Source organism: Pontibacter ummariensis, assembly GCF_900188175.1.
GTDB classification, from domain to species: domain Bacteria; phylum Bacteroidota; class Bacteroidia; order Cytophagales; family Hymenobacteraceae; genus Pontibacter; species Pontibacter ummariensis.
This window is the reverse complement of the sequence record NZ_FZOQ01000003.1, coordinates 1-57,364: the sequence shown is the minus strand read 5'-3', so window position 1 is coordinate 57,364 and position 57,364 is coordinate 1. Positions and strand designations below refer to the sequence as shown.

At 50.7% G+C, this 57,364-nt stretch carries 53 protein-coding genes, 1 tRNA gene and 1 pseudogene (1 of these 55 cut by a window edge); 33 read left to right on the top strand and 22 right to left on the bottom strand.

Going from position 1 to position 57,364, the window contains the following annotated elements; genetic code table 11:
• Positions 1-1,404 carry the 3' portion of an SLC13 family permease gene (locus CHB92_RS04295; RefSeq protein WP_089317951.1) on the top strand. It extends 375 nt beyond the left edge of the window, so only the last 1,404 of its 1,779 coding nucleotides appear in the window; its start codon lies beyond the left edge, outside the window; the stop codon is at positions 1,402-1,404.
• 84 nt (positions 1,405-1,488) lie between these two features.
• Positions 1,489-2,256, top strand: a complete 768-nt coding sequence (locus CHB92_RS04290; RefSeq protein WP_089317950.1) for a DUF2490 domain-containing protein — start codon at positions 1,489-1,491, stop codon at positions 2,254-2,256.
• Between the two features lie 32 nt (positions 2,257-2,288).
• Here CHB92_RS04290 and CHB92_RS04285 read toward each other — a convergent pair whose 3' ends face one another.
• Positions 2,289-4,148 (bottom strand): ABC transporter ATP-binding protein, encoded by a 1,860-nt coding sequence (locus CHB92_RS04285; RefSeq protein WP_089318181.1) that lies wholly within the window; start codon positions 4,146-4,148, stop codon positions 2,289-2,291.
• Positions 4,149-4,299: 151 nt separating this feature from the next.
• Here CHB92_RS04285 and CHB92_RS26420 point away from each other — a divergent pair, with 151 nt between their 5' ends.
• Positions 4,300-4,434, top strand: a complete 135-nt coding sequence (locus CHB92_RS26420) for a TonB family protein (protein ID WP_089317949.1) — start codon at positions 4,300-4,302, stop codon at positions 4,432-4,434.
• A gap of 147 nt (positions 4,435-4,581) precedes the next feature.
• On the top strand, positions 4,582-5,040 hold the full coding sequence (locus CHB92_RS04275) for a hypothetical protein (protein ID WP_089317948.1): 459 nt from the start codon (positions 4,582-4,584) through the stop codon (positions 5,038-5,040).
• Between the two features lie 76 nt (positions 5,041-5,116).
• Here CHB92_RS04275 and CHB92_RS04270 read toward each other — a convergent pair whose 3' ends face one another.
• From CHB92_RS04270 to CHB92_RS04255, 3 genes are all read right to left on the bottom strand, one after another.
• Positions 5,117-5,914 (bottom strand): DUF4249 domain-containing protein, encoded by a 798-nt coding sequence (locus CHB92_RS04270; protein ID WP_089317947.1) that lies wholly within the window; start codon positions 5,912-5,914, stop codon positions 5,117-5,119.
• 21 nt (positions 5,915-5,935) lie between these two features.
• Complete coding sequence (locus tag CHB92_RS04265) at positions 5,936-8,278, bottom strand: TonB-dependent receptor (protein ID WP_089317946.1); 2,343 nt, start codon at positions 8,276-8,278, stop codon at positions 5,936-5,938.
• Positions 8,279-9,092: 814 nt separating this feature from the next.
• Positions 9,093-9,899, bottom strand: coding sequence for an N-formylglutamate amidohydrolase (locus CHB92_RS04255; RefSeq protein WP_089318180.1), 807 nt, complete (start codon positions 9,897-9,899; stop codon positions 9,093-9,095).
• Positions 9,900-10,025: 126 nt separating this feature from the next.
• Between CHB92_RS04255 and CHB92_RS04250 the strand changes: the two genes are divergently transcribed.
• The 4 genes from CHB92_RS04250 to CHB92_RS04230 all read left to right on the top strand — a co-directional run bounded on the left by CHB92_RS04250 (position 10,026) and on the right by CHB92_RS04230 (position 13,558).
• Positions 10,026-11,606: a rhomboid family intramembrane serine protease gene (locus CHB92_RS04250; protein WP_089317944.1), complete on the top strand. Its 1,581-nt coding sequence runs from the start codon at positions 10,026-10,028 to the stop codon at positions 11,604-11,606.
• 250 nt (positions 11,607-11,856) lie between these two features.
• Positions 11,857-12,228: a hypothetical protein gene (locus CHB92_RS04240; protein WP_089317942.1), complete on the top strand. Its 372-nt coding sequence runs from the start codon at positions 11,857-11,859 to the stop codon at positions 12,226-12,228.
• A 201-nt stretch (positions 12,229-12,429) separates the two neighbouring features.
• Positions 12,430-13,155, top strand: coding sequence for a head GIN domain-containing protein (locus tag CHB92_RS04235; protein WP_089317941.1), 726 nt, complete (start codon positions 12,430-12,432; stop codon positions 13,153-13,155).
• Positions 13,156-13,291: 136 nt separating this feature from the next.
• Entirely contained in the window at positions 13,292-13,558 is a 267-nt protein-coding gene (locus CHB92_RS04230; RefSeq protein WP_089317940.1) for a hypothetical protein, read from the top strand.
• Positions 13,559-13,630: 72 nt separating this feature from the next.
• On the opposite strand, the gene CHB92_RS04225 is transcribed toward CHB92_RS04230, so the two are convergent.
• From CHB92_RS04225 to recF, 5 genes are all read right to left on the bottom strand, one after another.
• Positions 13,631-15,013, bottom strand: coding sequence for a M28 family metallopeptidase (locus tag CHB92_RS04225; RefSeq protein ID WP_089317939.1), 1,383 nt, complete (start codon positions 15,011-15,013; stop codon positions 13,631-13,633).
• Positions 15,014-15,163: 150 nt separating this feature from the next.
• Positions 15,164-15,718, bottom strand: a complete 555-nt coding sequence (locus CHB92_RS04220; protein WP_089317938.1) for an acyl-CoA thioesterase — start codon at positions 15,716-15,718, stop codon at positions 15,164-15,166.
• A gap of 63 nt (positions 15,719-15,781) precedes the next feature.
• A complete protein-coding gene (locus CHB92_RS04215; RefSeq protein WP_089317937.1) occupies positions 15,782-16,105 on the bottom strand; it encodes a DUF721 domain-containing protein in 324 nt (107 codons plus the stop codon).
• A gap of 116 nt (positions 16,106-16,221) precedes the next feature.
• A complete protein-coding gene (locus tag CHB92_RS04210; protein ID WP_089317936.1) occupies positions 16,222-16,743 on the bottom strand; it encodes a DUF1643 domain-containing protein in 522 nt (173 codons plus the stop codon).
• Between the two features lie 51 nt (positions 16,744-16,794).
• The gene (gene recF / locus CHB92_RS04205) at positions 16,795-17,904 is read right to left on the bottom strand and encodes a DNA replication/repair protein RecF (RefSeq protein ID WP_089317935.1); all 1,110 of its coding nucleotides are present in this window, start codon (positions 17,902-17,904) and stop codon (positions 16,795-16,797) included.
• Between the two features lie 135 nt (positions 17,905-18,039).
• Between recF and pdhA the strand changes: the two genes are divergently transcribed.
• From pdhA to recJ, 14 genes are all read left to right on the top strand, one after another.
• Positions 18,040-19,086 (top strand): pyruvate dehydrogenase (acetyl-transferring) E1 component subunit alpha, encoded by a 1,047-nt coding sequence (gene pdhA, locus CHB92_RS04200; RefSeq protein ID WP_089317934.1) that lies wholly within the window; start codon positions 18,040-18,042, stop codon positions 19,084-19,086.
• A 118-nt stretch (positions 19,087-19,204) separates the two neighbouring features.
• Positions 19,205-19,924 carry a tetratricopeptide repeat protein gene (locus CHB92_RS04195; RefSeq protein ID WP_089317933.1) on the top strand — a complete coding sequence of 240 codons (720 nt, stop codon included), beginning with the start codon at positions 19,205-19,207 and terminating at the stop codon, positions 19,922-19,924.
• Between the two features lie 106 nt (positions 19,925-20,030).
• Complete coding sequence (gene ribH, locus CHB92_RS04190) at positions 20,031-20,507, top strand: 6,7-dimethyl-8-ribityllumazine synthase (RefSeq protein WP_089317932.1); 477 nt, start codon at positions 20,031-20,033, stop codon at positions 20,505-20,507.
• Between the two features lie 497 nt (positions 20,508-21,004).
• Positions 21,005-21,394 (top strand): TraR/DksA family transcriptional regulator, encoded by a 390-nt coding sequence (locus tag CHB92_RS04185; RefSeq protein ID WP_089317931.1) that lies wholly within the window; start codon positions 21,005-21,007, stop codon positions 21,392-21,394.
• 12 nt (positions 21,395-21,406) lie between these two features.
• The gene (gene scpB, locus CHB92_RS04180; RefSeq protein WP_089317930.1) at positions 21,407-21,970 is read left to right on the top strand and encodes an SMC-Scp complex subunit ScpB; all 564 of its coding nucleotides are present in this window, start codon (positions 21,407-21,409) and stop codon (positions 21,968-21,970) included.
• Between the two features lie 97 nt (positions 21,971-22,067).
• Positions 22,068-23,666, top strand: coding sequence for a pseudouridine synthase (locus CHB92_RS04175; protein WP_089317929.1), 1,599 nt, complete (start codon positions 22,068-22,070; stop codon positions 23,664-23,666).
• 4 nt (positions 23,667-23,670) lie between these two features.
• Entirely contained in the window at positions 23,671-24,390 is a 720-nt protein-coding gene (locus CHB92_RS04170; RefSeq protein ID WP_089317928.1) for a type III pantothenate kinase, read from the top strand.
• Positions 24,383-25,669, top strand: a complete 1,287-nt coding sequence (locus tag CHB92_RS04165; protein WP_089317927.1) for an OmpP1/FadL family transporter — start codon at positions 24,383-24,385, stop codon at positions 25,667-25,669. Before CHB92_RS04170 ends, CHB92_RS04165 begins: the two co-directional genes overlap by 8 nt.
• Before the next feature lie 133 nt (positions 25,670-25,802).
• A complete protein-coding gene (gene lptC, locus CHB92_RS04160) occupies positions 25,803-26,339 on the top strand; it encodes an LPS export ABC transporter periplasmic protein LptC (RefSeq protein WP_089317926.1) in 537 nt (178 codons plus the stop codon).
• Positions 26,339-26,509: a hypothetical protein gene (locus CHB92_RS25720; RefSeq protein WP_179222950.1), complete on the top strand. Its 171-nt coding sequence runs from the start codon at positions 26,339-26,341 to the stop codon at positions 26,507-26,509. Before lptC ends, CHB92_RS25720 begins: the two co-directional genes overlap by 1 nt.
• 22 nt (positions 26,510-26,531) lie before the next feature.
• On the top strand, positions 26,532-27,833 hold the full coding sequence (locus tag CHB92_RS04155) for a hemolysin family protein (protein WP_089317925.1): 1,302 nt from the start codon (positions 26,532-26,534) through the stop codon (positions 27,831-27,833).
• A 75-nt stretch (positions 27,834-27,908) separates the two neighbouring features.
• Positions 27,909-30,020, top strand: coding sequence for a peptidylprolyl isomerase (locus CHB92_RS04150; protein ID WP_089317924.1), 2,112 nt, complete (start codon positions 27,909-27,911; stop codon positions 30,018-30,020).
• A gap of 234 nt (positions 30,021-30,254) precedes the next feature.
• The gene (locus CHB92_RS04145) at positions 30,255-32,069 is read left to right on the top strand and encodes a tetratricopeptide repeat protein (protein ID WP_089317923.1); all 1,815 of its coding nucleotides are present in this window, start codon (positions 30,255-30,257) and stop codon (positions 32,067-32,069) included.
• A 252-nt stretch (positions 32,070-32,321) separates the two neighbouring features.
• A complete protein-coding gene (recJ, locus tag CHB92_RS04140; RefSeq protein WP_089317922.1) occupies positions 32,322-34,028 on the top strand; it encodes a single-stranded-DNA-specific exonuclease RecJ in 1,707 nt (568 codons plus the stop codon).
• A gap of 104 nt (positions 34,029-34,132) precedes the next feature.
• Here recJ and CHB92_RS04135 read toward each other — a convergent pair whose 3' ends face one another.
• Complete coding sequence (locus CHB92_RS04135) at positions 34,133-34,948, bottom strand: glycoside hydrolase family 25 protein (protein ID WP_089317921.1); 816 nt, start codon at positions 34,946-34,948, stop codon at positions 34,133-34,135.
• Between the two features lie 197 nt (positions 34,949-35,145).
• Here CHB92_RS04135 and lptB point away from each other — a divergent pair, with 197 nt between their 5' ends.
• Together lptB and CHB92_RS04125 are read left to right on the top strand one after the other, a co-directional pair.
• Entirely contained in the window at positions 35,146-35,877 is a 732-nt protein-coding gene (gene lptB, locus CHB92_RS04130; protein ID WP_089317920.1) for an LPS export ABC transporter ATP-binding protein, read from the top strand.
• A 51-nt stretch (positions 35,878-35,928) separates the two neighbouring features.
• Positions 35,929-37,407: a GH3 auxin-responsive promoter family protein gene (locus CHB92_RS04125; RefSeq protein WP_089317919.1), complete on the top strand. Its 1,479-nt coding sequence runs from the start codon at positions 35,929-35,931 to the stop codon at positions 37,405-37,407.
• Positions 37,408-37,825: 418 nt separating this feature from the next.
• On the opposite strand, the gene CHB92_RS04120 is transcribed toward CHB92_RS04125, so the two are convergent.
• The 3 genes from CHB92_RS04120 to gltX all read right to left on the bottom strand — a co-directional run bounded on the left by CHB92_RS04120 (position 37,826) and on the right by gltX (position 40,766).
• Complete coding sequence (locus CHB92_RS04120; RefSeq protein WP_089317918.1) at positions 37,826-38,593, bottom strand: TIGR00266 family protein; 768 nt, start codon at positions 38,591-38,593, stop codon at positions 37,826-37,828.
• A 128-nt stretch (positions 38,594-38,721) separates the two neighbouring features.
• Positions 38,722-39,093, bottom strand: a complete 372-nt coding sequence (locus CHB92_RS04115) for a hypothetical protein (RefSeq protein ID WP_089317917.1) — start codon at positions 39,091-39,093, stop codon at positions 38,722-38,724.
• Between the two features lie 131 nt (positions 39,094-39,224).
• Positions 39,225-40,766: a glutamate--tRNA ligase gene (gltX, locus tag CHB92_RS04110; RefSeq protein WP_089317916.1), complete on the bottom strand. Its 1,542-nt coding sequence runs from the start codon at positions 40,764-40,766 to the stop codon at positions 39,225-39,227.
• A 182-nt stretch (positions 40,767-40,948) separates the two neighbouring features.
• Between gltX and CHB92_RS04105 the strand changes: the two genes are divergently transcribed.
• Positions 40,949-41,971, top strand: a complete 1,023-nt coding sequence (locus tag CHB92_RS04105) for a YihY/virulence factor BrkB family protein (protein ID WP_089317915.1) — start codon at positions 40,949-40,951, stop codon at positions 41,969-41,971.
• A gap of 111 nt (positions 41,972-42,082) precedes the next feature.
• Here CHB92_RS04105 and CHB92_RS04100 read toward each other — a convergent pair whose 3' ends face one another.
• From CHB92_RS04100 to CHB92_RS04090, 3 genes are all read right to left on the bottom strand, one after another.
• A complete protein-coding gene (locus tag CHB92_RS04100) occupies positions 42,083-42,463 on the bottom strand; it encodes a RidA family protein (protein ID WP_089317914.1) in 381 nt (126 codons plus the stop codon).
• 186 nt (positions 42,464-42,649) lie between these two features.
• Entirely contained in the window at positions 42,650-44,485 is a 1,836-nt protein-coding gene (glmS, locus tag CHB92_RS04095) for a glutamine--fructose-6-phosphate transaminase (isomerizing) (protein WP_089317913.1), read from the bottom strand.
• A gap of 292 nt (positions 44,486-44,777) precedes the next feature.
• Complete coding sequence (locus CHB92_RS04090; protein WP_089317912.1) at positions 44,778-45,605, bottom strand: glycogen/starch synthase; 828 nt, start codon at positions 45,603-45,605, stop codon at positions 44,778-44,780.
• A gap of 136 nt (positions 45,606-45,741) precedes the next feature.
• On the opposite strand from CHB92_RS04090, the gene panC reads away from it, so the two are divergent.
• The 7 genes from panC (at position 45,742) to CHB92_RS04055 (ending at position 51,704) form a co-directional block, all read left to right on the top strand.
• Entirely contained in the window at positions 45,742-46,596 is an 855-nt protein-coding gene (panC, locus tag CHB92_RS04085) for a pantoate--beta-alanine ligase (protein WP_089317911.1), read from the top strand.
• Between the two features lie 95 nt (positions 46,597-46,691).
• A complete protein-coding gene (panD, locus tag CHB92_RS04080; protein ID WP_089317910.1) occupies positions 46,692-47,039 on the top strand; it encodes an aspartate 1-decarboxylase in 348 nt (115 codons plus the stop codon).
• 10 nt (positions 47,040-47,049) lie between these two features.
• Complete coding sequence (locus CHB92_RS04075; RefSeq protein ID WP_089317909.1) at positions 47,050-48,096, top strand: lysylphosphatidylglycerol synthase transmembrane domain-containing protein; 1,047 nt, start codon at positions 47,050-47,052, stop codon at positions 48,094-48,096.
• Entirely contained in the window at positions 48,080-48,580 is a 501-nt protein-coding gene (gene rfaE2, locus CHB92_RS04070) for a D-glycero-beta-D-manno-heptose 1-phosphate adenylyltransferase (RefSeq protein WP_089317908.1), read from the top strand. The genes CHB92_RS04075 and rfaE2 overlap by 17 nt, the downstream gene beginning before the upstream one ends.
• Before the next feature lie 4 nt (positions 48,581-48,584).
• The gene (locus CHB92_RS04065; RefSeq protein ID WP_089317907.1) at positions 48,585-49,265 is read left to right on the top strand and encodes a zinc metallopeptidase; all 681 of its coding nucleotides are present in this window, start codon (positions 48,585-48,587) and stop codon (positions 49,263-49,265) included.
• Positions 49,266-49,477: 212 nt separating this feature from the next.
• Positions 49,478-50,617, top strand: coding sequence for an acyl-CoA dehydrogenase (locus CHB92_RS04060; RefSeq protein WP_089317906.1), 1,140 nt, complete (start codon positions 49,478-49,480; stop codon positions 50,615-50,617).
• Positions 50,618-50,777: 160 nt separating this feature from the next.
• Positions 50,778-51,704, top strand: coding sequence for an AraC family transcriptional regulator (locus CHB92_RS04055; RefSeq protein ID WP_089317905.1), 927 nt, complete (start codon positions 50,778-50,780; stop codon positions 51,702-51,704).
• On the opposite strand, the gene CHB92_RS04050 is transcribed toward CHB92_RS04055, so the two are convergent.
• Genes CHB92_RS04050 through CHB92_RS04040 form a run of 3 tightly spaced genes read right to left on the bottom strand, consistent with a single transcriptional unit; the run spans position 51,687 to position 53,411 of the window.
• Positions 51,687-52,448, bottom strand: coding sequence for a geranylgeranylglyceryl/heptaprenylglyceryl phosphate synthase (locus CHB92_RS04050; protein WP_089317904.1), 762 nt, complete (start codon positions 52,446-52,448; stop codon positions 51,687-51,689). The genes CHB92_RS04055 and CHB92_RS04050 overlap by 18 nt on opposite strands.
• Positions 52,438-53,034, bottom strand: a complete 597-nt coding sequence (locus CHB92_RS04045; protein ID WP_089317903.1) for a hypothetical protein — start codon at positions 53,032-53,034, stop codon at positions 52,438-52,440. Before CHB92_RS04045 ends, CHB92_RS04050 begins: the two co-directional genes overlap by 11 nt.
• On the bottom strand, positions 53,031-53,411 hold the full coding sequence (locus tag CHB92_RS04040) for a phage holin family protein (protein ID WP_089317902.1): 381 nt from the start codon (positions 53,409-53,411) through the stop codon (positions 53,031-53,033). The genes CHB92_RS04045 and CHB92_RS04040 overlap by 4 nt, the downstream gene beginning before the upstream one ends.
• A 157-nt stretch (positions 53,412-53,568) precedes the next feature.
• Here CHB92_RS04040 and CHB92_RS04035 point away from each other — a divergent pair, with 157 nt between their 5' ends.
• A complete protein-coding gene (locus CHB92_RS04035; protein WP_089317901.1) occupies positions 53,569-54,672 on the top strand; it encodes a tetratricopeptide repeat protein in 1,104 nt (367 codons plus the stop codon).
• On the opposite strand, the gene CHB92_RS04030 is transcribed toward CHB92_RS04035, so the two are convergent.
• The 3 genes and pseudogenes from CHB92_RS04030 to CHB92_RS26555 all read right to left on the bottom strand — a co-directional run.
• A complete protein-coding gene (locus CHB92_RS04030) occupies positions 54,669-55,175 on the bottom strand; it encodes a TlpA family protein disulfide reductase (RefSeq protein WP_089317900.1) in 507 nt (168 codons plus the stop codon). The genes CHB92_RS04035 and CHB92_RS04030 overlap by 4 nt on opposite strands.
• A gap of 281 nt (positions 55,176-55,456) precedes the next feature.
• Positions 55,457-55,529 (bottom strand) — tRNA-Phe (locus tag CHB92_RS04025).
• Between the two features lie 703 nt (positions 55,530-56,232).
• A pseudogene (locus CHB92_RS26555) lies at positions 56,233-56,851 on the bottom strand (transposase); the annotation flags it as partial.
• Positions 56,852-57,364: the final 513 nt, after the last annotated feature.

Below are 57,364 nucleotides of genomic sequence, written 5' to 3'. Positions count from 1 at the left end.
AGCCAGGACATAAAGGTAAGCCCCTCCAAGTTACTTATTCCACTTTCTTTTGGGGCGCTGATGGGCGGGGTCTGCACCCTAATCGGTACTTCCACTAACATTCTGGTAAGCGGTATAGCAGAGGCACAGGGCGTAGCCCCGCTCGAGATGTTTGACTTTACACCAGCCGGCATCTGGTTTCTGCTGGTGGGCGTCCTGTACATGTTCTTTATTGGCCGGCACCTGTTGCCGAACCGGAAACTAGCTACAGACCTTACAGAGAACTTTGACCTGGGCGAGTACCTCACAGAACTTGTCTTGTTGCCAGAGTCTCCCTCCGTTGGTGTACCCCTTAAGGACTCCGGGCTGGTGCAGCACCTGGATATAGAGGTAATGCAGGTAACCCGCCACAAGGAGAAGATACAGGTGTTTCCCTCGTTGATACTCCGGGCAAACGATGTGTTAAAAGTACGATGCGGGGTGGAGAAACTGAAAAAGCTGAAGGAGGAGAAAGGCATTAAGCTAAAGTCGGAGCGCAGGTTTCGGGACGAGGACCTGCGGATCAACGACAGCAAGCTCTTTGAAGCCATCATCACCCCTAACTCTTATTTAGAGGGGAAAACACTCAAAGAGCTGAACTTCAGGGCATACAACTACGGAGCTTCGGTCTTGGCAATTCGCCACCGCGACGAGATCGTGCACGAGAAGCCTACCCACGTCAAACTGTCATCGGGGGACGTGTTGCTAATTGCCGCAGACCCCTACCAGGCCCAAAAGCTACGGCAGAACGAAGACATCCTCATCATCTCCCAAACCGAGCGGAGCCCTTATAACTACAGCAAAATAATTCCCGTGATGGCTATCAGCGTTGGCGTGGTGGCGGCAGCTGCTTTGGATTTGGTGCCTATCGTACTGAGTGCCCTGGTAGGAGTTGTATTACTCATCCTCACCCGCTGCATCAGGGTAGAAGAGGCTTACAAAGCAATAGACTGGAAGGTGGTTTTTATGCTGGCAGGGGTACTGTCGATGGGAGCTGCTCTTCAAAAAACCGGAGCGGCAAAACTCTTGGCAGACTTTCTGATCGAATGGGTGGGAGGGTATGGCCCCCATGCCCTGCTCTCGGTGTTCTTCTTTATCACCTTTATGACGACTAACTTTATGTCGAACAATGCCACGGCGGCACTGCTGGCCCCTATTGCCATTGTGACGGCCGAAGAACTCGGAGTGAACCACAGGCCCTTTTTAATGGCTGTTGCCTACGCGGCCTCTCTTAGCTTTATGACGCCCATGGGCTACCAGACGAACACCATGATCTACGGCCCCGGTAATTACCGCTTTTCCGACTATCTGAAAGTAGGCACTCCGCTGAACCTGATCTTATGGTTGCTGGCATCGCTCATCATTCCACTCTTCTTTCCGCTATAACAGAACGTGTTCCACGTGGATTACTTTAATTTAAAATAAGACGGGTTCATTTATGCTAATCCTGGCAGCGCTATCTTTGCAGGTATGAATGCAAGAAGGGTTTATTTGATGTTGTGGTGCCTTATTTCTGCTCCCTTACTGTGGGCACAGAGCACGGGTAGAGAGGTGACAGATCAGCAACTGATATGGGTTGGATACCATAGCACCCTGGAGTTGAACAAGGGATGGTCGCTGAACTTTGAGGTGGAGGAGAGGCGCTTTATAAACCCGGACAGGCAACACCAGTTCCTGGCGAGGGGGCAAGTACGACATGCCTTAGGGAAGAACTGGGATGCAGTGGGTGGCTTTGCTTATTTTCTGCAGAGCCCGCATAACCCTTTTGCCACAGAAGTGCTGGTAGTGCCAGAGCTTCGGCTGCACATACAGCTGGATTATAAGCAGCCCCTCGAGAAGCTAATGATCACGCACCGTTACCGGGCTGAAAGGCGCTTTTTCAGGAACACGGCTGGTGGGGAACTGGCAGACGGCTATACTGCCAACTACCGTTTCAGGTATCGTCTGGGCCTGGAATATCCCCTGGTAAAGCTTGGGCAACAGCGTTTGAAGGGGAAGTTAAGTGATGAGATCATGGTTAACGCCGGCGAAAGGATAACGCATAACTGGTTTGACCAGAACAGACTGTATGCCGGCCTAAGTTATCCCGTACATAAAAACGTGAGCGTAGAGGCAGGCTACCTGAAGTGGTTTCAGCAAAGAGCATCCGGCAACCAGTTTTATGACCGGGACATTATTCGCCTGATCGTGAGTCATAAGCTTGACCTGAAACGCAAGGAGGCTGATGTAGAAATATAGGCGCTTACAAAAGCTGCTCTTGAAAGGAAGGCTTACAAATAGCCCTTTGCCTGCAGCAAGAACAGCTCTGCATACTTGCCGTTCTGCGCCAGCAGTTCTTCATGCGAGCCCAACTCTTTTAGTTGCCCTTGCTCCAGGAACAGAATCCGGTCGGCCATGCGCACCGTGGAGAAGCGGTGGGAGATAAGGACGGCGGTCTTGCCTTCTATTAACTCCGAAAAGCGCAGGAACACCTCGTGCTCGGCGCGGGCATCCAATGCCGAGGTAGGTTCATCCAGGATCAACAGCTGGGCGTCCCGCATATAGGCGCGGGCCAGGGCCACCTTCTGCCACTCGCCTCCCGATAAATCTACTCCGTTGTTGAAGCGCTTGCCCAGCACCTGCTCGTACTTTTCGGGTAGGCGCTGGATCACCAGGTCAGCGAGGCTTTTCTGGGCAGAGCCCTGTATCCGCGCTTTATCCGAAATGTTACTGATCTGGCCGATGGCAATGTTGTCAGAGGCTGTCATCTGGAAGCGCACGTAGTCCTGAAAGATAATGCCCACCTGGTGGCGCAGGTCGTTCAGGTCATACTCGCGCAGGTCCACGCCATCCAGTAAAATGCGCCCTTCGGTAGGCTCATATAACCGGGCCAGCAGCTTAACCAGCGTTGTTTTGCCGGCCCCATTCTCTCCAACGAGAGCCAGTTTTTCGCCGGCTCTTAAATGGAAAGACAGGTGCCGCACGGCCCACTTCTCTGAATTATGATACTTAAACCCGACGTTCTCAAAGGTAAAGCCCTGCTGGATAGGCCGCGGTACCGGTAGCGGACTGGCCGGGGGTAGGATTTGTGGCTGTAGCTCCAGGAAATCGAACAGGTCCTGCAGGTAGAGGGCGCTTTCTGCTATCTGCGAGAAACGCGTCATAATGCCTTGTAGTAAACTGCGCATGTTGCTGAAGGAACCGGCCAGGAAGGTAAGGCTGCCGACAGTGATGGCGCCGGCCACAGTCTGGAACAGGATAAAGACATAAGCCCCATAGTAAGCAAGGGTACCTAAGGCAGAAAGGGTGCTGCCCCAGACGGCCCGTTTCACGGTAATCCCCTTGTTCAGCATATAATACCTGTCGGACAACTCCCGAAAGCGACCTGCCAGAAAGCCGGAGAGGTTAAAGGTTTTGATCTCTTTGGCTGTCTCGTCGGAGGCCCCAATGTAGCGCAGGTAGTCCAGCTCTCTTCGTTCTGGAGTCCAGGAGCGGGAGAGGGAGTAGCTGCGCTCGTTAAAGTGTGTTTCGCCCAGGAAGGACGGGATCACAGCAATAAGCAGGATCAGGATAAGCCAGGGATTAAAGGCGATCAGGCCGGCTGCCAGAAAAGCAATGGTTACGATGTCCTGCACCTGGGTGAGTACCTGCGACATGAGTACTACCCGTGTTACTGTTTGCCGGCGGGCCCGCTCCAGCTTGTCGTAAAAGGTGGCGTCCTCGAACTGTGCCAGGTCCAGTTTGGCTGCATGCTCTATTAGGGCCACGGAGGTACGGTTCGAGAAAAGATCGCCCAGCAGGCTGTCCATGAGCGTAATGCCCCGGTTAATGATATCCGACACCACCGCCAGCCCCAGCTCCAGGGCCACCAGCAGCCAGAGGTAACTCAGGTCCCGCTCGCCCACCACGTCGATCAGCCGGATCACCTCGTCGATGATCAGCTTGCCCACATATAGCATGGCTAACGGCAGGGCCGCCTTTACCAGGCGAAGCAGCAGGTTGCTGATGGTCATGCTCTTGCTCGTCTCCCAAATCAGCCTGAAGAACTTAGGGAGGTTCCTTAGTGCTCCCACCTGCTCTTTAAAACTTTTTTTCTCCTTGTCCTGCTGCTTGCTCGCTATGTCTCTTGTTCCTTTCCTTGCTTTGCTCATAGGGTAATAGGTTGGGTGCTTGATCACGGCAGTCCCAAGTAGCTATACAGGTGACTGGTGGTTTTGTTTAAAGATGCGGCGGCTGTAGATGGGATGGATATGTTGCTGTGGCGAGGGGGCACAGGGAACATTAAAGTACCTGTAAGAACACATACATTACCCCGCAGCTAGTGCCAAGAGGGGTGTACAAGGTGTGGTGCTGCTGCCCTTTTTGATAGACAGAGTCGGTAGTATAACGGATTTGCGTGTAGTGCAGGGAGTAAGGCGCTGGATGCAGAGGCTGTAAGGGTGGTGCAAACATGCCAAAGTGGAAGCCTGGCACTTTTGAGGGAGAGTTGGCAGTTGTTCAGTATTTCTTGCCGGTAAGCTTTAAGATTAACTAAAGTAAGCAGCAGGAGTATCTGAAACAGCCCGAATCCAGTATGATACCACTATGACGAGGTATCTGCTGTACTTCCTGACTGGTTTTGCCGTTGCCACCGTAATCCTGTTCTTCAGAGGCTATGCGTCTGTACCTCAGTCTGCCTACTCTGACGCTGCTTTGGTGGCTGCCATGGTTTTGTTTAGTATGGCTACGTGGCTAACCCTGTTTAATGTAAAAGCAGGAACTTTGCTGGCGCTGCTGAGCCTGCTCACCATGGTGCCCTGGCTTTTCAGAGCCTGGATAAGAATAGCAGAACTGGAGGCTGCTCTTGCACAGGTTATATTAATTGTACACGGTGTGCTGTCGGGGCTGGTGCTGGTTGCTCTCGTTGTCAGCCTGCGCTATGCTTTTAGCAGGGGCTCCTGGAGGTCAGGCACTACGGCTCCGGGTTTGTTTTTGAAGATTCTGCTCACCCTGCTACCCTTAGCTGTGCTTGCTGCCTGGTTAATAGTAGAGCCGAAGCTCTAAGAGAGCTCCTGTCCTTAATTGTAAAAGCAGAAGCCCCGGCAAACGCCGGGACTTCTGCTTTTATACGTTGTTTTGTTTATTCTTTTACTTCTGCTTCCATTGCCGATACGGCAGAGGCACCGAAGTAGCCGATGGCCCCGTTGCTGATGTTGGTTGGGGCATTGGCCGGTGTACTCTCAAAGGGACCACCGCTGCTGTTCTGCTGGTTTACCAGCGCCGTCCAGAACTCGTAGGCCGGCTTGTCCACAGCGTAGAGCTCCGCTTTCAGTTTGTCTCCCTTCTTCAGGGCGAAACCCATGTCGGCGTGGCCGTAGTTGCCGTCGTACAGGTCATCGTTGAGCACCACCAGCTCGTCCGGGGCCAGCACCCCGTTTATGAACACGTTCCAGCGGTAGTAGTTGCCCCGGCCCGCCGGGTCACGGAAATGAATGTAAGGGTGGTATCCGTCGTCATCCTCGTCTGCCGAGTGCTTGTACACGAAGGTCAGGGAGTCAATGGGAGTAACAGCTGGCATAAAGCTCTGGGCGGTGTACTCCTTGCCGCTCACCACAGCCCTCAGGAAGTAGGTGTTGCCCGCCTGGCCCTGCAGCTTGGTGGTCTGGTAAACGCCCTCGCTTATTTGCTCCAGGGTATCTACTGTCCCCTTGTTGTCGGAGACGATGACCAGCGCCCCGTTCACCCCCGGCGTCCTTCCCTCATCCAGGTAGCCTTTCGTGTTGGAGAGCCTCACCTGGTAGGGCCCCGGCTGGTCAGTAATCAGGCCTTCCACCACCAGCTTCGTCTCAGCTGTGTCCAGCTCGTAGTCGATTACCTCCTCACAGCTGGTCAGGCCTAAGACTAGCATGGCCAGCAAATACAGAAATGTCTTGTTCATAGTCTTGATGCGGTTTATGCGTTAGAAGTTGAAGTTGTAGGAGAGGGAGGGGATAATGCCGAACAGGTAGGTCTTCACGGCCTCTGTTCTCGTTCTGTCGTCCTCGCTTTCGCGGAAGTAAATCGAGAAGGCGTTCTTACGGTTGTAGGCGTTGTAGACAGAGAGCGTCCAGCTGCTGTTGTACTTCTTGAACTCGTTTTTCGGCTTCTCATAGGTGGCCGACAGGTCCAGGCGGTGGTAGTCGGGCAGGCGGTAGCCGTTGCGCTCCGAGTACACCGGGTAAGTCTTGCCGTTGTACTCGTAGCGGCCCACCGGCATGGTGATGGCTCCGCCCGTGGCATAGGTCCAGCTGGCCCCCAGGCTGATGCTCGGGCTGAACTGGTAGGCCAGCACCAGGTTGCCCGAGTGGCGGCGGTCGTAGCGCAGCGGGTAAGCCTTCCCTCCGTTGATGCCTGGCACCGTGCGCTCAGTCTTAGCCAGCGTGTAGCTCACCCAGCCCGTCAGAAGTCCCTTCTGCTTGCGGAGGTAGAATTCGGCCCCGTAGGCTTCACCTGTCCCTGTCAGAAGCTCTGTCTCCAGGCGCTCGTTGAGGAAGATCTCCGCGTAGTCCTTGTAGTCGATCTGGTTGTCCATCCACTTGTAGTAGACCTCCACGGAGCCCTCATAGGTGTTGTCCTTAAAATTTCGAAAGTAGCCGGCCGCCACCTGGTCTGCCACCTGGGGCTTCACGTAGGTGCTGCTCGGGATCCACACGTCGAAGGGTAGCGAGGAGGTGGAGTTAGACACCAAGTGCAGGTACTGTAAAGTGCGGTTATAGGAAGCCTTGATGGAGCTCATGTCGTTGAGCTCGTACTTGGCAGAGAGGCGCGGCTCCAGCCCCCCGTAGCTTTTGATCTTCTCGAACCTTCCGTACTCCAGTGTGTCAATGGGTGTCTCGAAGGCCTCGTCGTAGGTATACACCTTGCCCGGCCCCATGTTGGTGAAGCTGGAGAGGCGCAGGCCGTAGTCCAGCGTCAGGCGGTCTGTTATCCGGTGCTCGTTGCTCAGGTACAGGGCCCCCTCCAGGGCGCTGGTGGAGTTGAGCTTAAGGTTGTTGACGTAGGACTCCGGCCCCGGCTTTACCTCAGCAGGCATGAAGTTGTGGTAGGTGGCCTGCAGGCCGAAGCGCAGCTGGCTGTTGGGGCTTAAAAAGTAGGTGTAGTCGTTCTTGAGGCCATAGTCGCGGATGCGGGACTTCCAGGTGAACTCCGACTCCTTCTCTCTGGAGCCCAGGGCGTAGTCGAAGTCAGAGAAGATGAGGGTGGTGTTACTAAAGAGCCTGTCACTAAAGAGGTGGTTCCAGCGCAGGGTGGCCGTGGCGTTGCCCCAGTCCATCATAAAGCTCTTGCTGCCGGCCATGTCGCGGCCGAAGTAGCCCGACACGAATAGCCTGTTCTTCTCGTTTAAAGTGTAGTTGACCTTGGCGTTGAGGTCGTAGAAGTAGAGCTGGTTGTCCTTGATGTTCTCGTCGCCGCTCAGCCCGAAGAACACGTCGGCGTAGGTCCTGCGGCCCGAGAGGATAAAGGAGCTCTTGTCCTCGATGATCGGAGCCTCTACCGTCAGGCGGCTGGAGATAGTACCGATGCCGCCCGAGACGGCCAGCTTCTTGCTGTTGCCCTCCTTCATCCTGATGTCGAGCAGAGAGGAGAGCCTGCCGCCGTGCTGGGCCGGGATGCCCCCCTTGTAGAGCTGCACGTCCTTGATGGCGTCGGCGTTGAAGACGGAGAAGAAGCCCATCAGGTGAGAGGCGTTGTAGACCGGGGCCTCGTCCAGGAGGATGAGGTTCTGGTCCACCCCGCCGCCGCGCACGTAGAAGCCGGAGGTACCCTCGCCAGCTGTCTGCACGCCCGGCGTCATCTGGATAGCCTTCACGATGTCGACCTCGCCCAAGAGGGCCGGCATGCCCTTGATCTCGGCCACCTGCATCTTCAGGGTGCTCATCTCCATCGAGCGCACGTTCTCGTCCTCCTTGCGGGTGGAGATCTCCACTTCCTGGAGGGCGGTGGCGTTCTGGCTCAGCTCCGCGTCCAGCTTCTGGCCGGCGGCAAGCACCACTTCCTTAGAGAGGGTGACGTAGCCCAGGTAGCTGTAGAGTAGGGTGTAGGAGCCCTTGGGCAGGGTCAGGGAGTAGAAGCCGTACTCGTTGGTGCCCACGCCCACGCCCGGCAGCTCCTGCACGCTCACCGAGGCCCCGATCAGCCCCTCGCCCGAGGAGCCGTCTTTCACGTAGCCGCTCAAAGTGACTTTCTCCTGCGCCAGGGAAGGAAGGGCAAGCAAGCATAGCAGGAGTAGCCCTACGTAGCCCTTTACGAATGGTAATCTCATAGTTTTATTTAGGTTTTGTAGCGTAGTTATATTTTAATAACCTTTCCGTAACGTTTGCTTAATAATAGACTTTTCTATATATTAGCTTTCCGTTTTTGTGCCGGTATTAAAACGGTTGCAAAATTAGCTATTCTTTTCTTTGCGGAAAGAGGGGCTGATTTAGTTTGTCGTGTTTTTATATGAACGTGCTGGTTTTATGTATAAACCCGCACAAACACAGGACGTAGTTTAGCAGCTATAGCAATATCATCTTAGTAAGAGGGGCACCCCCTGCAGGACGCAACCATTCTAAATGAGAAAAGCCCCGCCAAAATGGCCAGGGCTTTCTCTCACCTTAAAACAAACTAAACTAATCTAAACTTTATCTAACCTTATCTTTAGTCTTTAAACTTCTTTCTTAGCATACAGCCAAGCGCTTGCTTTATCTGCTGTACTTTATTAAACAGGGAAAAAAGGAAATAATCAGAAAAAATTTCTGCTTCTATTTGGAAGTTAAAGCCAGGCTATCTATATTAGCCTTCCGCAAATATGTTTCCCTTAATTCGGGCGCAAAAGTACTAGATTGGTTTCTTATTTTAAAAGAAATCAGGCTGAATATTTTTGTCATTTCTCTTATTATAATACAACTTGCTTTCCTTCAACTACTTATCCTTATAGGGGAACCGTATTTGTTTTTACAGTTCTTTGTGCTGGGGCTGCTACTTCCATAAAGAGTTCCGTTCTGGCTGTCTTTACCGCCCTTCAGGTTGAAAGAAAATAGGTCCGCACCAGTTGTTGCTTCATTCATCCCTGGTTTGCTAAGCCTGTGTCGCCTTTAAACCTGGCAAACTTCCGTTAAAGCCTTTAGTACAGGTTTGGTCGTCTGTTCCAGGGCCGCTTTTATTTCGTGCACCTGTATCTCGTCTGGCTCACCTGTCCACTCATCCATAAAGAACTTCTTAAAGGAAATGCTCATGGCACAGACGTCATCCCCAAAGAGATCATGTATCCAGTGCACAAAATGGCCCCCTTTAAATTTGACGTTTTCGCGCACGTCTAGGTGGCGCCCCCTGTAGTTATAGGAGCTAAGGCTGTGGGTCAGGGCCTCTACCACCGGAGCCCATTTCTCCCGATTCATGTTGCTGGTGCCAATGTTTACCTCCGGGTTCTCGTCCGGGTCGGCTGCTTTGCCCTCCGGGCCTTCGGGTTTATGGTTGTAAGTGTGCAGATCATAGACGATAAGGCAGCCATGGTCCTTCACCAGTTTTGTCAGCATCTGCTTTACATCCTTATAAAACCGCTCATAGCGCCCCACCGACTCCTCCACCATTTCCTCTGGCAGTTCCTCTTTCCACACTTGCAGCCCCCAGGCGTCTTCAGGCTTGCGGTAAACGGCTTTCTCCGGCGGGCGGTTCAGGTCCAGTTCAAAGCGGGAATAGTAGGCGATAATCTGGTTATCTGTCAGGTTCGCCCACCTGCCCGTATAAGGATTCTCCTGCCGGAGCCGCTCATCAGGGGTTAGGTAAAACAGGTCTTTAAGATCGTGGCGCACTTCGTGCCCGTTATGAATGGCTGCCGCTACCAAAGGGCTGTCGCCACGGGTTAAGGTATAGTAAAGCGTATCTATTTTTGTTTGTGTCATAGCCTGTGTGTTCTTGCTAAGGATGTACCTTGTACAGCTACCGAAGGTTATCCTGCTGTTGTAGTAGCTAAATGTAGTTTTGGGGTTGGCGGGTACATGCTTATCTTTACCAAGGCACATTTGCAAATGGAAAACAAATACGCAGCTGTTGTAGCTGAAAAAGAAGACGGGCAGTTGATCGAGATACTGCAGGAGTACGGCAAATACGAAGAGGAAGCGATACTTGCTGTTGTAGATGAAGCACAAAAGAGGGGGCTTCCTGTTCCGGATCTGGAGCAGTTGCGGTCAGAAGTAACGCAAAGACTGGAAGAGCAGCCGGTGCCTGCAGCTGAGGAAGCCGCTGAACCGCTCTCTTTCTTTGAAAAGGTGAAAGGCTTCCTGCAGGTCTTTGTGCCCCAGCCTCACTATTACGTGACTCCTATTTTGCTGAACATTAACCTGGCTGTGTTCCTTGTGATGGTAATGGCCGGTGTTAACCCACTTAGCCCCGAAGTTGGCAGTTTGATAGTCCTGGGGGCCAACTTTGGCCCACTGACCCTGTCAGGTGAGTGGTGGCGCTTACTTACCTGCACTTTTTTACATGGCGGCATCCTGCACCTGCTGTTCAATACGCTGGCGCTGGTATCTATTGGGCGACAGTTGGAGCCCCTCGTGGGGCGAGTCCCTTTCCTGATTGTGTATGTGCTTTGTGGGCTGGCTGGTAGCCTGGCAAGCCTGTGGTGGGAGAGCACGCGGGTAGGAGTGGGAGCCTCCGGGGCCATCTTTGGCATGTTCGGCATGTTGCTCGTTGTGCTCCTGTTAGAGCGGCGGATGTCCTGGCAAGAGAAAAAAGCGATGTTGCTGAACATGGCCTTTATCATTGCCATGAACCTGGGCTATGGCATGCAGGAGGGGATCGACAATGCCGCTCACAGCGGCGGACTACTAGCTGGTGCGGTTTTAGGAGCGGTGCTGATGTTCCGATCCCGCAGGCAAATCACCCAAAGCTATAGTGTAGTAGGAAATGCATTGATGGCGGGAGCTGGGGTTGTGTTTCTGCTGCTGTTTTACATGCAGATCCCGCTTACGGGGGAAGCACGTTTTGCTTACGTGCTGGATCAGGTGGGGCAAAAAGAAGAACAGGCCATGCAGGTGATGCAGGCATTGGCAAAAGAGGGGGAGCAGGCAAAGGCGACAGATTTTGAACAGCCGCTGGCGCAAGGGATCGTACTGTGGGAGGAGAGTGAGCAGCTGCTGGAAGGCATAGATGACGTGGAGGGAGAGCAGCGCGATAAAGTAAGCGTACTGCTGGATTATGTGCGCCTGCGCAAAAAGTCTTTTGAAATGCTGCGGGATGACCTGTTGCATGAACGCCCGCTCCTGAATCCGGAACAGCAACAGTTGCTGCAGGCTATCAACTATTACTTACAGGGCCTGCGCAATGGCAAAGCCAGTGAGATTGCCCGCCAGAACGAGGCCCGGGAAGGCGGAGGGCTTGAGCAAGGAGCAGACAGCAGTTCAGAGAACGCTTCTGGACAGCCCCTGTACGTGGTGGACGGCGTAAAAGTAGGGCATGGCGACAAGGCAAATATGCCGGAAGAACTCCTGACCCTGTCCCCTGATGACATAGAAAGCATGGAGGTGCTCCAGGAGCCTCAGGCCGTTGCTGCCTTCGGAGCGGATGGGGCTAACGGGGCTGTGCTTATTACTACCAAAAAAGACAGGTAGCCAAATGTTGCGTATAAGAAACCAACATCAACCAAAGCGAATTGGCAAGCGAAGACACAAACGAGCAACTTATAACCTGCCCAAACTGCAAGCGGCTAGTACCCGCGTCCGATAAACGGTGCCCTTATTGCGGCGAATACCTGCCCCAGCCTGAAAAGGAGTGGAAGTTTAACTTTTCGGACTTAACGGCCGGGGAGATCTTTCTGATCGTGCTGGGTACTATTATGCTCTTAGTAGGATTAGTGGCTGTATGATACCGGGCCTTCAAACCCTGCGCCACCCTGTTTTCCTGGTTAGTTTGCTGCTGTTCTGCCTGAACCAGTTGCTGGAGCTGTCGAACCGCTATCTCTGGCCCCTGCATGCTTACCTGGATAACCTGCTCTGCCTGCCTGTGTCGCTAACTATTGTGCTGGCGGCTGAGCGGCTATACTTTCAGGATTCAGGCTTTGTATTGCCGTGGCAGTACGTCTTGCTGGCTGTACTGCTTTTTAGCCTGGTGTTTGAAGGTTTATTGCCCTTGTTCTCTTCGCGCTATACAGCCGATGCCTGGGACATTTTAGCCTATGCGCTGGGTGCTCTTGTCTTTCATTTCAGTATAAACAAGCCAAACCTCGTAACATAAGTAAGCAAGCCTTGTCTTTGGTTGTATTCGTGCGGCTTCGTGGCAGGAGTTGTTGGAGGCGAAAGGCCGTTGCAGCAAGCGTTCCGGTAATTTTTTTTCGTCCGCGAGGCAACCTTTCCTTTTTTACTGCATCTTTTAGTCAAAGAGTAGCCAGGAACACCTGGCGAAAAGACAAATGAATCGAAACTAATACCTAGAACTATGAAGAATATCAAATTTTACACGACTGCCCTGGCTGTTTTTCTGATGAGCTTTTTACTGGTAAACCTGCCGGCTGTGGCACAGCAGCTCAGGGGCAACGGGAACATTAAGACCGAGTCCAGAAGGGTGTCTAATTTTAACGGGTTGGATGTGAGTGGCGGTTTTATTGTAGAGGTTACAAAAGGAAGCAATGAGGGCGTAAGGCTGGAAGCTGATGAGAACCTGCTGGACAACATCAGAACAGAGGTGCGGGATGGTGTGCTGCATATCTACAATGAGAAGGGTGTTACCACCTCTAAAGCTATGAAAGCTTATGTGACAGTAGAGGAACTGAACAACCTGGACATTAGTGGTGGCGTGAAGGTAATCGGTAACTCTACCTTTACGCCTAATGCACTCAGGCTGGACGCGAGCGGAGGCTCAGACATTAAATTAACCCTCGACACGCGGGAGTTGCTTGGTAATTTAAGCGGAGCCAGCAAAGTGGCGCTGAGTGGAAAAGCCGGTGAAGTGGTTATGGACGTTTCGGGTGCTTCTAACGTTAACGCAGCCGATTTGCAGGCCAGCCGAGTAAAGATAGAGTCAAGCGGTGCGAGCAAAGCAAGGGTGTATGCTACAGAGGCGCTGGATATTGACGCCTCAGGCGCTTCGGCTGTCTATTACAAGGGCACCCCTAGCATCACCTCCGAAACATCGGCGGCCGCCAGAATATCAAGGATTAAATAAGCACCTGATAACATAAGCTCAGAAAAGCAGCCTTTCATAAAGGCTGCTTTTTTATGTCTGTATGGCTATCTATCCTTTACTAACAGCACCCCGTATAGGTAAAAGCAGAAAATGAACGACCTAAAACGATAAAACTATGAGTACTGCGAAGAAAACAACCGATCATGAAGAGATAAAGAAGTGGGCGAAGGAACAGGGTGGTGTGCCCGCCATTGTGAAAGGGACCGAGGATGATGGCGAGGGCCTGGGGCTGCTGCGCATCCACTTCCCTGAGAAGAGCAATGACGATGACCTGAAAGAGATTAGCTGGGAAGAGTTCTTTAAGGAGTTCGAACACAGCAAGCTGGCCTTGCTGCACGAGCCGGACGGCGTGTTCAGCAAGCTGGTGAGCCGGGAAGACTAAGAGGGTTAAGCAAAAAAGAAGGGGCCGGTACAAGCTGTACGGCCCCTTCTTTTTTGAAAAGTCTACTGCTGCTTAACGTACTGGTACAGGTAATACTGGAAGGCTAGCGTGTCCTTCTGCATCTACCGCCTGTACGGCGAAGAAGTAATTGTCTTTTGAGTAAGGGAGGGTTGCTTTGGTGTCTTTTACAAAGAATTTCTTTTCCCAGGCAGGACTGTTGGTTTCGCGCATCAGCACGTAATAACCTGCCGGCTTTTGTCCTTTACTCGGTGCTTTCCACTTAAGGTCTGTCTTGTTTGTAAGGTTAGAGGTGATCACCCCTACTTCCTCTGGGGCAGCCGGTGCCCAGCCAAGGCTTGCCATGGTGGCCAGGTTCACGCCTGTGTTCTTGCGCAGGTACTCAAAGTCCATATACTCGATCAGGTCGCCGTACTGCTTGCCGTCTTCCTTGCGCACATCCTGGTGCTGGTGGTCGAAGTCCTCATTGGTTTCGCTCATGCGCACGGCCGCAAAGCCATTCTGGTTAAAAGGCGTATGGTCGCCGCCGCGCAGGAAGCGGTCTGTGCGGTGCACCAACACTACATCCATTTGGTCAACGTATTTCTCGCCGGTGTTCTCCATATAGCGGGCCAGATTACGGCTCGGGCTGTCGTTCTCAGCGCCCAGGAGTTTTCGCAGGCGTGCCTGCTCTTCTGTCTCATTTGCTGGGGTGCCTTCGCTGAACACGCGTACGGTGGTGTTGTCGTGCAGGCCGGTTTCCGCAGAGTAAGAGTTACCTACAATATCGTTGTTGAGCATAGCCACCAGGTTCCAGTTCTCTTTTTTGGCACGCTCTGCTAAATGGCGGGAGCCGTAGAGCCCTTGTTCTTCCCCCTGGAAGGCCACGAACACCAACGTTGCCGGGAAATCTTTGGAGGCCATAATGCGGGCCATTTCCATCACCATGGCTACCCCTGAGGCATCGTCGTTGGCGCCCGGTGCTTTGCTTTTGGCATCCATCACGTCGGTAGCACGCGAATCGAGGTGGCCACCTACAATAATCACACGGTCATCGTTCGGGTCAGTACCTTTTAGTATCGCCATCACGTTGGCCATTTCCACGTCTTGCGGGATACGGCGTCCGTCTGCTTTCACAATGTAACGGTCCATCTCCACGGTCATGCGGCCGTTGGAGTTTTTAGCGTATTTCTCGAACTCAGACTTTACCCACTCGCGGGCAGCGCCAATGCCTTCCTTTTTGCTGGTCGTGGTGCTAAGCGAGTGGCGGGTGCCAAAGTTCTCCATTTTTTGCACCAAATCTCTCAGGTTCTTCGCAGAGATCTGGTCAACCATCTGCTTGATCTCATCGTCCTGTGGCACTACTTCCTGTGCCTTGCTTTGGAGAGGGTTGGTAAAAAGTAAACCTGCCAGCATTACGGGCGCCAGCAGTCGGGTGAGGTTTGATTTATAGGTCATCTTGTATTTAAGGTAAGAGTAGTAAACCCTAAAGATACAAAATACCGGCCAAAAGTCATTGTGCTGACAGTTATGAGGCGCTCTGTACTGTCTTATGTTATATAAGCCGTGCTACAAGGGCCAAACAAGCAGAACTTTCTTACAGTAAACCTAGAAGGCCAGCTTGCAGCGTTCCTGCTGCAGCAAGTGCAGCTCCTCGTCTACATGCAGGATGGTCTTGGTGTTGTCCAGTTCGATCTGGTAGCGCTTGGAGAGCTCTTTGCGTTTGATCGCCTCCAGAAAACGCCGGGCGTCTTCGCGGGTCTCCAGGGTCAGGCCCGGCACTTTCGCGGGCTTGTCGTCATCCCCCTTGGCCACCATGGTAAAGTAGGAGGTGTTGGTATGCTTCACGAAGCCGGACTTTACGTTTTCAGAGATCACTTTTATACCTACCATCAGCGAGGTGTTGCCTACATAGTTCACCGAGGCCAATAGCGACACGAGCTCTCCCACCTCAACTGGTTGCAGAAAGTTTACCCCATGCACCGATACCGTAACGCAGTAGTTGCCGGCATGCTTTGCGGCGCAGGCATAGGCTACCTTGTCCATGAGGGAGAGCAGGGTGCCGCCGTGTATTTTCCCCCCGAAGTTGGCATAGCTCGGAATCATGAGCTCTGTGAGGGTCGTGCAGGAGTAAGAAACGGGGCGGAAGGCAGGAATAGCCATAGTTAAAGTATAGTTTCACGTGAATGTATAAGCTATACTGTGATACCCTTTTGGCTGTTGCGCTTACAGGAAGATCACATCCTTCACGATCTCGTCGCCCACCTCCAGGTTCAGCAGCTCGATCACCTTTTTTTTCGACATATTGAGTTCGTGCTTTAGGGGGGCCGAGGTAAGGCGCACGAACAGCTTATGATCCTTAAAGTAAAGCTCCTGCGTCTTCAGGGCAATAGGCTTGCCCATGATCTTTTCCCAACTCTGCACAATATGCACTTCGCTCAGCTTGCCCTGCAGCCGGTAAGCCTTCATCAGTGCCTTCAGGCTTTCCCCGATCGGCTGTATGTCGGCTTTCCGTCTGTCAATCTCCTCTTTCTTCTTGTAGTAGCGCACGTGTGGGAATTTTAATTAAATGAATTTTGAACGAGTGAATAAGCTGAGTACATTCAAAAGCGCGTCAAGTTAACCTTTATTGGCTTCTGCTGCCCGGCTTTTGGAAAATATGTTAGTTACTTGATAGCTGCTAAATAGCTGGCGATACAAAGGTTTTGCATTCCGGCGCTGTAACTAGCCCGGGAAGGATGCCTCGGGTGACCACTTTTCGTCATCCTTCCAATTTGCCACCATTTTACGTTTAAATCACTAACCGAAGCATTTATTTCCGAAAGGCAGGTGACCAAGAACCGTCTTGCTTTTATCGGCTCTCCCCAGGCGGCTAAAAGGTCAACCTGTTTATACTGTTGCAGGCACTCCACTATTGCTTTTAGGTTCGCTGCATGGTGCTCGGAATTTAGCATAAGGTCCATGCCATTGGGGGACGTTGACCGCTGAGGATAGAGATTTAACATGATAAAACTGTCGTACCCGTTCCGCTGTGCGAAACCGGCAACTTTAGAAACAGTCATGTTATGATCTGTTGTGCTTGGGTTTAGCCCAACAGCAACAAGAGGTTTTACCCCCTTTTTCCCTAAAACAAACCTTAGGGTGTTGTCTGAATTGATCTGATATAAGTCTACTTGAGATATTCCCATTTAGAGGTAAGCCTACACTGAAACAGTATTTGAAAGGGCGGACGACAAAGATCAATCCCTTATCACCTTTACCGTTCCTTCCTTCACCTCAAATCTACGGATACTCTCCGAGAGGCCCTCTAAAATTTTGTCGGTGCGCTCCAGGTGGGTGTCTGTCAGGAAGATCTGGCCGAAGGTGTGGGCGGCCACCATTTGCATGAGTTGCGTAATGCGCTTCTCATCCAGGCGGTCGAAGATATCGTCGAGCAGGAGCAGGGGCTTGTGGTGCTGCCGTTGGTCCACCACCTCAAAGTGGGCCAGCTTCAGGGCGATAACGTAGCTTTTTTGCTGCCCCTGCGAACCGAAGCTCTTCACAGGGTTACCGTCCATCAGGAAAACGAAGTCATCTTTGTGCGGGCCTACGGTAGTGCGCTGCAGGGCCAGGTCTTTACGCTCTGCTTGCCGAAGTTTCTGGGCAAAACCGTCTTCCTCCAGCTGGCTTTTGTAGGTCAGGCTCACTTCTTCGCTACTGCCCGAGATGTGGTGGTAGTGCTTCTGAAAGATAGGAATGAACTCCTGCAGGAAGTTCTGCCGCTCCTGCGCCAATTGTTCGCCGAGGGGTACGAGTTGTTCATTCAATACCTGCAGGTACTCCTGGTCGTAGTAGTGGCGCTCGGCAAACTGCTTCAGCAGGGAGTTGCGCTGCTTCAGGATGTGGTTGTACTGGATCAGCTGCTCCAGGTAAGCATGGTTTAGCTGCGAGATTAGGCTGTCAAAGTACCTGCGGCGTTCTTCGCTGCCCTCCCGGATCAGGTCGGTGTCGTAAGGGGAGATGAGTACGACCGGAAAACGGCCAATGTGCTCGCTCATCTTTTCGTACAACACCTTGTTATGCATTACGGTCTTTTTCTGGCCTTGCTTCAGGCTTACCTGCACCGTGTGCTTGCTGCCTTCCACCTCAAAACGGCCCTTCACCATAAAGAAGTCCTCGCCCTGCTTTACGCTCTGAGCCTCTGTGCCCGGAAAGGCGCTCCTGGTCATAGAGAGGTAATAAATGGCGTCCAGTAAATTCGTTTTACCGCTGCCGTTATCGCCAATAAAGCAGTTGATATGCTCCGAGAAGCTAAGGGACGCTTCTTCATAGTTCTTGAAGAACAGCAAACTGAGATTTTCGAGGAGCATTTAATTTCTACTTTGATATCTTTTTCCTTAATTTCGCATGCTAAAACCGTCTGTGGCTTATATTTGCCGCAGGACTAAGCGGTTATATGCCGCGAAGTATAAACGGACATCTTAAAAACGCATAGACTATTACTCATGGCTGATACGAAAGAAAAGGCAAAAGCGAAGTCGGCGAAAGCAAAGGTACAGGCTGAGCCAAAGTTTTCAAAAGAAACCTACATGCAGTGGTTTGAGTCGATGAAACTCATGCGCCGCTTCGAGGAGAAAGCAGGCCAGCTGTATGGCCAGCAGAAAATCAAGGGCTTTTGTCACCTGTACATAGGACAGGAAGCTTGTGCTGCCGGTGCTGTAAGTGCGCTTACAAAAGACGATAAGTGGATCACGGCTTACCGCGATCATGCACACCCACTGGCCTTAGGTACAGACCCGGGTGCAGTAATGGCAGAGTTGTTTGCCAAAGCGACTGGCTGTTCTAAAGGGAAAGGCGGCTCCATGCACATCTTCGATAAAGAAGTAAACTTTATGGGTGGCCACGGTATTGTGGGTGCTCAGGTGCCAATGGGCGCTGGTATTGCCTTTGCTGAGAAATACAATAAGACAGGCAACCTGTGTGTGTGCTCTATGGGCGACGGCGCGGTGCGTCAGGGTGCCTTCCACGAGGCCCTGAACATGGCCATGACCTGGAAACTGCCAGTGATCTTCGTGATCGAAAACAACGGGTACGCCATGGGTACTTCGGTACAGCGTACTTCTAACGTCACTGATCTTTACACCTTAGGCGAGGCGTACGACATGCCATCTGAGCCTGTAAACGCCATGAGCGTGGAGGATGTGCATGAGGCGGTAGCAAGAGCTGCTGAGCGTGCGCGTGCCGGCGAAGGCCCAACCTTGCTGGAGTTCAGGACTTACCGCTACAAAGGGCACTCTATGTCTGACCCTGCCAAGTACAGAACGAAAGAGGAACTGGAAGATTACAAAGGCAAAGACCCGATCGAGGCTGTACGAGCAACTATCCTGGAAAACAACTGGGCAACAGAAGAAGAACTCGAGCAGATCGACGAGCAAGTGAAGCAGCGTGTAGCTGATGCGGTGCAGTTTGCAGAAGACTCTCCTTACCCAGATCCTTCAGAGCTTTACACAGACATCTATGTGGAGAGCGACTATCCATACATAATGGATTAAGTCACAAATATTTCAGAGTTAGGAATTAAAAAATATTATTTTGATGTTCAGGCATTAGGAATATTGCTTAAAACCATTTTTAATTCCTAATTTTGAATTTATCATTTCACTAATACTAATGGCAAAAGAATCAGTTAAGAAGCACAACGAGTTTGAGGAGCTGGTGGAGAATCCGGATGCATTGGCAGACCGTTTGACACAGTCAGAGGATTTCGTAAAGAGAAACAAAACAAAGCTGCTCGTTGTCTTTGCCGCTATCGCTGCACTTATCGTGGCTGGCTTTTTGTATTACAACTACCGTAGCACCCAGAACCGGGAAGCTCAGCAGGCTATGTTTCAGGCGGTTTATTACTTTGAAGCCGACTCCCTGAGCAAAGCCCTGGAGGGCGATGGCCAGTATGAAGGCTTATTGCAGATCGCAGATGAGTACAGCGGTACAGAGGCTGGTAACTTAGCTAATTTCTACGCCGGCGTAGCGTTGCTGAAGCAAGGACAGTACGAGGCAGCCGTAGCGCGTTTACAGGAGTTTGAGTCGGATGATTACCTGCTGCAGGCCCGTGCCTATAGCCTGACAGGCGATGCCCTGTTGGAGCAAGGCAAGAACCAAGAGGCTGCTGAGCTGTATATCAAAGCGGCTAACTACAACCCGAACCCGTACTTTTCGCCGCAGTACCTGATGAAAGCAGGTATCGCTTACGAGGCTGATAACAATTATGCCGCGGCTGTAGAAGTGTATGAAGAGATCATCACGGATTTTGTGACCTCGGCCGAGGTAGCAGACGCCAAAAAGTATAAAGCCCGTGCCGAACTACTGGCAGGCGGCAACCAAGCAGAATAGAAGGCCCTGGCCTTCTTTAAAAAGCGCTTTTGTGCTGGTAAGCCAGGCAAAAGCGCTTTTTTATTTGGACATGGCGTAAAACGATTAATGAATAACGAAACAAAGCATGGCGACATCACTTAAAAACCTGAGCGAGTACAACAAGGAAAACCTGGCTGACATCTCTGAGAAGATGTTCGGGATAGTTGTTTCGGAATGGCACGATGATATTACCGGTACCCTCTGCCAGGGAGCTGTAGACACCTTGCTGGAGCATGGAGCCAGGAAAGAGAATATCTTCATCAATACCGTGCCTGGCAGCTTTGAGCTGACGCTAGGGGCGCAGTTTCTGGCACAGCAGGAAGAGATTGATGCAGTGATTTGCATTGGGGTTGTTATTAAGGGCGACACTAAGCACGACGACTACATCAACCATGCTGTAGCGCAGGGCATCACCCATGTGTCCATGAAGTACAACAAGCCGGTGTCCTTTGGCCTTGTGACCACCAATACACTGGAGCAGGCGCTGGATAGGGCAGGAGGCAAGCACGGTAACAAGGGCGTAGAGGCCGCAGCGGCCGCTGTCCGGATGCTGAGCTTCTAAGATAAAGACAGGTTAAACAAAGCGGGCAGGCTCCTGTAGTAGGAGCCTGCCCGCTTTTGCGTTTTTTTAGCTGATGAGATTTAGAGCCTTAGTAATGCTCTACCTGTGTTACCCAAATGTTTCCAGTTGCTGCCTGTCAGACAAGGCGAGGTAGGAGGCAGATAACAATTGTTTAAACACAGACAGGGGTTTCAAAGAGCTATAAACAGCGAAAGGGGAGACTTGGTCTACTATTATCAGAAAATGAGGCAATTGGTTGGGACAAAAAGGGTTTATTTATAGTTATAAATAGTAAAGTATTCAGATATCTGTTATTTTTGCACAAATTTTAGCCTGACCACCACATACTACTGCAAATCTGGCTAAGCATTTAAAAGAGTACTTGCAAACTAAACTTAAAATCGTGCACGTGTGTTATGTGCCTGAAAATTAACTTAGAGTTATAGTTTAGTTTGCCACAACAGGGGTTAAAGCTATAATTAAGTTCTAATAGTAGAATGAGCACAAACGAAGAAAAACAGCGTTATTCCAGAGAGGAGTTATTGGAGTTCGAAAACATCATTCAGGAGAAGTTGACGAATGCGCGCAAGGAAGTGGCCTTTATTAAGGAAACCCTGAGCCGCCGTAACGATTCAGGAACTGATAACACAGCATCCCCTACCAAAGTATTGGAGGACGGCGCTGATACGGCTGAGAAAGAAAGCCTGAACCAGCTGGCTTCACGCCAGATGAAGTTCATGCAGCAGCTGGAGAACGCCCTGATCCGCATTAAGAATGGCACTTACGGGGTTTGCATTGTTACAGGCAAACTGATTCCGAAAGAAAGACTGCGTGCCGTACCGCACACGCAACACTCAATTGAAGCAAAACTTCAGCGTAACGACTAGTACTTTTACCACTTGAATATTCTACAAAACCATATTCAGGCACTTGTTTTCTGTGCCCAGTCGCCAATTAGTATCGAAGAAATCCAGCGTTGCCTTCAGGAGGCACTTGGCATGGAAGAGTTACTTGTAAGCGATGTGCTGGAAGCCATTGAAGGCATAAACGAGCGGTTGTTGGAGGAGGGATTTGCCTTCCAGATCTATGCGATCGGAGGAGGATACCAGTTTCTCACCAAACCGGAGTACCAGGATACGGTAAGTACTTACCTCAAGCATAAGACAAAGAAGAAGTTGTCAGCGTCTTCTTTAGAGACGCTGACAATTATCGCCTACAAGCAACCGATCACGCGCTCGGCCATCGAGCAAATTCGTGGTGTGGGGTGCGACTATGCCATTCATAAGTTGCTAGAGAAAGAGCTGATAGAGATAAAGGGAAAAGCCGATACCATTGGCCGCCCTGTGCTCTATGGTACCTCTCAGAAATTCATGGATTACTTTGGTATCAACCATATCAAGGACCTCCCTCAACTGAAAGACTTCGCCACCGAAGAAAATACCATTGGTGAAGTGGCCGACTAGTGCGTTCGGCAACAATTAAACCCACATTCTACGATTCCGAATTAATACTGCACGTAAACAGGTACAGTAGCGATACTGCATCTATAAATTTATTATAATGGCAAGAGACAACGAAAGACCTGACCGCGGTGACGCAGGCGAAGGCAGAAGAGGCTCTGACAGAAGAAACCCTGGCAGACCGTTCAACAGTGACCGAGACGGTAAAAAGATTTTTAACAGAAGAGATAAATACGACAGATCAGAAGGCAGGGGAGAGCGCAGTGAGCGTCGTTCCTTTGGCTCTGACAGAAGAGACAACGATAGAAGGGAAGGCGGAGAGCGCCGCCCGTTTAACAGTGACCGACCACGGCGCGAGGGCGGAGACCGTCCGTTTAACGCTGATAGGGCTGACAGAAGAGACGGCGGCGAAAGGCGTTCATTTAACAGCGATCGCCCGAGAAGAGATGACAGAGACCGTCGCCCGTTTAACTCGGAGAGAACGGAGCGCCGCGAAGGTGGTGAAAGACGTTCTTTCGGAGACAAAAGAGAAGGAGGCGAACGTCGTCCGTTTAATGGAGACAGACCCGAAAGGCGCAGCAGCGACAGAGGCGGTTACAAGTTCGACAAGAGAGACGACCGTCGCGGGGGTGAGCGCAGATCTTTCGGTGAAGACAGGATCCAGCGCTATAACAGAGAAGGCGGAGAGCGCCGTTTCAACTCCGACAAGCCTGACAGAAGAGATAACGACAGAAGAGACGGCGGCGAGAGACGTTCTTTCAACTCTGATCGCCCCAGGAGAGACGAAGGCGAACGCCGTAGCTTTGGTGGCGACAGAAAGCCTTATAGGGAAAACAGGCAGGAAAGGTTAGGCAAGCAGGCTCCTAGCCGCAGCCGCTTTGCCGACCGTAACAAAGAGGCAGGCCCTGAGCAGGAAGCACCCACCTATAACCTGAGCCGCTATAAGGACAACCCACGCATTAAGAAATCTGAGCGCGACAAAGAGGATGACGGCACGATTCGCCTAAACCGCTTTATCGCCAATGCCGGCATCTGCTCCCGCCGCGAGGCCGACAGTTTGATCGAAGCCGGGGAGATAAAGGTAAATGGCGAAGTGGTAACGGAGATGGGCTTTAAAGTACAGCCTACTGATACGATACAGTACGGTAAGAAAATCCTGAACCGTGAGAAGCTGGTATACGTGCTGCTGAACAAGCCGAAGGACTTCCTGACTACCACAGACGATCCGGAAGGGCGCAAAACGGTGATGGACCTCGTGAGCAGTGCCTCCAGTGAGCGCATCTTTCCGGTAGGAAGGCTGGACCGCAATACAACAGGCCTGTTATTGTTTACAAACGACGGGGAGCTGGCGCAAAAGCTGACGCACCCTTCCAACGGCATCAAGAAGATCTATCAGGTGGAGCTGGACAAGCCGATCACCAAAGCTGATTTTCAGCAAGTGGCCGAAGGTGTGGAACTGGAGGACGGAAAAGCAGAGGTGGATGATGTGGCCCTGCTAGGGGAATCTAATAAGTTCCTGGGCCTGGAGATCCATATTGGCCGTAACCGCATTGTGCGCCGTATTTTCGAGCACCTGGGCTACGAGGTAGTAACGCTGGACAGGGTACAGTATGCAGGCCTTACTAAAAAGGACCTGCCGCGTGGTAACTGGCGTTATTTAACCGAGAAAGAAGTCGTTCGCCTGAAATACTTTATGTAAGCTCATGCGCAGCGTTGCCATTGACATTGGAAACACCGGCACCAAGTATGGCATCTTTGAAGAGGACGTACTGGTAAAGCAAGGCTATTTTGAGGGGCAGGATACCCTGCCGCAAGAATTGTTAAGCGAAGCTTTTGACCATGCCATAGTTGCCACAGTAGCACAAAGCGCAGAAACGATACAGCAAAGGCTGTCTGTTAGGGGTAAGTTCCTGGAGCTTACCCCACAGACAGCCTTGCCTGTTTCTAACCTGTACAAAACGCCCCAAACGCTGGGTGCCGACCGAATTGCCGCCGTGGTAGGGGCCCATTACTTTTTCCCGAACCGCAATTGCCTGGTATTTGATGCAGGCACCTGCATTACGCACGACTTTTTGGACAGTGTTGGCAATTACCATGGGGGCGGAATTGCACCGGGCCTGAACATGAAATTCAGGGCCTTGCATACTTTTACCGGGAGGCTGCCGTTAGTACAGCGAACAGATGACGAATTTCCGCTAACAGGCCAAACTACCCAGGAGTCTATACTAAGTGGCGTACTGGCCGGTAGCGTGGCCGAATTGAACGGTTTGATCCGCGCTTATACAGAAAACGCAGCCGACCTGGTGGTGATACTTTGTGGGGGCGACGCTGGATTTTTTGAAAGTAAATTAAAAGGACGCATCTTTGTAATTCCTGAACTGGTCTTAATCGGGCTTCACAGAATATTGACACATAATGTATAAGACACTTCGCGTACTGGTAGGCTTTGCTGCACTGTGCTTGGCGCATGCCACACAGGCACAGGTTATCAGCAACACACCGTACTCCCGTTTTGGACTGGGCGAGATAAACGAGAACCTAGGGAATATCCGCAACTTGGGTATGGCTGGTGTAGGCGTTAGTGCCGCCAACAGTTACCAGGCAAACACTGCAAACCCTGCCCTGCTGTACTACAACAGCATCACAAACTTTAACATGGGGGTTGCGGGGCAAGTAAAGTCTTTGAGCGATGGAAACGAGTCGCAATGGGATTCCAACGCCAGCCTTTATAACCTGTCGCTGGTGGTGCCGGTGTCTAAGCGCTGGAGCTCAGCGGTGGGTCTTCGCCCTTATTCTACCGTTAATTACGAGATTGGAGCCTCTAAGGAAGTAGCGGGAAACCCCGAGGCAACTTTTGTCAGAAGGTATGAAGGCACAGGAGGCCTGTCTGAGGTGTACTTTGCACATGGGGTGCGGGTAGTAGGGGGCCTTTCGGTAGGAGGCAGCGCCTCTTATATTTTTGGCAATATTGCCAATGAGGTTTCCAGCGCCATACAAGACCCAGCTTTTCCAGCCGTAGGCGTGCAGGAAGTAACCGTGCTCAACAACACCACCTACAGAGACTTCCTGTTTAGGGCCGGAGTAAACTACAGGCAGAAGCTAAAGGACAAGTTGTTTATAAGTGCCGGCGGTGTGTATACCTTCGAAACAGAACTGGAGGCAGAGCGCAAGACCTCCTACGACCGTCCTCTTATTACCGGTTCTACTCCTTTGTTGGCTGATAGCGCTGAAAGCAGTGTTGTTTTGCCAGCGGGCTATCGTGCGGGCATAAGCCTAGATAATGGTTCTAACCTGACGCTGGCGGCAGATGTTGCCATGCAGAAGTGGTCTGACTACAGGAACTTTGAGGGGCAGCAAGGCGAGTTAGAGGATACCTACCGCGTAGCTGTGGGAGGAGAGTATACGCCTAATGCAGCCTCTATCGACAGTTACTTTGAACGCATTACCTACCGTGCCGGCCTGTATTATGGGGAGACACCCTACGTGCTAAACGGCAAGCAAATAACAGATAAGGGTGTTACTGTTGGCGGTACGCTGCCAATTGGCCGGGCCTCGGTTTATGATTTGTACCTGCTAAACCTTTACATGGGCTACGGGCAAAGGGGCACTGTAGAGAATGGACTTGTTGAAGAGAACTATTTTCTGTTCGGGGCCGGTTTTACAGTGAATAGCCGCTGGTTTATTAAACGTAGGATCGAGTAAACAAGAGCATTATTTCCTGAGTTGCAGAAGGCCGTTTCTTGAAGCGGCCTTTTTTGTGATAATTGCACCACAGGGTGCTGTCAGGCTTTAACTATAAATTTATTAACTTCACTTAACCGGATTACGCTAAAGAATGCAAAAAGCTTGGATTGTCGGGCTACTGGCTTGTATGTCCTTTGTTGGATTCAGTTGCCAGAAAGAACTGAAAGACCCGGATGAGGAGCAGAAGTACAAAGGGCCAACGCTGGAAAACCACGATGTCATTACGCTGTACAGCGACTCTGCCCGTCTGCTGATAAAGTTACAGGCTCCTGTGCAGCAGGAGTTTGAGAGCGGCGATGGGGTTTTCCCGGAAGGGCTTTATGTGGAGTTCTTTGAGAAGCCCGGGCAGGTAACGTCCACCTTGCGCGCTAATTATGGTAAGCAGAACAGGTCAGAGAACCTGTTCCTGGCACGGGGTAACGTGGTGGTGAAGAACCTGGTGAAGCAGGAGACACTGGAGACAGAGGAGCTTTTCTGGGACAGAAGCAAGGCGGAGATCTACACAGACAAGTTCGTTAAAATCACCACGGCCGAGGAAGTTCTGATGGGAAAAGGCTTGCGCGCAAACCAAGACTTCTCCTGGTACAAGATCACGAACCCTACCGGTACTTTTGACTTAAAGGAATAATGAACCAAAAACTTATAAACGTTATTCTATTAGCGTTGTCGTTTGTGGTGATGGTGATTGGCGTACACCGCAGCCTGGTGGAAGACGACATCATCGGTAATTATTGGCTCTACATGGTGGGCCTTGTACTGTTTATGCTGTACTACTACCGCAAAAAGAAAGGCGCCTGATTAATTTGGATCAACTTAACCTATGATAGACCCGAGTCAGATCGTTGTTTTATTTGTAGCCCTGCTGTTCTCTGCCTTTTTCTCGGGCATAGAGATGGCCTTTATGGCGGCAAACAAGATACAGATCGAACTGAGCGAGAAGAATGGTGTGCTCTCGGGGCGTATTCTGGCCTTCCTGTTACGGCAACCGGCGCGCCTGTTAGGCACAGCGCTGATAGGCAATACACTGGCCTTGGTGCTGTACGGTTTCGCTATCGCCGGAGTGCTTAGCAAGCTCCTGAGCTTTTATTTGCCCGAGCCGCTGCAGTTTACCTTCCTGATCCTGTTGCTGCAGATTTTTATTGCCTCGGTGGTGGTCTTACTCACGGCCGAGTTCCTGCCCCGTAGCCTGTTTGCCATCAACCCGAACCGGATGCTGCAACTGCTGGCAGTACCCATCCTGGTGATCTACTACTTGCTGTACCCGGTGGTGTACCTGATCGTGGGCCTGAGCAAGTGGGTAGCCGAGAAAGTGTTCAAGATCGAGTTTTCGGAGGAAAAGCCCGTTTTCGGCTTCACCGATCTGAACGCCTTTATTAAGAATCGTCTCTACTATCCGGAACAGAAAGATGCCCCCGAAGTGGATTCTCTTATCTTCCATAATGCCCTGGACTTTAAAACCGTGAAGGTGCGCGAGTGCATGGTACCTCGTACCGAGATAGAGGCAGTGGAGGTAGAGGAATCGATTGAGGCGTTGCGACAGGCGTTCATCCAGACAGGCCATTCCAAAATATTGGTTTACGAGGATACCATCGATAACATCATTGGCTATTGCCATCAATTGGCCATGTTCAAACAGCCCCGGAACATCTCCGAGATCATTTCGCCGGTTAGTTTGGTGCCCGAGAGCATGCTGGCCAGTGAGCTGTTCGTAAAGCTTATTTCGGAGCACCGCAGCGTGGCCGTGGTCGTGGATGAGTTTGGCGGCACTTCTGGCATAGTTACTGTAGAGGATGTGATAGAAGAAATTTTTGGAGAGATAGAAGATGAATATGACGTGAACACAGCCTTGCTGGAGCAGGCCATCCCTGGTAAGGGCGTTTACCTGTTCAGTGCACGCCACGAGATCGACTACCTGAATGAGAAATATGAGTTAGACCTGCCGGAGGGGGATTATGAAACGTTGGGAGGACTTATCCTTTCAGTGTACGGAGAGATCCCGCAGCCCGGCGACCAGGTGGAGGTTTTGCCCTACACGTTAACCGTGCTAACAATGGAAGAGAATCGGGTGGGAGCCGTGAAGCTGGTTAAAAACACAGATATTCAGGTAGATGCTGAAACCTAAACTGGAGTATAAAAATTTTGATTTTCAGCACTATTAACCTTATTTTGCACAATCCTTTTTATATTTAAATAAAGAATGGCATTAATTAACAAGATTAGAGAAAAGTCTGGTTGGGCTGTAGGCGCCATTGCCATAGGGCTCGGCGTGTTTGTAGTGGGCGGTGACCTGCTAGGGCCAAACTCAAGACTTTTGGGTAACGATGCAAATACAGTTGGCGAGATAGCCGGTGAAGAAATCGACTTTCAGGAGTTTGACCTGGTGTTGCAGCAGGTAAAGGCTGACTACGAGAACCGTGTAGGCCGTGCTGCAAATGAAGGGGAGCTAGCCATGCTGCGCGAGCAGGCCTGGAACCAGCTGATCTTTAAAATTGCCCTGCAAAAGGAGTATGACCGCCTGGGCTTAGAGGTGACAGAGGATGAACTGGCCGACATGGTACAGGGTAACAACATTCACCCTGCCGTAAGACAGGCTTTCACTAACCCGCAGACAGGCGAGTTCGACCGCAACCAGGTGGTGCAGTACCTGCAGAACCTGGACCAGATGGGCCCGGAGGCACGCCCTATGTGGGTGAACTTCGAGCAGAATATCCTGTCTGATCGCCTGCAGTCTAAGTATGCGAACCTGCTAAATAAAACAGTGTATATAACGTCAGCAGAGGCGAAGAACTTCTACAAGGCCCAGAATGCGGCTGCTGATTTAAAAGTGCTGTACGTACCTTTCTTCACCGTTTCTGACTCTGCCGTGCAGGTAACAGATGCGCAGCTGCAGGACTACTACAACCGCAACAAAGAACGCTATAAGGTAGAGGCCGGTCGTTCTGTGGAGTATGTAACCATTCCTGTTGCCGTTTCTAAAGAAGACAGTACTTACTATAAAGAGGAGTTTGCGAACATTACGCAGCAGTTCGCCAATGCTAACAACGACTCTGTTTTCGTAAATATTAATTCAGATGTACCGTTCGACGGTACGTACCGTACCCCAGGCGAACTGCCAGAGCAACTTCGCAAGCAGCTTCCCCTGCAGGAAGGTCAGGTATACGGGCCATACACAGAAAACGGAGCCACTGCGGTGTACAAGGTAACTGACGCCAAAGAAAGTGACAAGAGTGCCCTAAGAGCCAGCCATATCCTGATCCGACCTGAGAATGACACCCCAGAGGCCAAGGCTGCCGCCAAGGCGAAGGCACAGGATATACTGAGCCAGATAAAAGGTGGCGCTGACTTTGCTAAGTTAGCTGCACAGCATGGGTCTGACGGTACCGCTGCCGCAGGAGGTGACTTAGGCTGGTTCCCGGAAGGACAAATGGTGCCTGCGTTTGAAGAGGCTGTTTTCGGCTTCTCAGGCACTGGCGTGCTGCCTAACCTGGTAGAAACGGAGTATGGCTACCACATTATAAAGGTAACAGAGCCTAAGACAAATCAAACATACCAGGTTGCTGCCGTACAGCGTGTGATTGAGCCAAGCGAAACATCCCGTGATGCTGCTTATACCGTTGCCGATCAGTTGGCTGGTACAAGCGGTAACCTGGAAGAATTCAGGGAGAACGTAACCGCAAACGAGGCACTGGTAAGAGAAGAGGCGAAGAACATCGGCAAAAACAACGTGCTTGTAAATAACCTGAACAATGCCCGTGAACTGGTTCGCTGGGCTTATGCACAGGATACAGAAGTTGGGGATGTGTCGCCAGTGTTTGAAATTGATGACCAGTTTGTGGTAGCTGTTCTGACAGGCGAGCGTGAGAAAGGTTATGCTTCTATTGAGGATGTACGCGATGAGTTGACAGCAGCTGTGCGTAACGAAGTAAAGGCAGAGCAGATCATCGCCAAGCTGAAAGGACAGAAAGGATCGCTGGATCAGATTGCCGCCAGCTATGGTTCTGATGCCATGGTTAGAACGGCTGATAACGTAACGTTCGCTTCCGGAACAATCCCAGGCTTGGGCGTAGAGCCCGTGGCTGTAGGCAAGGCCTTTGGCTTAAAGCCAGGCGCCCGCACCGCTCCGTTTGAAGGACAAGGTGGTGTAATGATTGTAGAACTGGTAGCATTGGATGAGGCACCAGAGATCAACGATCTCTCCAACGTAAAGCAGCAGCTTGTCTCTACCCGCAGCAACCAGGTAACAAACAACGCGTTTGAGGCGATCAAAGAGAAAGCTGATATCAAAGATAACCGTGTGAGATTCTTTTAATCCATACCAGATACAGAACAAAAGAGCCGCTCCCACAGAGCGGCTCTTTTGTTTTTAAGGCTGTTAAGTAGGAGTTCCAGACTCTTAAAGGGATCGGAGCGGCCTTCGCTGTTTGCTTTACTACCAGCTTTGGTTGGGCCTTTCTTCCGCAGGTTCTAAACTGATTCCGTATATTCATAGTTAAGAGATAGACACACATACCTGTAGAGGCTTTCTGACCGTTTGACTTATACTATGCTGAAAAGATACTTTCCCTTTCTGCTTTCGCTGCTGTTGCTGTTTGCGATGCCAGCGGCCTATGCCCAGCAACAAGACCTGGAGCTGGCAAGAGAGTACTATAGCCAGGGTAATTACGACAAGGCCGAGTCGCTGTACAGCAAATTGATAAATGAACAGCGCTTGTTCCACGTGGTGTATCCCGATTACCTGAAGGTCCTCCTGGCGCAACGAAACTACAAGGAGGCCGAGAAGCTGGTGAAGAAATCGGTTAAGCGCTATCCCGATAACCCGGGGTACGAAGTGGATTTGGGAAAGGTGTACCAGGCTTCGGGGGATAAAGCCTCCGCCGAGAAGCAGTTTAACAAGCTACTGGAGAACCTGAAGCCAGAGGCCGTGATTGTGGTGGCCAGCGCTTTTATGCAAAACGAACTGTACGACTATGCCGAGAAGGCTTACCTGCGCGGCAGGCAGCTGGGCAATGACCCGCTTGCGTATAACCGTTCACTTATTGCCCTGTACGCCTACCGGCAGGAAACAGAGCGCCTGATACCCGAGGTGCTTAACATGCTGCAGGCTAATGAACAGGAACTAGGGTACGTGCAGAACATGCTGCAGAATACGCTGCGGGAAGACAAGAACTTTGATGCTTTAGAAAAGGAGCTGATTTTGCGCGTACAGCAGAACCCTGATAAGCTTTCCTACAACGAATTATTGATCTGGCTGTATGTACAGCGGCGGGATTTTTACGGAGCCCTGATGCAGGCACGGGCAGTAGACAAGCGAACGCGCAGCGGCGGTATGCGGGTGATGGAGCTGGGTGGTATCAGCCTCGAAAATAAAGATTACCAGGGGGCCATCGAGGCCTATGAGTACATCGTGCAGGAGTACCCGGAGGGCCCATACTACCTCTTAGCGCGGCAGCGGCTTATCAACGCCCGTGAAGAACAGGTACAAAACACTTTCCCGGTGAGCGCCGAGAAGATACGTGCCCTGCTGACTGATTATGAGGCGCTGCTGAACGAGGTAGGGCGTAGCCCGCAAACAGTAGAGGTGCTGCAGCACATGGCCAACTTATACGCCTTTTATTTGGATGATAAAGAAAAGGCCATTGCCCTGTTGCAGGAAGCGATTGCCATGCCCCGTGCTAATCCTGATCTGGTTGCTGATGCCAAACTAACGCTGGGGGATATTTACCTGCTAAAGGGAGAGCCATGGGAGAGTACCCTGCTGTACTCACAGGTAGAGAAGTCGCACAAGGAGACCCCTATCGGGCACGAGGCCAAGCTCCGTAACGCCCGCCTCAACTACTATAAGGGAGACTTCGAGCTGGCACAGGCACACCTCGACATCCTGAAATTAGCCACCAGTCGGGAGATCGCCAATGACGCTATGGACCTGAGCCTGCTGATTACGGATAACACGGGTCTGGACACCTCTACCGTGGCCATGGAAGCCTATGCGGCCATCGAGCTGCTGGTGTTCCAGAACAAGCTGGATGAGGCCTTAGAGGGCCTGGACAGCATGCTGCAGAAGTACCCGGGGCATAGCCTAACCGATGAGATATTTTTTCAGAAGGCCAATATCTACGAGCGTACAGGTAATTTTGAGAAGGCCGTAGAGAACCTGCAAAAGATCGTGGGTAACCCGCAGTTCGATATCCTGAGTGATGATGCCTTGTACAGGATGGCCTTTATCTATGAGGAGAGTTTGCAGGAGAAGGAAAAGGCACAGCAACTGTACAACGACCTGCTGGTGAAGCATGCCGGTAGTGTGTATGCAGCAGAGGCGCGCAAGCGGTTCCGGAAGTTGCGGGGCGATACCCTGAACTAAGGCAGGCTTAGCCGAAAAAGATAAAGAGGATAAGTAGAAAGAGAATAAAGAACCCGTACATGATCAGGTCCAGGGAATAATTCTTATACTTTTCGAAAAGCTCTCTGAATCGTTTCATACGTTCTCCTGTTGTAGCACTGCAAAAGTACGAATTTTTGGAGCTAGGCTAAAGGAAGCCTTTCGGCCCTGCCACGAAAAGTACCTTAAATTGGCTACCTTTGCAACCGAACAATTGTAGTGTAGCAGAAGCATATGGAGAAAAGGTGGGTACACAATCAGGAGTCGCCAGCGGAGGTAGTTGAGAACCTTGCACAGGCGCTTAAAATCAGCCCAACGCTAACCGGCATCCTCTGCCAACGCGGTATCTGCACTTTTGAAGAAGCTCGGCGCTTCTTCCGCCCCAGCCTCAGTGATTTGCACGACCCCTTCCTCATGAAGGACATGGGGCAAGCTGTAGACCGTCTGAACCAGGCCCTGCACAAGGGCGAGAAAGTACTGGTGTACGGCGACTACGACGTAGACGGGACTACCTCCGTGGCCCTCATGTACGGCTTTCTCCGCAACTACACCCATCAAATTGATTTCTACATCCCGGACAGGTACAAAGAGGGCTACGGCGTTTCGAGCCAGGGCATAGACTGGGCAGCGGAACATGGTTTTAGCCTGATCATCAGCCTGGACTGTGGCATTAAGTCAGCGGATAAAGTGGCCTACGCCTCCGGGAAAGGCATTGACTTTATTATCTGCGATCACCACTTACCTGACGAGGACATTCCCAAGGCAGTGGCTGTACTGGACCCCAAGCAAGTGGATTGTCCTTATCCTTACAAAGAGTTGTCGGGCTGTGGAGTGGGTTTTAAGCTGATACAGGCTTTCTGTATGCAGAATGATATTGCACAGGAGGAAGCTTACAAACTACTGGACCTGCTCGTTGTAAGTATCGCTGCTGATATCGTGCCCATCACCGGCGAAAACCGCATCCTGGCTTACTATGGCTTGCAGCACTTGAACGGGCCCCAGCCCATGCGCCCCGGGCTAGATGCGTTGAAGGAACTGGCTGGCATTACCGGAGAGATGGATATCACCAGCATTGTGTTTGGTTTTGCCCCCCGTATTAATGCGGCGGGCCGTATGGGCGATGCCAAGAACTCTGTGCGCATGCTCCTGGCTCAGACGAAAGAGGACGCCTTCCGGATGGCCGACATCATCAACGAGTCGAATAAAGAGCGGCGCACCAAGGACACGAACATCACCAAGGAAGCCCTGCAGATGATAGAGGCGGATGACTTTTTGCGGACGGCAAACTCTACCGTGTTGTTTAAGGAGACCTGGCATAAAGGGGTGATTGGTATTGTGGCCTCCCGCTGCATTGAAAAATATTACCGCCCCACCATTATTCTGACACAGTCCAACGGCAAAGCCTCTGGCTCGGCCCGCTCTGTGCATGGCTTTAACGTGCACAGTGCCATTGAGAGCTGCTCAGACCTCTTAGAGCAGTTTGGCGGTCACATGTACGCTGCAGGCCTCACCTTGCCTGTGGAGAACGTCCCTGCCTTTATAAAGCGCTTTGAGGAGGTGGTAAGCAACACAATTACTAAAGAGCAAAAGATCCCGCAGATAGAGATAGACGCGAAGATCGACCTCAAACAGATCACGCGTAACTTCTACAACATCGTGCGACAGATGGAGCCCTTCGGCCCCGGTAACATGCGCCCTGTGTTTGTGTCGGAGTGTGTGTATGATACAGGTAGTGTACGCGTGGTGGGGGATTCGCACCTGAAGCTGCGCCTGACGCAGGATGGCTTTTATAGCATCGATGCCATTGGCTTCGGCTTGAGTGATTTTTATAAGCCTATCTCCAAAGGCATCCCCTTTGACTTGTGCTACACGATCGAAGAGAACGTTTACAGGGGAGTAACCACCCTGCAACTCCGTATCAAGGATATCAGAATGAAATAACGCAATGCTGCAAGCATTGCTATAAACAGGAAGAGGAGGCTTAACCAAGCCTCCTCTTCCTGTTGGGTACATACCCTGTGTCTTTAGCTGTGTACCTTGTTATACTACGGCAAAGGATACATGTGCTTTAATTGGGAGAGCGGGCTCACCTGTTCTTTCTGTGCCACAATTTCGGGCAGGCACAGCTGGTTCAGCGTTTCTAAGTCTCCCATAAAGAAGTTCATGTCTACTGCTGCATTGATACCTGTAACCCTTCCTCGGTCGGTATGCTGCCAAAACATCCAGCTGTCTGCCTGGTGCAGCTCAGGCTTGTTGTCGCTATAGCGGGCGATCCAGAAATGGTACTCCTGGAAGTGCCCCTGCAACCATCTGCGGTAATAGTTCTGGCTGGTATAAATGATGGGCTTAACACCGTAATGGGCAGTGATTTCCTCTAGCCAAACTTTTATATTTCGTCGTAGCTCTTCGCCCTTCATCCCTGGTTCCACTACCTCCACGTCCAATACAGGGGGCAGGTCGCCTGGTTCCAGGGTTACGATGCTCTTAAACAGCTCCACCTGACACAGAGCAGGGGCCTCTGGTTTAAAGTAATGATAAGCACCGCGCTTAATACCGTGGCGTTTGGTTTCTTCCCAGTTGCGGGCAAAGTAGGGATCTATGCGGAATTCCCCTTGGGAGGCCTTTATAAAGGCAAACGCAACATCTGTTTCCCGCACAAGTGACCAGTCTACTTCCTTTTGCCACCGCGACACGTCGATGCCTTTTATCGAAGATCTCTCCACGCTGTTTGTGCTTGCTGCTTTCGGGTCGTTGTTCACAGGTTCTGTCGTATCTAAACCAAAGCCGGGATATCCGGACAGCAGCAGCAAGCCCGAAAATGCCAGTTTCTGACAAGTCGAGATAAACAGGGGTAATGGCATAAAAACAAGGATTTGAGATGAAGCGAGATTCAAATTAAATATTAATCCCGGCTTATACAACAGTAGATAAAAAGGATTAAACAGATTGTTGGTTAAGTTTTAATAGCGAAATTAATATATAAGATCCTGAGAACGTGACGCCTCTAGCTGGACCCAATCCGTTGCAGGATGGCGCCTTTATGCGTAATTTAGCCACGATGATACTGAGAGCAGAAAACCTGATAAAGAAGTACAAAGCGCGCACCGTTGTGAACGACGTGAGCGTGGAGGTGAATCAAGGCGAGATCGTGGGCTTGCTAGGGCCAAACGGTGCTGGTAAAACCACTTCGTTTTACATGATCGTGGGTTTGGTGAAGCCTAACAGGGGCAAAATATTCCTGGATCAGGAGGACATCACTGATTTGCCCATGTACAAGCGCGCCAAGCGAGGCGTAGGGTACCTGGCTCAGGAGGCGTCTGTTTTCCGGCAACTGACAGTAGAGGAGAATATCCTATCGGTGCTGGAGATGACGAAGCTGCCTAAAAAGGAGCAGCATGAAAAGGTGGAGAGTTTGCTGGAGGAGTTCTCTTTAACGCATGTGCGCAAGAACAAAGGCATTGTGTTATCTGGTGGGGAACGCCGCCGGACCGAGATTGCCCGTGCTCTGGCCGTAGACCCTAAATTCGTACTGCTGGATGAGCCTTTTGCAGGGGTAGACCCCATCGCAGTGGAGGAGATCCAGAGTATTGTGGCGAAGCTGAAGAGCAAGAACATCGGTATCCTCATCACCGACCACAACGTGAACGAGACACTCTCCATCACCGACCGTGCCTACCTTCTGTTTGAGGGTAAAATCCTGAAGTCCGGTACCGCCGAAGAGCTGGCCGCCGACGAACAAGTAAGGCGCGTGTACCTGGGTAAACACTTCGAGCTGAAGCGAAAGATCTAACCTGATGCTTTATTAGCCTTGATGATATTTAATTCTATAGTGACGTGGGTGATGAAGAAGCGGATTCACCAGATCGATCTGTTTCGGAAATACCCGCACGAGGTGCAGGAGGAGCTGTTTCAGAACCTGATCCACACGGCTAAGGCAACGGAGTGGGGCAGGAAGTACGGCTATGCTGACATTAACTCTATCCAGGAGTTTCAGGAGCGGGTACCGATAAGTGCCTACGAGCAGTTGTACCCTTACATAGAGCGTACGCTAAAGGGGGAACGGAACCTGCTGTGGCCCAGCAAGGTGGAGTGGTTTGCGAAATCTTCCGGCACCACCAATGCCCGCAGCAAGTTTATCCCTGTTACTCCAGAGTCTCTGGAAGACTGCCATTACAAAGGGGGCAAGGACCTGCTTTCTATCTACGTGAACCTTTATCCGGAATCTAAGCTGTTTAAAGGTAAAGGGCTTTCTATCGGGGGGAGCCATCGCCCCAGCGAGTTTAATCCGAACATCTCCTGTGGCGATGTTTCGGCGGTGATCATGCAGAACCTGCCGATATGGGCGGAGGCCATGCGTACCCCTCCGCTGAAAGTTGCTCTGATGGACAAGTGGGAGGAGAAAATAGAGAAGATGGTGGAGGTGACTGTGCCGGAGAATGTGACCAGCTTATCAGGCGTGCCTACCTGGACCTACGTGCTGCTGAAGCGTATTCTGGAGGTAACAGGAAAAAACAACATTTTGGAGGTATGGCCTAACCTGGAGCTGTTTGCCCACGGTGCCGTGGCTTTCGGACCTTACAGGCAACTGTTCCGGGAGCTCATTCCCTCTGATAAGATGAACTACCTGGAGATTTACAGTGCCTCCGAGGGCTTCTTCGGCATACAGGACCAGCGCGACACGGAGGACGAGATGCTGTTGATGCTGGACTACGGGGTGTACTACGAGTTCATTCCCGCAGGCCAGTTCAACGAAGAACAGCCGAAGGCACTGACCCTGGACCAGGTGGAGTTGGGCAAGAACTACGCGCTGGTGATTTCGACCAATGCTGGCTTGTGGCGCTATAAGCTAGGGGATACGGTTCGTTTTACCAGTCTTAGCCCTTACCGGATTAAAATATCGGGTCGCACCAAACACTTTATCAATGCTTTCGGAGAAGAGGTAATTGTGGAGAACGCAGAGGTGGCCGTAACGCAGGCTTGCAAAGAGACGGGTGCCATTATCTATAACTTTACCGCAGCGCCTGTATATATGGAAAGCGGCAAGCGTGGTGGCCATGAGTGGCTTATTGAGTTTGAGAAGGAGCCCGACAGCTTAGAGCGGTTCACACAGGTGCTGGATAATACCTTGCGGGAGATAAACTCTGACTACGATGCCAAGCGCGAGAAAGATATTGCCCTGCAGGCCCCCATCGTACATGCCGTGCCGCACGGTACTTTCATCGGCTGGCTCCGTAAAAAAGGAAAGCTGGGAGGGCAGCATAAAGTGCCCCGCCTGTCAAACACGAGAGAGTACCTGGAGGAGATTATGGCGTTAGTCTGAAAGAGCTTTTTAGACCAAGCTCCTGTAAATAAAGTAAAAATTGAGGATGCCTTTTGCCGAATAGAATAACGGGATGACCTTAGATTAGACGTTTTATTAGCTTACTGGGTACCGTCTTGGCGTACCTCTGTTAACAGGCCATATGGGGCTCATTGCTACAACCGGTCTTTCTGGCTTTGGCTCGTCTTAGGAATAACGCTTCCAATCGTTCCCTGAATTGTTCTACTATGGATAGGCGAACGCAAGTTACTGCAACAACAGAAGAGCCTTTAAAAACAACAGATCTTAATAGAATAAAGTTGAATGCTTAAAGCAAAAGCCCCGATAGGTTTAATCTGTCGGGGCTCTTGCTTTAGCAGGTTTATCTAAGGTAGATTCTACACATAAACTCAGTTTACAATTGAGCAGGTAGCTTCATCTACTCCATGAAACTGCTGAACATGCCGCCTTCCTTGTTTGCGTTTTCTCCGCGTGGCATCAATGCCTCAATCAGCTTCTTCACGGGCATAGACTGCAGCCATACCTTGCCTGTGCCACGGAGCGTAGCCAGGAACAAGCCCTCGCCGCCAAAAACCATCGACTTGAGTCCTCCTGCGCGCTGTACACTAAAGTCTATGCCTTCCTCAAAGGCTACCACACAGCCTGTATCCACGCGTAGCGTCTCATTATCCAGTTGCTTTTCTACAATGGTACCGCCGGCGTGCACGAAGGCAAGGCCATCGCCCTGCATGCGCTGTAAGATAAAGCCCTCGCCGCTAAAAAAGCCAGAACCCAGCCGCTGATTGAAATGGATGCTTAGTTTAGTGCCCAGGGCTGCAGCCAGGAAAGCATCTTTTTGGGTAATCAGGCTGTTGTTGCGGGTGGTGCTAAGATCGATGGGGAGGATGGTGCCAGGGTAGGGGGCGGAGAAGGCGACCCGGCTTTTGCCCTGCCCACGGTGCGTAAAGTGCGTCATGAACAGAGACTCTCCGGTCAGCATACGCGTACCCGCCGATACCAGCTTACCCAGGAACCCTTGAGTAGGGTTAGAGCCATCACCCATTTTAGTCTGAAAGTCAATGCCTTCCTCCATGTACACCATGGCCCCGGCTTCTGCAATTACCGTCTCGTTTGGATCCAGTTCTATCTCCAGCACTTGGATGTCGTTGCCAAAGATCTTGTAGTCTACTTCGTGTGAGTTCTTCATAGTTTTGCTGATATGGTTTGTGACAGTAGAAAGATAGCCAAAATTTAAGAAAAAGGCAGAAGGGGCAGCTAGTTGTGCCTTAGCTGCCCCTTCTGCCTTTTATCTCTTATGCAAGCTCTTGCAGGATATTAGTCCTCATCGTCTTCCTCGTCATCTTCCTCTCCTTTTCTGCGGCGGCGTGCCTTGGGTAGGTTCTCGTCCTCTTCCTCGTCGGAGGTGCCGCTGGTGTTGCGAACGAAGTCCTCGTCTGTTTCTTCCGGTTCTTCGTTCTCCTCCACGTGGTAGGCCTCTTCTTCCTCGCGCTTGGCCCGCTCAGCAGCATCGCGCTTCATCAGTTTCTTATCCTCCACGTTGCTGTTCAGGAACTCGTTTATCTTATCGATGCTATAGTTCGAGATGATCTCCCCATGCTCGTTCACCTTTATCTCAAAGCCCTCCAGGTCTTTGTGTACCCGTGACTTCTTTTTAGCGTTTTTACCTTCTTTCTTATTCTTGGCCATGATCTTTCAACGTTAAATTCTCTCTTTGTATAAGCGTTGTGGCTACAATTTGTTGCAAGGCCAAACAGTTAGGCAACAAAAAAGGCCAGCCGGAGAGGCTAGCCTTTTGCGCTTTTTATTGGTGTTTTAGCCTATGCTGATGCATAAGCGCTTAACTTTTCTATAGCTGTTTCGATGCGCTGAATGGTTTCCTCGCGGCCAATCACCTCGATAATCTGCATCAGGTCAGGACCAGCCTCCGCACCGGTAACGGCTAGCCGAAGAGCCTGTAGTACCTGACCGATCTTCATGCCGCGGCGCTCCAGGATACTCATTAACAAATCTTTTACGGCATCGGCATTAAAGTTCTCCAGTGATGGTAACTCATTTTTAAAGTCCTCGAACACAGCCACGGCCTGGCTGTTCCACTTCTTGGAGGCTACCTTCTCGTTGTATTCCGTAGGGGCCACAAAGAAGTACTTCGCCTCCTGCCAGAAATCCTGCGGGAAGCTTACGCGCTCTTTCATGAGCCCGGCAATCTTCTCGGCTTTGTCTACTGTCGTGGTGATGTTATGCTCCGCCAGTGCCTTGATCAGGTAACCTGCTAACTCGTTGTCCGGTTTGGCGCGCAGGTACTGCTCGTTAAACCAGCGGGCCTTCTGTATGTCGAAGCGGGTACCGGATTTACCGATGCGCTCCACAGAAAACTCCTGTATCAATTCGTCCATGGAGAACAGTTCCTGCTGCGTGCCAGGATTCCAGCCCAGGAAAGCCAGGAAGTTGGTGAATGCTTCCGGTAAGTAGCCGCTCTCACGGTAGCCAGAGGATACCTCGCCTGTATTAGGGTCAGTCCAGCGAAGCGGGAATACCGGGAAGCCTAACTTATCGCCGTCGCGCTTGCTCAGTTTGCCGTTTCCGTCTGGTTTCAGGAGTAGTGGCAGGTGGGCAAACTCCGGCATCGTATCTTCCCAGCCCAGGTAACGATACAGCAGCACGTGCAGCGGCGCAGATGGAAGCCACTCTTCGCCGCGGATAACGTGCGTGATCTTCATCAGGTGATCGTCCACAATGTTCGCCAAGTGATAGGTTGGCATTCCGTCTGACTTCATCAGTACTTTATCATCGATGGCAGAAGAGTGCACCATTACCCAGCCACGGATCAGGTCTTTCAGGCGTACTTCCTCCTTACGGGGCACCTTCAGGCGAATAACATAAGGCTCCCTGGACTCCAGGCGACGCTTTACCTCATCCTCAGGAAGGGTAAGGGAGTTCTTCATGGTGGCACGGGTGATGGCATTGTACTGCGGTGTGGCTACCTTGGCTGCCTTCAATCGCTCACGCATGGCCTCCAGTTCCTCCGCTGTATCAAAAGCATAGTAGGCATGACCTGCCTCTACCAACTGCAATGCGTACTGCATGTACATAGGCTTGCGCTCCGACTGGCGATAGGGGGCGTAGGGGCCTCCATTCCAGGGGCTTTCGTCTAACTCAATGCCACACCACTCCAGCGACTCGCGGATATAGTCCTCGGCACCAGGTACAAAGCGCGTCTGGTCGGTGTCTTCGATGCGGAGGATCATCTTTCCCCCGGTTTTCCTGGCCAGCAGGAAGTTATAAAGGGCAGTGCGGACACCACCAATATGGAGAGGCCCGGTTGGGCTTGGGGCAAAGCGTACTCTAACTTCTCTTTCCATGTATAAAGTCTGATTCAGATCTGTCAAATTCGGCACAAAGGTACGAAATAAAGTTTGTATCGGTAAGACCTACCTCCTTTAAGCCCGGAAGGCTTAAAACAAGCAAAGGCGCTGTTGGTTAGCTTATTATAAACATAATCAGATATTTCCGTATCTGCTAAATAGAATGAAAGCTGCTCGCAATGGTACGAAAGCGACTATGGATAGCCTGGTGCTTATTAAAAGAGACTACTCTTGAGTTTATTGATAACAACTCCTTTCAGAAGGGAGCAGCCCTGGCGTACTATACCATTTTCTCGCTACCCCCCATGCTGATTATCATCATCAGCGCTGCTGGCTACTTCTTCGGAAAGCAGGCTGTGTCTGGGGAGATTTATTACCGCATCAAGGAGCTAATCGGGACGGAAGGGGCCTATGCTGTGCAGAAGATGGTGGAGAATGTGAACGAGTTCAGCGACCTGAGCTGGGCGGCCCTGGTGGGTGCCATTGCCCTGTTTGTGGCAGCCACGGGCGTTTTTATCTCACTGCAGAATTCTTTGAACGATATCTGGTACGTAAAGCCGGTGCCCAAGCGGGGCTATCTGAAGCTGCTGCTGGACAGAATCCTCTCCTTCGGGATGATCCTGGCAGTAGCCATCGTACTTCTCCTCTCCTTGCTCGCCAACACGCTTTTAGTAGCCATAGGAGACTTCCTGACGGCGCGCTTTTCCGGTTGGGTAATTTATGTATTGCATGCCGCTAACTTCCTGTCGGCCTTTCTACTCATGTCCTTTCTGTTTGCCTGCATTTACAAGTTCTTACCCGATGCGAAGATACGATGGCGGGACGTGAGTATTGGCGCCTTCGTGACCTCACTGCTGTTTGTGCTGTTCCGGGGGCTGATTGGCTTCTATCTTGGCAAAAACGATGTTGGCTCGGTCTATGGGGCTGCCGGCTCTGTGGTGGTAATTCTGACCTGGGTGTTCTTTACTTCCCAGATCATCTTCTTTGGGGCTGTTTTTACCTTTGTGTACTCCCGCAAATACGGCTACAATATTTACCCTTCGGACTATGCCGTGCGCGTAATACGGCAGGAGGTAGAGGTAGGCAACTCGGCAGTGAACGCAGAACCCGGCAAGCACGAGCGCGAAGTGTATGGTAATATAGAAGGGGAAGAGGTAAAAGAGGGCGATGAGGGGGAAGCAACAAAAGGAGCAAACATCTAAACCTAGTAAGGGATCTTTTACCCTGCCCATACCTGCTAAAGGGGGATAAAGAGAGACAAAGGAACAAAGACAGAAAATAAGGGCTGCCTTTGTTCCTTCATCATGTAAAGGTTATTTGGCAGCGATACAAGAAATCTCTACGTTTACGTCTTTTGGGAGACGGCTAACCTCTACCGTTTCGCGGGCAGGTGGATTACTGTTAAAATAGCTGCCGTATGTTTCGTTTATGCGACCGAAGTTATTGAGGTCTTTCACGAAGATGGTGCACTTCAGAACATTCCCAAAGTCCATTCCCGCCTCTTGCAGAATTGCCTGCAGGTTCTTCATCACCTGATGCGTTTCGTTCTCGATACTGTCATTTACCAGGTCTCCGCTTTGGGGATCAAATGCTATCTGACCAGAAACATACAACACGCCGTTAGCCATGGTGGCCTGGCTGTAAGGGCCGATAGGGGCAGGGGCATTCGGGGAATTAATAATGGTATGTGCCATAGTGAATAAGTTGGATTAGTGTTTACATTCAAAGGTACAGAAACCGAGGCTGGCTTGTTCTGTCAGGGGCAAATGACTTTTCATCAAAACGACATGGAAGCATCCGTATCTTCCCTTAGGTGCTAAATCCTAAGCAAAAAAGGGAACCTAACAAGGCTCCCTTTCTATCAGTTTCTAAGTAATTCTTTATTCTACTGTCACAGACTTCGCCAGGTTACGTGGCTGGTCTACGTTACAGCCGCGCATTACAGCAATGTGGTAAGACAGTAACTGCAGCGGGATAACCGACAGCAGTGGCACCAGGTGCTCGCTTGTCTCTGGTATCTCGATCACATGATCAGCCATGGCAGGAATTGTTGTGTCTCCTTCCGTAACAACCGCGATTACTTTACCCTTACGGGCACGCACCTCCTGTACATTCGATACGATTTTCTCATAAGAGCTGTCTTTGGTCGCGATCACCACTACCGGCATTTGCTCATCGATCAGGGCAATCGGGCCGTGCTTCATCTCTGCCGCAGGATAGCCCTCAGCGTGTATATAAGAAATCTCCTTCAGTTTAAGGGCGCCCTCCAAGGCAACCGGGAAGTTGTAGCCGCGACCCAGGTAAAGGAAATTTGTTGCGTCTTTATAGACTTCAGAAATGCCTATAATCTGTTCATTCAGTTGTAGCGCCTTTTCTACTTTGCTCGGGATGCTTTCCATCTCTGCAATCAACTGGCGTAGCTTCGTGGTTTCCAAGGTGCCGCGCTTTTTGCCAATGATCATGGCAATTAGCGTAAGTACGGTTACTTGCGCTGTGAAAGCCTTTGTGCTGGCTACCCCGATTTCAGGGCCAGCATGTGTATAAGCACCTGCGTCAGTAGCACGGGCAATAGAAGAGCCCACTACATTACAGACACCAAAAATAGTTGCGCCTTTCGATTTCGCTAACTCAAGAGCAGCCAGTGTGTCTGCTGTTTCACCAGATTGTGAAATGGCAATCACAATGTCTTTCTCTGTAATAATTGGGTTACGGTAGCGGAATTCTGACGCATACTCTACCTCCACCGGGATACGGGCTAAATCCTCGAACAGGTACTCTGCTACCAGACCAGCATGCCAGGAAGTGCCACAGGCCACGATGATGATACGGTCAGCGTTCTGGAACTTGTTCTCAAACTCCCGTACGCCAGCCATCATTAAATGGTCATTCTCGGCAATCATGCGTCCGCGCATGCTGTCCAGGATAGACTTAGGCTGCTCAAAGATCTCTTTTAGCATGAAGTGCTCATAGCCGCCCTTCTCTATAGACTCCAGCGCCATCTCCAGTGTTTGCACGTACGGGGTCTTTTTCACGTCCTCTTTGGTGCGAATATCTAACTGCCCGTCATGGATAACCGCCAGTTCGTAATCGTTCAGGTACACTACTTCGTTGGTATACTCTATAATCGGCGTAGCATCCGAAGCAAGGAAGAATTCTCCTTTGCCGATGCCAACCACTAGCGGGCTGCCTTTACGGGCTGCGATCAATTGGTTGGGTGTGTCTTTAGAGAGTACGACAATAGCATAAGCGCCTACTACTTCGTGCATCGCCAAACGAACTGCCTCTGGCAATGAGCAGTTATTGTTAACCCGGATGTCTTCGATCAGGTTAATGAATACCTCCGAATCCGTCTCTGACTGAAAGGTGTGTCCTTTCTGGATGAGCAGTTGCTTTAAGGAAGCGTAGTTCTCAATAATACCATTGTGGATAATGGCAATGTTTCTGGACGTAGAGTAATGTGGGTGTGCATTAACATCGTTCGGCTCCCCATGCGTGGCCCAACGGGTATGTCCTATGCCAATGTTGCCATGCGTATCTACATCAGCAAGGGCAGCTTCCAAGTCTGCTACCTTTCCTTTTTTCTTATATACGTTCAAAGAACCATTCATCAAAGCTATACCTGCGCTGTCGTACCCCCTGTACTCAAGCCTTTTCAGGCCTTTAATAATAACCGGGCAAGCTTCTCTGTGCCCTACATATGCAACAATTCCACACATAATTTCTTTATAGTAAAATAAGTAAGTACCGCAAAGGTACTTGTTTATAGATTATAATATATATAGGTGATAATTAACGACTCAGTCCATCTTTCTGATGGTACGGAGTTAAGGTGAATTTATTTACACTTCCCAATGTGAATTTATTCGGGTAAAGTATCTTTAACAGCAAAAGCTGCCGCTCAAACCAGTTATCCTGGTTGTGAACGGCAGCTTTTGCAACTAGCATGAAATGCTTTCTATCCTAAAACAGTAGTTTGGCCACTAGTACTTTGAACAGAAACTTGTTCTACTAAGCTACTGCTGATGACCCGCAGAGTTCGTTGTACAAGTTGTAGTAATTATCTACCAAGGCGTCATCAGCGCCTACTGTGCTAATGCTCTTTGTTTTCATGTAATCATTAAACAAAGCGTTTATGCTGTCGCCGAAATTCTCGTTCGTCTTAATAACAGCATCAGCATACTCCATGCCACATTTAATGAAGCCATCGCAGTCGGCAGACTCCAGGTGTTTCAGCATCTCGTCCTCAATGTCCAGCATTTTCACTTTCTCTAGCAGGTCCTTGCTGAATTTATGTGTATAGTTATGGTTATACACCGTGAACATGGACTTAGCGTCTTTAAAGATCGGGTCCTTCTTGTAAGTCGTCTTCAGATACATTGGAATTAGGCCTGTCATCCAGTCGTTGCAATGTACAATGTCCGGAGCCCAGCCCAGTTTCTTCACGGTTTCAATCACTCCTTTACAGAAGAAGATAGCGCGCTCGTCGTTATCCTGGTGAAATTTGTTGTTCTTGTCGACGAAAACAGACTTTCTGTGGAAATAGTCTTCGTTGTCAATAAAATATACCTGTAACTTGGCGTTCGGGATGGAAGCCACTTTTATCACAAGAGGTTTCTCATCGTCGCCAACGGCGATGTTGATGCCCGAAAGGCGTACCACCTCATGCAAACGGTTTTTGCGCTCATTGATCAGGCCGAACCTGGGAACAAAAATCCGGATCTCCATTCCTCGCTCTTGCATCCCTTGTGGCAGGGTTTGCAAAAACTCTGCTACTTTTGTGGTTTGCAAGAAAGGATTGATCTCGGTGGCGGCGTATAAGATTCGCAATTTTGACATGGGTATGTAGTTAAAATTTAATAAGCAACAGTAATGGGACGTGCAAAATTAGTAATTTTTATTCTAATTTTCAATTTTATGCGCTATAACTTACTTTTGCCGGCTTTTGCATCATCAAAACACTAAAACAACCGACATGGAAGTTATAAAGCAGGTTCATGTTATTCGGGAAACAGTGCAATCGCTGCGCTGTAGCGGCAAGCGTATCGGCTTTGTGCCTACCATGGGGGCACTGCACGAGGGGCACCTGCAACTGCTGCGTGCCTCAGCCTCCGAAAACGATATCACGATCTGCAGCATTTTCGTTAATCCCACACAGTTCAATAATCCCGACGATTACAAGCTTTACCCCCGCACTTTAGAGCAGGATATCCAGTTGTTAGAAATAGCCGGCTGTAATTACCTGTTTTCTCCGGACGCAGAGGAAGTATATCCACAACAGCCACTGCTGCATTTTAGTTTCGGAGCGCTGGAGGAGGTGATGGAAGGGGAGCACCGCCCGGGCCATTTCAACGGAGTAGCCACGATCGTAAGCAAGCTCTTTCATTTCGTGCAACCGCATCGCGCCTACTTCGGGCAAAAGGACCTGCAGCAGGTCGCCATTGTGCGGCAGTTGGTAAAGGGCCTGAGCTTTGACCTGGAACTGGTGTGCTACCCAACTGTCCGGGAGGCGGATGGCTTGGCGATGTCCTCCCGAAACAAGCGCTTGGATACTACGCAGCGCGGAGTAGCTACTTCCCTGTATAAGGCAATGCAGCTCGCCAAAGAGCAGCTGGGGCAGGAACAAGTTGCCGACATAAAAGCTAACGTAGCCGCTTACCTGCAAGGCATAGACCAGGTAAAGTTAGAGTATTTCGAAATCGCCAACCCTGACAGTCTGCAGCCGCTGACTAAACTGGAGGGGGAACAGGAAGTAGCCTTGTGTATAGCAGCCTTTGTGGGGCCTGTGCGCCTGATTGATAACATGCTGGTGAATTTAAACGAAGCGTAGATTGTTTGCCCTGTAACAGCCCCTCAGGAGGCTTGGGCTTTGGTAGTTAATATGCTGCCAATTATCTAAATTGCGCCCTATTACAAAAGTATATCATGTATATTGAGGTTTTAAAATCCAAGATTCACCGTTGTAAAGTAACACAGGCCGAATTACACTATGTGGGTAGCATTACCATAGATGAGGACCTGATGGATGCGGCTAATATCGTAGAAAACGAGAAGGTACAGATTGTTAACATCAACAACGGAGAACGCTTCGAAACTTATGTGATCAAGGGCGAGCGTGGTACGGGGACTGTTTGCTTGAATGGACCGGCCGCCCGAAAAGTGCAGGTAGGCGATGTGGTGATCGTAATCTCTTACTGCAGCATTAAGTTCGAAGATGCCAAGAGCCATACCCCTACGCTTGTTTTCCCTGACCAGCACAACCGCTTGGTGTAGCCTTTGCTTCATGAGTAAACTGCTCTCATTTCTGAAGTATGTCCTGCTGCTGGGGGTGTCCGTCTTTCTGATGTGGTACGCGCTGAAGGAGCTGGACTTTCAGAAAATGTGGGCGGAGTTTCTTAGCGCCGATTATGGATGGGTGTTGGTCTCAGTGTTGATGGGGGCTTCGGCATATGGGAGCCGGGCCATACGTTGGCGGATGCAGATAAAGCCAACGGGTTACCACCCGACCCTTACGAATACCTATAACGCCATGATGGTAGGCTACCTGGCTAACCTGGTGCTGCCCCGCATGGGCGAGGTAGTGCGCTGCAGCATGCTCCGCCGCACAGACGGCTTACCGGTAAACACGGGCTTCGGTACTGTCATTGCGGAGCGCATGGTGGACATGCTGATGCTTGGGGTGGTTACCTCGCTTGCTTTCCTTGTTGAGTTCGACCGTATCCGGGGCTTCTTTCTCGATTTGTTTTCGGAAAGGTATGCAGGTCTCGAGCAAAGCTTTACTTCTTTCTACTGGCTGTTCTGGATACTGCTGGGCTCTGGTATTGTCATACTGGCAGTGTTTCTGCGCTATCTGAGCCTGTTACGACAGAATAGCTATTTCCAAAAAGTAGTTTTGTTTGTGAAAGGGACGCTGCGGGGTATTTTCAGTATCACAAAGCTAGACAACCAAGTGGCGTTTTGGGGGCATACAGGCTTCGTGTGGCTGATGTACTATGGCTCCTCGCTTGTTGTCTTTTACGCCCTGCCCGCTACCGCCGGGCTCTCCTGGGGGGCTGCGCTCTCTGTATTAGTGGTAGGAACCCTGGGGATGGCGGCCCCGGTACAGGGAGGCATAGGCGTTTATCACTTGTTGGTGCAGGCTACCCTGTTGCTGTATGGCGTGCCTAAAGAAGGCGGCATGGCCTATGCCCTGCTGGCGCATACCTCACAAACACTTTTGGTTGTTCTGATGGGAGTGATTAGTTTTATGGTAAGCATGCTGAAGCGTCGCCCTGTGGGGGCACGGCCTGCCGAAATGAACCCGAAAGCCCACCATGAGATCAACAGATAAGATTTATACCCTTCCAGCCTTACAGGAGCAGCTGCAAAGCTGGCGCAGCCAGGGCTGTAAAATCGTTTTCACCAATGGCTGCTTTGATATCCTGCACCTTGGTCATGTAGACTACCTTGAAAAAGCCAGCCAACTGGGTGATAAGCTTGTTTTAGGCTTGAATACAGACGCTTCTGTCAGCCGTATAAAAGGGCCAAGCAGACCCCTTCAGGACGAAACGTCACGCGCGCGCGTTGTGGCATCTCTTTTGTATATAGATGCAGTAGTGCTCTTCGATGATAATACGCCGCTCGAACTGATTAAAGCTGTGCAACCAGATGTCCTGGTAAAAGGCGATGATTATACCCTCGAGCAGATTATCGGGCACGAGGTGGTGACGGCCCGGGGCGGAGAGGTGAAAACAGTACCACTCGTTACCGGTTATTCTACCACCAATATCGTAAAGAAAATAGAGAAGCAAGTAAAGACAACACAAGTAAAGTAAAGCTATGTTAGGTATATATTTTATTGGTATAGTTTTCATGCTTATAAGCGCCGGGGTTAGTTGGCGTTTAAAGAGCAAGTTTAAAGAGTACTCCCAAACTCCGATCAGTTCCGGGCTAAGTGGCCGGGAGATTGCTGAAATGATGCTGCACGACAATGGCATTACGGATGTGCGCGTGATGTCGGTGGCAGGTCGTTTAACAGACCACTACAACCCGGCTGACAAGACGGTTAACCTGAGTGAGTACGTGTACGAGGCGAGAAGCGCTGCCGCGGCGGCCGTAGCGGCACACGAATGCGGCCATGCTGTGCAGCACGCGAAGGCCTATAGCTTCCTGAAGTTCCGCTCCGCCATGGTACCGGCGCTGAGCATTGCCTCCCGTTACATGCAGTGGATTATCCTGATCGGTATCCTGATGATACAAACTACACCCGTGCCGCTTGCCATCGGTGTGGCGCTATTCGGCCTGACAACCATCTTCAGCTTTGTAACGCTGCCAGTGGAGTTTGATGCCAGTAAGCGCGCGTTGGCCTGGATCAGTGATCGTGGCGTAGTTACGCCGCAGGAGCATGGCATGGCGAAAGACGCCTTAAAGTGGGCAGCCCTTACCTATGTGGTTGCAGCGCTGGGCTCTTTGGCTACCCTGTTGTATTATGTATCTATTTTAATGGGCCGTCGCGACTAGTAAGTTCTTAATCTGCCTGATTATGTTAGTGCCGTCTGTACTTCATGTGCAGGCGGCACTTTTTTTGTGGTACAAAAACTAATACAAATAAAATAAGTACAAGAAGTGGGCCCTGTACAATAATAATTAGAATATAGGGTTTAATAAATGCAACTGAATTGATAGTTTTGTGCCATTAAAAGCTTTTTTTAACTCCGCTTTAGATAAAAAATATGAATTTTCAATTGACAGAAGAACATTTGGCAGTACAGGCTGCCGCCCGTGATTTTGCACAGACAGAACTACTCCCTGGCGTTATAGAGCGTGACGAGCACCAGAAGTTTCCGGCTGAGCAGGTGAAGAAAATGGGCGAGCTTGGCTTCCTGGGCATGATGGTGGACCCGAAGTACGGTGGAGGCGGTATGGACACTATTTCTTATGTTTTGGCCATGGAGGAGATCTCCAAAGTGGATGCCTCTGCCTCTGTGGTGATGTCTGTAAATAATTCCCTGGTATGCTGGGGGCTGGAGAAGTACGGTACAGAAGAGCAAAAGCAAAAGTATCTGACAAAGCTGGCAACGGGTGAGGTTATCGGGGCTTTCTGCCTGTCGGAGCCGGAGGCAGGGTCTGATGCTACCTCCCAGCGCACTACCGCCGAGGATAAGGGAGACTATTACCTGCTGAATGGTACGAAGAACTGGATCACGAATGGCAGCACGGCCTCTGTGTATCTGGTTATTGCACAAACGCACCCAGAGAAAGGGCACCGCGGAATCAATGCGTTGATCGTGGAGCGCGGCATGGAAGGCTTCGCGATAGGCCCTAAAGAGAACAAGTTAGGGATACGTGGGTCCGATACGCACTCTTTAATGTTTACTGATGTTAAAGTACCAAAGGAGAACCGTATTGGCGAAGACGGGTTCGGCTTTAAGTTTGCCATGTCTACTTTGGCAGGTGGCCGTATCGGTATCGCTTCGCAGGCTTTAGGCATTGCCTCTGGCGCTTTTGAGTTGGCCCTGAAGTATTCTAAGGAGCGTAAGGCTTTTGGCGTGGAGATTGCAAAACATCAGGCCATACAGTTTAAGCTGGCGGACATGGGGACAAACATTGAGGCTGCCCGTTTGCTTTGTTTGCAAGCCGCCTACGATAAAGACACGCACCAGGATTATGCAATGTCGGGGGCCATGGCGAAGCTGTTTGCATCAAAAGTAGCTATGGATACCACGGTAGAGGCTGTTCAGATTCATGGGGGATATGGTTTCGTGAAAGAGTACCATGTAGAGCGCTTGATGCGGGATGCAAAAATCACACAAATCTATGAAGGGACTTCAGAGATACAGAAAATAGTAATTTCGAGAGAACTACTGAAGTAAAATGAGGTGCAAAACCTTGCTTGCGTGACGTTTGGGCTATAGATAGGGTTTATTGAATTAAAATTTATTTTCAAAATTTATTTTGAATTTTATAAAGATTAATCTTAGCTTTAGGCCAAATTTAAAGGGTTTATAGTATAAAAGTTAGTTGGTAACACACATGGAAGATTACAATAAGATTATTGAATCGCTTGGGGTGCGGTTCATTAAGGCTAAAAATCTAGTGTTGCAGCAGCCATTTACTGTTCGCAACTACTACGATGTTGGCAACAATTTGATCCTGCTACATAAGGGCAGCATCTTTTTCGGTGATGAGGAGCAAATGGTAGAAGAGGGGGAACTTCTATTCATTCCGGGTGGCCGAAGCACGAAGGTTACGTATGGTCCTGCTGGTGAGGGTAAGTCCATCACCAATGATGACCTGATCACAAACAGAGAAAAGTTCTTTAGAAGCAACAACGACCTTGACCTGATTGGTGACGCGGATGAGAGCCACAGCTATGTGAGTTTTGAGGCGAAAGTATTCGACTCCGTTAACTTCTTCGCTTCGCTGGACTTGCCGGCGTTCCTTATCTCCAACAATAACAAGTTGGCCAACCTTGTGATCAAGGTGGTAGAGGAGAGCATGCAGGACCTGCCAGGCAAAGAGCGCCTGATCGGCCTCTACACAGAGCAGATCGTGGTGGAGATTGTGCGTCATATCCTGAAGAACAGAATGTTTGTGGAGCAGTTGGCGACAAACAGTACTTACTTCAAAGATCCTCGCCTCATCGACCTGTTCAACTACATTAAGGAGAACCTGGGTGGCGACCTATCGAACAAGGTGCTTTCTAATGTGGCGAACGTGTCTGAGGACTATGTAGGCCAGTACTTCAAAATGCTGACAGGCATTAACCCGCAGGACTACATCGAGTACCAGCGTATGGAGCGCGCCGTGTTCCTGCTGCGTACTACAAAGAGAAGCATCCGTGAGATCGGCAAAGACGTGGGCTATAAAGACACAGCTTACTTCTGCCGCCGCTTTAAGATGATGTTCGGTATACCGGCCGGCAAGATGCGTCGTCGCGAATCAGCGATGAACATCTAAGGCTACATTATACGAAGCAACAAGATTAGAAACCTCGGCCAAAAAGCCGGGGTTTTTTTCTATATGGTTCCCAACCACGAGCACATCTGCGCCCGCATCCAAGGCTGCTTTTGCCTTTTCGGTTGTGTTGATGCCTCCTCCAACAATCACGGGCACCTCCACGGCCTCGCGCACGGCAGCGATCATTTCCGCAGAAACAGGTTTCATGGCGCCGCTTCCACCGTCCAGGTAAATGTATTGCAGGCCCAGGAGTTCTCCCGCCATGGCGGTACAGGCAGCGATTGCAGGCTTATCGAAAGGGACAGGCGCAGTGCCGCTCATGTAAGACGCTGTTGTCTGCCGTCCGGTGTCCACGAGCATGTAGCCTGTCGGGTACACCTGCAGTTGGCTGGCTTTCAGCATGGGGGCTGCAATCACATGCTGGCCGATCAGGAAGTCAGCGTTACGACCAGAGATAAGCGAGAGTAGCAGGATGCCGTCAGCCTGCTTGTCGATGTGCAGGCTGTTGCTTGGGAAAAGGATAACGGGGACTGTGCTGTGTTCCTTTAGAAGCCGTATGAGGCCGGCTTGGTGGTCTGTGGTGACAAGGCTGCCCCCGACAAAGAAAAAATCAACAGGATGAGATTCGGTAAGTGTTAAAAGATTCAGGCAGGAGGCCTCTGTAAGGTTATCTGGATCTAACAGAACTGCAAAGTGCTTCCTGCCTGAAGTGGTTTTTTGTTGGCAAAGGTCTTTAAACGGCATCCTCTTTTGGAATGATATACTCGGTTGTCTCTATCTCAGTAACCTCTATTGGCTTAGCTGCAATATCGTCATTTTCAGAGACACCACTTAAGTAATCCTCCAGCTTTTTTGTAGCGTAGACCATGGCCAGCGCTACTACTTGCTGGGTCAGTGCCTTAGCCACATCCGACTCGAAAAAGCTCTTTTTTGCCTCCTGCCTAGGAGGGGCTGTCTGAACCGGGTGTGGGTATACTGCCCGCACAGACGTAGGCAGGGAACCCTCCCGCTGTGCACCCAGGTGTGGGGTAACCGCTACCAAAGGGGCTTGTACTGGAATGGTTTCACTTGCTTTCCGGTGCTTGCTTTTGCTGTGCTTCTCCTTTTTGGCTTCTTTTTTCTCTTTCTTTTTATCGCTGCTGCTAAACAGGCACTTCAGCAGGTAGCCGGCCAGCAGCACTCCTCCCGCAATGGCGGCTTTCTTGCCCATTTCCTGTCCCTGGGCCTTAATCTGGTCCACATCACCCATCAGGGCGTTTTTGTACTCTTCTTTCTGCCGCTCTAAGAACTCCCGCTCATTGTCAAATAAAGGATTGGATAACTCGCTCATACGTGTGGCTCTCTTTTGTCAGACTTATAAATAGTATTGTCAAATGTTTTATCAGCTAGGCCCTGGAACGCTTTCTTGTCCAGACCTATCAGCAGGACTACCAGCAGCAGTACATAGAACAGGGCAACGATGCCGAACCCCCAGAAGGTGCTATCCAACAGTTCGTTTAACAGGAGGCCCAGGAAAATGTTAACAAAAATAAGACTCATAAAGCCGGCAAATGCTAACAGGGCTACGTGCATCAAGCCTACAAAGGAGGCCTTCAGCTTTTCCTGTATTTCTAAACGTATGATATCTATGCGGGTATCAATGTACCCCATCAGGTTCTCGATAAGACTGGTGTTCCGCTCCTGCGTACCGTTATCTTGTATAGCCATAGTTTCTTTCAGCTTTTTAAGTGCTTTTTCTGTATACGGAGGTATATTTAAAAATTTACGAAAAGTAAAACTAAGGGTAAGTGTGTAGTACGGAATTTGCTACATATTGTCCGGATTTTGCTAAATTTAAGATTGTTTTTTTCTGAATTTCATCTGTTTGGAGCATAACTTATATAATGTTTTAGGTATCAGCCCCACCGCCACGGCAAAAGAGGTGAAAGCCGCTTATAAGCAGCTCGCGCTAAAGTATCACCCGGATAGGAACCCGGGTGACAAGCATGCAGAGGAGCTGTTTAAGCTGGTGAATACGGCTTACCAAACGCTGTCTAACCCGGATAAGCGCGCGCGCTACGATTTGCGCCTGCAGTATCAGCGGGAGTTGCAGCGCCCCGTGAACCAGTACCGGCCGCAGCACCACGAGACGCGTTACTACCAGACCCGCCCCCCGGCGAGTGTTTCCGAACGCTATTACCGCAACATAAAGCGGAACAACAGGCGCTTCTCCCGCAAGGACTGGTACATTACCGTTAGTTTTGTAGCCGGCCTGTTGCTTTTCAGCTTTCTGTTAAAGACGGTGATGGATCATATTACCGGGGAGGACAAGTATAGGACTGCCTTAACCTATATTGAAGGGGGTAAGTACAGTAGCGCGCACAGGCTTTTGTCTGATGCAATCCATTTTATGCCGGAGAATGGGGCTGCTTACGAAGCGCGTGGAATGATAGAGTTGGACGTGTATGAGAACTACAACTCTGCCCTGAGCGACCTGAACAAGGCAATCGCGCTGCAGGAGCGGCCGTCGGCGCAGGCGTTTTACATGCGCGGGCGCAGTCTGCAGCAGTTGGCCCAATACCAGCAGGCGGAAGCGGACCTGACGCAGGCGCTACAGCTAAACAAAAAGCTGTGGCGGGCGCACCTGGCCAGGGGAGAGGTGCGGCTGTTCTATCTAAAGGAGTATGAGGATGCTATTGCTGATTTTACCTCTTTTCTGGCGAACTGTGGCGATGCTTGCCAAAATGAGGTGGACGCGCTGACCTATCGCGGCTTTGGTTATTACAAACAGGGAGACTATGCCCGGTCGGAGCAGGACTACCGGAAGGCGTTGGCGGCCGACAAGGAAAACGGACGTTTGTATTACCTGTTAGGGCGCACAGAAATAGAGCAGCAACAACCGGATTCTGCCTGCGCACATTTTAATGATGCCTACCAGTTGGGATATAGTGCCGCCTTACTGGAGCTACGGGCAAACTGCCAGGATTAAAAAAGCTGTTGTAGCTTTTCCTGTATCTTCGGGCTGCTCCAGTCCTGCTCTCCCAGGTAGATAGCCTCTATTTCCCCTGCTTTAGAAAGAAGGTATGATGTGGGGTAAACCGTAAGCGACTGGCTGGTAAGGGGCGCGTTCGCCTTCAGAAAGTCTATGCTGTAACCACGCCCTTCCCTGAATTTCTCCAGCTTGTCCTTGTCTTCGTCTGATATTGTAAGCACAGCCAGTTTGTCAGAGTGCTGCTGCTGTAGTGCGTCCAGAGAGGGCATCTCCTTAATACAGGGCTTGCACCAAGTGGCCCACACGTTCACCAACAACACTTTGTCTTCATAATCTGCCAGCGATACCGGCTTGCCTTCCAGGTCCGACAGCCGCAGGGCCTGCCAGTCTACGCTTTGGGGCACCAGCTTGTGGAACTGGAAGATGGCAAAGGATGCGATCAGGGAAGCTACTACGAATCCAACGGCATAGGCCGTCCAAAATATTCTTCTTCTGCTCATGGTTGTTTTACAGCGCTAGCTTTTGGAAAAAGAAAAAGTAAATAAGGGTGAGCAGCAATACTGTGCCAATGCCCGCTGCCATGCCTGCAAATATTGCGCTCCATTGTGTTGTCCTTCTCATGCCTCAAGGTTTGGTCTAAAACTAAAGTATTAAACTTTGCTTAAAAGTTCACGGGCAGGAGAGGATTTAGAACCTTGCCGGTGAAATAAAGTATAGAGGGCCTGTTGAAGGAGAAAGCAGAGGAAACAAAAAAACCTCTCCGGTTAAGGAGAGGTTTTCGTGGTGATGAGTGGAATCGAACCACCGACACAAGGATTTTCAGTCCTTTGCTCTACCAACTGAGCTACATCACCAGCTCTTGTTGTGTCCCCTTGTTCCGCAAGGGTATGCAAAAGTAGCAAGGAACTTTTAAGGTGCAAACATTCTTTTCTTACGGGGTGAGACAACAACCACTGTTGCATATATTTTCAGAACCGCGTATCTACAACCCCACCGAGCTCAGCAAGAGAGTATTTGTTTATGTCTACCTAGAGGGGAAGCGCCACCGTTTCCACAACGGATTCCTTTTGAGAATTATCTGTAACCCCAACCATTGTAAGACCATTCCCTATAGGAAAAGAGCTGAAGCGATTGGCTCGGGAACTGTATACGCCCTACAACGCGGGTGGGCCCCGAACCAGAGCGTGACTAAGCCTAATGACACAGGCGTACTTTCTTAACTGATAGAAGTTGCCCGTACAATACCCGCGTCCTTCAGTTAGACTTACCGGAGAGACATACAGAACGTATGTAAAGAGTTCTCCTGTTTCCTCAAGGACAGTGGATATGCCAAGCCTGCTGTGAGAAAGGTTGAACCGAAGCATATTGAGGTCTTCCTGCAGCGTTTCGAGAGTTGAGGGCTTTTCTACATGAACAAACGGCGAACGCCCTCTGTAGTCTTTCTCTGGCTCCAGAAAACAAGACTCCTTAATGCTAACCCTGTTACCATAACGTCGAAGCGTAAGAGCAAAGCTGTGCTGCACCAGACAGCAACTCCTCCATTAAGAAAGACAGCTAGCCCCTGTCCCCGTAGCACTTGCGCTGTAGGCCCTCGAACAGGTAATTTAGCACCTGGCGGTTGTTGTCAGCCACGTTGGCCGGAGTGAGGAGGGGGCGGACCAGCTGCCCGTGCTCGTTTACCACCGGGTGCCGCTTAAGGCCGAAGAACCAGCCAGTGGAGCCTTTTCCCCTTGAGGCTACCCCCTCGAAGATCCCGTAGGAGCTGATGCGGAGGTTGTGGCAGACGGGCAGCTTCTTGGGGTCGATGTGGTAGTGGCCGGTCTTCTCCGAGAGGCTACACCGGCACTGGGCCAAAAGGAAAGCGTGAAAGCAGGCCTGGCGGGCAAGCTCCAGGAATTGGGTGTAAGAGCAGGCCCTAGGGAAGAAGCTTCTCATCTCCCCTAGAACCAGGCGCTCATAGTAGTACTCAAAGCACTTAAAGCCAGACAGGTGGTAAAGGGTGAGGACAGTCAGGACCTGACTCTCGGAAAGAGAGGGCCTCCTTCCCGAAGCGTGCTTCTGGATCAGTCCTGTAGGAAGGGGGTGCGACGAGAAGTAAGCTTTGACTTACTTGCAGAGGTCGTCGATGTAACTCTGGCACTTCAACCACTTTTCGAGTACCTATGATAAAGTGCATAAGGATAGGGGATTAGGTGAAGCATGAAATAATAGTTCTACCTGATCCTTAGCCTTATTGTTTTAGTAAAAGCCTGATTAATTCCCGAGCTCACGTTATTATAGGAACTTCCGCCGGTCCTCTGGCTGTTACCCTCTAGCGCCCGCTCAGGAAGATAGGGGCCGGGGGGCGGTAAAAAAGAATCTCCCACTGCCTGAGCCACTTAGCCTTTTGCTAGCGCTGATCTTCCCTTGGGCCTTGCCTCTAGGGAAACTTTGCCTACCTTTGCGCTCCCTTCGGCAGGACAGGGGCAGCGATAACAGGGGCCGTAGCGAGCATTAGCAGGCAAAGGGAAAAGAGGAAAAACTCTCCCCTGGTGCTTGCAAAACGAAAAACTCTTCTTACCTTTGCAGCCCGCTTCACAAGGAAGGGGAGGCCTGGTACACTTCTTGGGCAAAGAAAGAGCCGGTCGAAAAAAAATAAAAGAAAAAGCTTGGTGGTTTAGAGAGAAACACCGAACTTTGCAGCCCGCAA

Coding starts and splice junctions, on each gene's coding strand:
- recJ (WP_089317922.1), top strand. CDS start 32,322: ATGGAGAAAAGGTGGGTACACAATCAGGAGTCGCCAGCGGAGGTAGTT.
- ribH (WP_089317932.1), top strand. CDS start 20,031: ATGGCGACATCACTTAAAAACCTGAGCGAGTACAACAAGGAAAACCTG.
- CHB92_RS04100 (WP_089317914.1), bottom strand. CDS start 42,463: ATGGCACATACCATTATTAATTCCCCGAATGCCCCTGCCCCTATCGGC.
- CHB92_RS04165 (WP_089317927.1), top strand. CDS start 24,383: ATGTATAAGACACTTCGCGTACTGGTAGGCTTTGCTGCACTGTGCTTG.
- CHB92_RS04150 (WP_089317924.1), top strand. CDS start 27,909: ATGGCATTAATTAACAAGATTAGAGAAAAGTCTGGTTGGGCTGTAGGC.
- CHB92_RS04275 (WP_089317948.1), top strand. CDS start 4,582: ATGACGAGGTATCTGCTGTACTTCCTGACTGGTTTTGCCGTTGCCACC.
- CHB92_RS04090 (WP_089317912.1), bottom strand. CDS start 45,605: ATGTCAAAATTGCGAATCTTATACGCCGCCACCGAGATCAATCCTTTC.
- CHB92_RS25720 (WP_179222950.1), top strand. CDS start 26,339: ATGAACCAAAAACTTATAAACGTTATTCTATTAGCGTTGTCGTTTGTG.
- CHB92_RS04125 (WP_089317919.1), top strand. CDS start 35,929: ATGAAGAAGCGGATTCACCAGATCGATCTGTTTCGGAAATACCCGCAC.
- CHB92_RS04210 (WP_089317936.1), bottom strand. CDS start 16,743: ATGGGAATATCTCAAGTAGACTTATATCAGATCAATTCAGACAACACC.
- CHB92_RS04050 (WP_089317904.1), bottom strand. CDS start 52,448: ATGCCGTTTAAAGACCTTTGCCAACAAAAAACCACTTCAGGCAGGAAG.
- CHB92_RS04255 (WP_089318180.1), bottom strand. CDS start 9,899: ATGACACAAACAAAAATAGATACGCTTTACTATACCTTAACCCGTGGC.
- CHB92_RS04065 (WP_089317907.1), top strand. CDS start 48,585: ATGTTAGGTATATATTTTATTGGTATAGTTTTCATGCTTATAAGCGCC.
- CHB92_RS04040 (WP_089317902.1), bottom strand. CDS start 53,411: ATGGCTATACAAGATAACGGTACGCAGGAGCGGAACACCAGTCTTATC.
- CHB92_RS04195 (WP_089317933.1), top strand. CDS start 19,205: ATGGCAAAAGAATCAGTTAAGAAGCACAACGAGTTTGAGGAGCTGGTG.
- CHB92_RS04240 (WP_089317942.1), top strand. CDS start 11,857: ATGATACCGGGCCTTCAAACCCTGCGCCACCCTGTTTTCCTGGTTAGT.
- panD (WP_089317910.1), top strand. CDS start 46,692: ATGTATATTGAGGTTTTAAAATCCAAGATTCACCGTTGTAAAGTAACA.
- CHB92_RS04170 (WP_089317928.1), top strand. CDS start 23,671: ATGCGCAGCGTTGCCATTGACATTGGAAACACCGGCACCAAGTATGGC.
- CHB92_RS04145 (WP_089317923.1), top strand. CDS start 30,255: ATGCTGAAAAGATACTTTCCCTTTCTGCTTTCGCTGCTGTTGCTGTTT.
- CHB92_RS04135 (WP_089317921.1), bottom strand. CDS start 34,948: ATGCCATTACCCCTGTTTATCTCGACTTGTCAGAAACTGGCATTTTCG.
- lptB (WP_089317920.1), top strand. CDS start 35,146: ATGATACTGAGAGCAGAAAACCTGATAAAGAAGTACAAAGCGCGCACC.
- pdhA (WP_089317934.1), top strand. CDS start 18,040: ATGGCTGATACGAAAGAAAAGGCAAAAGCGAAGTCGGCGAAAGCAAAG.
- CHB92_RS04220 (WP_089317938.1), bottom strand. CDS start 15,718: ATGGCTATTCCTGCCTTCCGCCCCGTTTCTTACTCCTGCACGACCCTC.
- CHB92_RS04290 (WP_089317950.1), top strand. CDS start 1,489: ATGAATGCAAGAAGGGTTTATTTGATGTTGTGGTGCCTTATTTCTGCT.
- CHB92_RS04155 (WP_089317925.1), top strand. CDS start 26,532: ATGATAGACCCGAGTCAGATCGTTGTTTTATTTGTAGCCCTGCTGTTC.
- CHB92_RS04045 (WP_089317903.1), bottom strand. CDS start 53,034: ATGAGCGAGTTATCCAATCCTTTATTTGACAATGAGCGGGAGTTCTTA.
- recF (WP_089317935.1), bottom strand. CDS start 17,904: ATGCTCCTCGAAAATCTCAGTTTGCTGTTCTTCAAGAACTATGAAGAA.
- CHB92_RS04060 (WP_089317906.1), top strand. CDS start 49,478: ATGAATTTTCAATTGACAGAAGAACATTTGGCAGTACAGGCTGCCGCC.
- CHB92_RS04265 (WP_089317946.1), bottom strand. CDS start 8,278: ATGAGATTACCATTCGTAAAGGGCTACGTAGGGCTACTCCTGCTATGC.
- CHB92_RS04075 (WP_089317909.1), top strand. CDS start 47,050: ATGAGTAAACTGCTCTCATTTCTGAAGTATGTCCTGCTGCTGGGGGTG.
- CHB92_RS04175 (WP_089317929.1), top strand. CDS start 22,068: ATGGCAAGAGACAACGAAAGACCTGACCGCGGTGACGCAGGCGAAGGC.
- CHB92_RS04270 (WP_089317947.1), bottom strand. CDS start 5,914: ATGAACAAGACATTTCTGTATTTGCTGGCCATGCTAGTCTTAGGCCTG.
- CHB92_RS04185 (WP_089317931.1), top strand. CDS start 21,005: ATGAGCACAAACGAAGAAAAACAGCGTTATTCCAGAGAGGAGTTATTG.
- CHB92_RS04105 (WP_089317915.1), top strand. CDS start 40,949: ATGGTACGAAAGCGACTATGGATAGCCTGGTGCTTATTAAAAGAGACT.
- panC (WP_089317911.1), top strand. CDS start 45,742: ATGGAAGTTATAAAGCAGGTTCATGTTATTCGGGAAACAGTGCAATCG.
- CHB92_RS04225 (WP_089317939.1), bottom strand. CDS start 15,013: ATGACCTATAAATCAAACCTCACCCGACTGCTGGCGCCCGTAATGCTG.
- rfaE2 (WP_089317908.1), top strand. CDS start 48,080: ATGAGATCAACAGATAAGATTTATACCCTTCCAGCCTTACAGGAGCAG.
- CHB92_RS04030 (WP_089317900.1), bottom strand. CDS start 55,175: ATGAGCAGAAGAAGAATATTTTGGACGGCCTATGCCGTTGGATTCGTA.
- CHB92_RS04235 (WP_089317941.1), top strand. CDS start 12,430: ATGAAGAATATCAAATTTTACACGACTGCCCTGGCTGTTTTTCTGATG.
- CHB92_RS04230 (WP_089317940.1), top strand. CDS start 13,292: ATGAGTACTGCGAAGAAAACAACCGATCATGAAGAGATAAAGAAGTGG.
- CHB92_RS04115 (WP_089317917.1), bottom strand. CDS start 39,093: ATGGCCAAGAATAAGAAAGAAGGTAAAAACGCTAAAAAGAAGTCACGG.
- lptC (WP_089317926.1), top strand. CDS start 25,803: ATGCAAAAAGCTTGGATTGTCGGGCTACTGGCTTGTATGTCCTTTGTT.
- CHB92_RS04055 (WP_089317905.1), top strand. CDS start 50,778: ATGGAAGATTACAATAAGATTATTGAATCGCTTGGGGTGCGGTTCATT.
- CHB92_RS04120 (WP_089317918.1), bottom strand. CDS start 38,593: ATGAAGAACTCACACGAAGTAGACTACAAGATCTTTGGCAACGACATC.
- gltX (WP_089317916.1), bottom strand. CDS start 40,766: ATGGAAAGAGAAGTTAGAGTACGCTTTGCCCCAAGCCCAACCGGGCCT.
- CHB92_RS04285 (WP_089318181.1), bottom strand. CDS start 4,148: ATGAGCAAAGCAAGGAAAGGAACAAGAGACATAGCGAGCAAGCAGCAG.
- CHB92_RS04250 (WP_089317944.1), top strand. CDS start 10,026: ATGGAAAACAAATACGCAGCTGTTGTAGCTGAAAAAGAAGACGGGCAG.
- glmS (WP_089317913.1), bottom strand. CDS start 44,485: ATGTGTGGAATTGTTGCATATGTAGGGCACAGAGAAGCTTGCCCGGTT.